Below are 45135 nucleotides of genomic sequence, written 5' to 3'. Positions count from 1 at the left end.
ATCAAAAACAGCAGGTCGCTTGATTCTCATACACCAGATTTGACTATAGCTCGGCCGCCCCTGAGCCTGGGCGTTAGGTGCCTCGGGAGGCAAAGGATTGGGGTCACGCGGATTGGGGTCAGGTCGCGAATTGAGAATTCCACCGATAGAGAAACATGGGAACAGGTCTAGAATTAAGAATATTTTCGATGGATTGCATGAATTCTTGTTTTCTTGTTTTGTAATCTATATCCGCGATTCTGCAACTGATTCCATCAGTTTTGAGTTTGATTGAATCTCTTCCGGGTTTAATTCCTCGCTCCTTGGGGCGAAGGCTGGTTGAAAACCGGCAGTCTGAAGAGCGCTTTTAATACCTCGCTGCTTGCGGCGGGGTGCTTTATTTTCAGCGCAATTAAGTATTGTATTCCCGGAATTTCAAGTCACTTAACCCGTTATGCTTTATTCGCCTCGCGAGCTTGATGAAGCTTCTTGTAGCTCCTGATTAGTCTTAGGTGTTTGTCTAAGCCTTCTAGCTTCATGCTAGTTTTGGTTAAGCCAAAGAATTTCACTTCGCCGGTTACAGAACCGATCACATTACCCATGGTTCTTTTACCGAACATTTTATTTAGGTTGACGATAAAATGCTCAAGCGCTAATTCTTTGTCCAGAGTGATCTCAAGTACTGCATGAACCGCTTGATAAAACAAGCCACGCTCTACGGTATTGTCGTTGTACTGCAAGAACGCTTCTACTAACTCAATGGCCTCATCAAGTTGGCCTAAGGCAAGGGTGATAAGAATTTTCAGCTCAAGAATGGTCAGCTGTCCCCAAACAGTATTTTCATCGAACTCAATGCCAATCAGGGTTCTAATATCTATGTAGTTATCTAGCTGACTTTCTTCTAAACGATTGACCAAACTCACCAAAGCGTCATCACTCAGAGAATGAATGTTCAAGATATCTTCGCGGTAATCCAGCGCCTTGTTGGTATTGTCCCAAATGAGGTCTTCAATTGGATACACTTCTGAATAACCCGGCACCAGGATGCGACAAGCAATGGCACCCAGGTCAGAAAATTCGGCAATATAAACTTCTTTGCCCAGATTCTTTAAGATACCCATTAAATACTCTTTTTCTTCCTTGTTTGATCCGGAAAAATCCCACTCGCAGAATTCATAATCATGCTGGCTACTAAAGAAGCGCCAAGAGATAACACCCATTGAATCAATAAAGTGCTCAACAAAGTTTTCTGGTTCCTTCACCGCCAGGCTATTAAAAGTTGGTCGCGGCACATCATTTAAACCTTCAAAGCTGCGCCCTTGCAGTAATTCAGTCAGGCTGCGCTCCAGCGCCACTTCAAAGCTTGGGTGGGCGCCGAATGATGCAAATACGCCACCCGTTTTGGGGTTCATTAACGTCACACACATCACCGGAAATTGACCGCCTAATGAAGCATCTTTGATCACCACAGGGAATCCATTCTCTTCCAGGGCGTTAATGCCCTCTAAGATGCCGGGGTACTTCTCAAGCACGTGTTGCGGTACGTCTGGCAGGGCAATTTCTTCTTCAATAATTTGTTTTTTTACCGCACGTTCGAAGATTTCCGATAGACATTGTACTTGCGCTTCATACCGGTTATTGCCCGCACTCATACCGTTACTTACGAATAAGTTCTCAATCAAATTGGATGGGAAATACACGGTTTCTCCATCGGATTGACGCACATAGGGGATAGCGCATATGCCACGCTCAACCAACCCCGAGTTGGTATCGATAAGATTTGAGCCACACAGTTCACCGTCCTCGTTGTAGATATCTAAACAATATTCATCCAAAATGCCTGCTGGCAGTTCGTCATTGGGTCCCGGCTTAAACCATTTTTCGTTGGGATAATGCACAAAATCTCTGCTGGCGATCTCCTCGCCAAAATACTGATCGTTGTAAAATAAATTGCAGTTAAGGCGCTCGATAAACTCACCTAGCGCCGAGCAAAGTGCGCTCTCTTTGGTGGAACCTTTACCGTTGGTATAGCACGTAGGCGAAGCCGCATCGCGTATATGTAGTGACCACACATTGGGTACGATATTGCGCCAGGAAGCAATCTCGATCTTCATGCCAAGGTCGGCCAAAATACCAGTCATGTTCGTGATGGTTTGTTCAAGTGACAGGTCTTTACCTAAGATGTAAGTGCTGGAGTTGCCTTCCAACTGACCCATAAGCATGACCTGTGCGTCTTCGTCGAGGTTTTTAACCGACTCGATTTTAAACTCAGGGCCAGTTTGCACTACTTTCTTTACTGTACAACGGTCAATTGATCTTAAGATACCTTGGCGATCTTTATCAGAAATACTTTCTGGCAGCTCCACCTGAATTTGGAAGATTTGGTTATAACGATTTTCAGGATCAATAATATTGTTCTGCGACAGCCTGATGTTTTCAGTAGGAATGCCACGGGACAAACAATACACTCGCACAAAATAGCCCGCACAAAGAGCCGATGAAGCCAAAAAATAATCAAAAGGACTTGGTGCTGAGCCATCACCTTTGTAGCGAATAGGCTGATCGGTGATGACAGTAAAGTCATCAAACTTAGCTTCAAGTCTGAGATTGTCGAGAAAATTAACTTTGATTTCCATTGAATAGTTTCCAGAGTCGTGTGCTGCAACCGGAACCGTTTTAAACATTCTTATTCTTGAGGTTTTTAGCGGCTGCCAATCGGCGGATTGATCTTAATTGATGGAATTACCTGTTTTTTTGGTATTGCGAAGTTAACTTTTAAACGGCACAAAAATACTGGGGTTGCCGCCTTTATGCTAACTGTTAAGTTTGCAAGCTGCCACAACTAACTATATAGCATCCTAAATGAAACGATATACAGATATGAAGATTATGATTGTACTGCCGTCTCATTTTATTTGGCTAGATTATCTGAGATTTATTGAAAGTAGTGATTATCCGGTTTTGGCCGAATGTAATCACTTCAATGATTCCAACTGCCATTACTCAATCTTTGGGTCTGGCCTTACACTTTATACGCCTTGATTTCTTCATCCTATGACACGCGGCCAAGGCAAGATTTGATGTCATTCACAATTACAACCAGCTACCGCCATTATCTTGGAAACACAGAGAACGCGGAGGTTTTATATTGAAATTTTCGATTGAACTGATAAGCGTCCCTGAATACACACCATAAGAAATTTTAATTTCGCGATTTTGCAGCACCTGATAATCATGCGCTGCAATGTTACGAAAACCGACCATGCGTTTGAGGTTGTCGGTTAATAGAGTATCAATCCATTCATTGTGCGCCAGCAATATGAACACATCGCGCGCATTTTGCGGTACGCCGAGTTCTCCCCCCGGATCAGGTGTTGGCCCATCGAAAGTTTTTCAACGATCTGCTAATGGAGGCATTATAAATGTTTCTTTGTATTCCACAGTAACAACCAACTTACAAAAATCCAGTGCTATCGGCGTTATAATGCATTCAACTTGTATATGGATACAAACCAAGCAATAATCAGGCTTATCTACAACATTGTGTGGCGGCGTCAGGGAGCACAAAATGCCATCTTTCATTTCAACAGAGCGACTTAGGTTTTTTATCAATCGACTGCACGAACGACTTTGGGTAAGGCCATTGGCGACTTGCCTGCTGTCGATCGCTGCGGCGCTCGCGGCTAAACTCGCAGACGACACCGAACTAGGGGCAATTCTTCCAGCCATTAAACCCGAGCCTGTTGAAACCATGCTTTCCATCATGGCTGCCAGCATGCTGGTCATTGCCACCTTTGCAGTGTCATCCATGGTATCGGCCTATGCCTCCGCAAGCAGCACAGCAACACCGCGGTCGTTCTCGCTGATTATCGGCGATGATAAGTCACAGAACGCGTTATCGACGTTCATTGGCGCATTTATATACAGTATCGTGGCATTGACAGCGCTGAAGAATGGTTATTTCAAAGCAGCGGGACATTTTACGCTCTTCGTTCTTACGGCCATTGCGTTCGGCGTTGTAATCATAACATTTGTGCGCTGGATGGACAGCATCGCCCGCCTTGGCCGCATTGGAACAACCATCACCAAAGTTGAGCAAGCAACCGCCCAGGCTTTGGTGCGTCGCAAGGATGCACCAACCCTCCATGGTGTACCGGTGCTGCCACAAGTTCATGGATGGGTGGTATTCGCGCCCAGTGTAGGTTACGTGCAGCATATTGACCTTGCAGCACTGCAAGCATGGGCGGAAAAAACTGATGGCCGAGTCGTGATCGCGGCCTTACCAGGCACATTTGCAGCACCCGGGCGGGAATTGGCTTGCATCAGCACCCGCTCAGGAGAAATAGCAGAGAGTGACCGCGAACAGATTATTCAATCGTTTCAAATCGGGAATGATCGAATTTTCGACGATGATCCAAGATTCGGCCTCGTGGTCTTGTCGGAAATTGCCTGTCGCGCGTTGTCGCCCGCGATTAACGATCCCGGCACGGCTATCAATATTATTGGAACGTTAGTGCGGCTTTTTGTTCTATGGAATGAGCCTGCAAAGGCTGAGGCTGAGGCAGCGGACGAACATATCCCAAAATATGACCGCGTGGAAGTCCCTGAGATCTTCGTGCGAGACATGTTCGATGACGCCTTCACCGGAATCGCTCGTGACGGCGCCGGCACGGTGGAAGTAATGGTTCGGCTGCAAAAGGCGCTTCAATCTCTGGCTTTGATTGGCGATGCGCCGATGAAGGAAGCCGCCAAGCATCACGCACGGCTGGCGCTGGAACGTGCACGACTCGCGCTGAACCTGGCACAAGATTTAGCGGTCGTACGTCATGCTGCTGCATTTGTAAAGACAGATACATCTTCGAAGCATTCGAGAGATGTATCCAGTGATGAAAATCATGACCATTAACTGCCATGAATAATCACTTAATAACCGAAGGTGAAAACCCAATTGGATCGTTTACTAATACTCTTAATGATCTCGCCATTGCAAAATCTCCAATTTCAATAAATTGAAGCATACGAACACCGCATTGTTTACTATAGCACAAGAATTAGCATCTTCAGCTTCAGAAAAATCACATTTCATGTGAGTAAACTCACATCATCTTTTATTCCTTTCGTGAGATTCTTTCAGCGGCAACTTGCTGTTGCTGGATCAGAGAAATAATTTACATCCATTATTTTCCTGGCTCTTCTAAGGTTTAAAATTCATGGAGAAAGAAAATGTTAAAACAAAATTATCTAATTGCAAAAATATTTGCAATCGCTCTATTCGGGTTTTCTGGAATAAGTAATGCAGCATGTATCCAGGATCAATATGGCAATCAATATACTATTGTGACTGATAGCAAATACAAATCTATTACTGGCACAGCCAAAATGGCTCAATGCGCTGATGAAACTTGGGGCGTTATTGGTAGTTATGTCATAATTCAGTCAGACAAGCAGTATAAGATTCAAGAAATTACTGCCATAAGACCCCAAGGTTCATTATCGGGTTGTATTGACTATTTTAAGCTAAAAGGAACCTATTCAGAATTTGCCTGGTACTATGATTCTGGATTCGGTGGTCAAAAAAGTAAATTTGTTGCTTGTGATTCGCCGAGCGCTGCTTCAGCAGCAGATTCCACTGAAGGTCAAGGAGCTATTAAGCGTTAAATTTTACAACTACTAATTCTAAAGCTCGCTTGCCATTGCATGAGAGCTTTAGTTTAGTAACATTAATCTCAGTCCTTTCGATGTTAATAAACCTTAATCACTCGATAATGTAACAATCAAATTAGAACAAACTCTTTGAACAAATCATGGTGTCGCCTCTTACAACTTGCATACACACCATTGAGCCTTACATTCAAATATCGAACGGTGCTGAATACCCAACGACGCCAGGTCTCATGCATTGCAAAAATGACGTATATTCCATAGAAACCTGTACTGTAATGACAAGACCATTAAGAATTGAGCTATCCGATGGTTTATATCTTGTAGCATCACGAAGAGATTGTCTGGAGGATTTTTAGCGTGCTGCCAAATATATTGATTAGCGTTATCATTGAAACATAACATCTCCCATATTCAGGTAAAAACTATGAAAACAGTACTCATCACAGGCGCTAACCGTGGCATTGGATTGGAATTTGTGCGCCAATACGCCTTGGATGGTTGGCGTATCATTGCTTGCTGCCGCAATCCGACGTCTGCCGATGCTTTGAACCGTTTAGTTGCGCAACATCCAGACCGAATCAGCATTTTCCCGCTGGATATTGCCAATTATTCGCAGATTGAACAGCTGGCGCAAACGTTATCCGGTGAGACCATTGATTTATTAATCAATAACGCCGGCGTTTATCCGCCAAAATCGGGCGATGCTTTCGGCAAGACGGATTACGAGGCGTGGGCGCATACTTTCGCAGTTAATACCATGGCGCCGCTGAAAATGGCTGAAGCTTTTCTGCAACTCATTTCCCGTAGCAGTCTAAGAACCATTGTCACCATTACCAGTAAAATGGGCAGCATTGCAGATAACCGGGGCGGTGGCAGCTACATCTACCGTTCCAGTAAAGCGGGCGTCAATATCGTGATGAAAAGCTTGTCGATAGATTTAAGTCCCCAACAAATCACTACGGTGCTATTGCACCCCGGTTGGGTCAAAACAGACATGGGTGGGCCGAATGGATTAATCTCAGCCGAGCAAAGCGTCACTGGCATGCGTCGCGTGATCAGCAACTTAACATTCGAAGATTCCGGGAAGTTTTACGCTTTTGACGGGCAGATTGTGCCTTGGTGAATACAGATTCCGATGGACGGCTCTCGCTCCACAACCTGAATCATCTTGGATTTTGCAGCCGACTAAAAACTGACTATCTACGTCAATTCAATATTGTCGTGATCGATAGAAGTTTCGTAAGGGTCTCACCATCATTGATACGCCAAACACCAACACGCTGAACAGCACAATAGTTGTACCGGAAGCGACGTTGAAAATATAACTCAAATACATACCAATTACACCAGTCACCGCACCAATGATGGTTGAATAAATAATCATGCGGCTAAAACGATCCGTCAGCATTCTCGCAGTCATGGCTGGGGCAATGAGCGTGGCGGCGACCATCGTGACGCCAATGACATTCAGGGATGCAATGACCGAGAATGTGAGCAATAATGAGAACAGCAATTGCACAGAGTCGGTTTTAATACCGAATACGCGCGCCGCTTCATTATCGAACGTGGAGAACAGTAAGGTACGGTATGTGATAAACATGGTAATCAGTGTAAAGAAAGCGACCAATCCGATGATCACCAGATCTTGCTCGGTGATTCCAAGAATATTGCCAAATAAGGCAGCTTCGAAGTTTTGTTTAAAATTACGCATCTTGCTGACAATGGCCACACCCAGGGCGAACATAGCCGTGGTTACAATCCCGATAGCCGCATCCAGCTTGATTTTGTTATTTTTAGTAATTTTGTTGATGATGAATGCAGCGAGTAATCCCATCGCGCATGCGCCCGCATAAAAATTCAGATTCAGTGTAATGCCGATCACTGCGCCGCCAATTGCCGCATGAGATAATCCGTGGCCAACATAACTCATGCCGCGCAGCACTACATATACTCCGATTAAACCGCCGGACGCACCTACCATCAACGCTGCAAGTAAAGCATGACGAAAAAACTCATATTCGATCGGTTCAAGTAGAAACTCCATCAGGGGGGCTCATCAATAAATTTGAGAGGGGTACTGTTAGCAATCAGGAGATGTCCTTCGGATTTAACAATGACAATATCACCACCATATGTTTTAGTCAGGATTTCATTGGTAAAGATAGTATTCGGTCGACCTTGGGCAATAACGCCGCGATTAAAACAAATCACCCAGGGCAAATGAGAAGCCACCGCATTTAAATCATGCGTGGTTAATAATATGGTGATGCCTCCTCTATTGATATCACTCAGCAAATGCAATACCTCATGCTGAGTCTTGATATCAACACCAGAAGTCGGCTCATCGAGTATCAGAAGCTTGGGATTGTTGATCAAGGCACGTGCCAGAAACGTGCGTTGCCGTTGACCGCCTGATATATCGCTAATGTGGCTTTTCAGGCAATCATTAACGCCTAATCGATGCGCAAGATCCTGAATGCAAGTGCGCTCTTGTTTACTGAGCCAAGGCCATATACGTCCATTGGTATAAAGTCCCATGGAAATTACTTCTTCAACCGTTACCGGAAAATTCCAGTCGACACTCCCAAGCTGCGGTACATAACCAATCGTGCCTGGCCTCACCTTGTTGACTGGATAGTTGTAGAGTTCCACCTGACCCGCACTAACCGCTTGGATTCCTAAAATAATTTTCAGCAACGTCGACTTACCGCAAGCCGTGGGACCGACAATTCCGGCAAACTGACCCGCAGCAATTTCCAGACAAAGATCGTCAAATACCACATTTTGTTCATAACGCGCGGTGGCGCCGGTTAACTTTACCGCAGGAACTAAGGGTGAATCAGAATGCAATGTTGCTGGCATCGATATTGGCCATACAGGCTGAATTACCGCCCAGTGCTTCGGTCATGGTGACCATGTTACTGGCCATCATACCGATGAAAGAATTATTAGGCGCGGCTGGAAGCTCATCATCCGCAAGTTGATCAATAAATCGGGCATTTGCTTCTCGGGCAATTTGCTTCATCACTTTACTGGGAAACACTTCTGATCCAAATATTGCCGGCACGTCGGTTTCTCTAATTTGTTTAATAATGCTGATGACTTCCTGGGGGCCCGGTTCGGAGAAATCAGAGGGTTGTACAGCTGCAATGACTATCATGCCATAACGCGGTGCAAAATAGGCAAAAGAATCATGATACGTGACTAACTTACGATTCTTCTCAGGAATTGTCTCAACACACTTGAAAATTGCCTGATCCAACTTCTTTAGTTTAGCCAAATACGCTGCGGTATTTTCCTGGTAGCTCACCTTATTCGCCACATCAAGCATAATCAGATTGTCTCTAATTATTTCTGCATAACGCATGACCAGCTCAATGTTCAGCCATAAATGAGGATTAGGGTGCCCGTGTTCACGTGGAAAACTAAAATCATACTGCCAGTCCGCTTCTTTAAGAGTGAGGTTTCCCAATTGCAAAATCGGAGTTTCAGGCCTTTTTACTTTTTTCGCCAAGTTTAATGTCGGCAATTCCAGATCAAGGCCATTCACGATAATCATGTCGGCTGCTTGTAATATTTTTACATCCGAAGGGATGGGCTCAAAGGTATGAGAATCGGTTCCATCTGGCACGATACCGGTTACTTTAATGTGCTTTCCGCCAACATTCTGAACAATATTCGTGATCGGTGAAACGGTTGTAACAATTTCAGTCTTCTTGTCAGCAATTGCCGCGAGTATGGGGTTTTGTAAGAACAGTGGCAATAAACATAAAAAAAACTTTGCAATTCTTAAGGTTGCTAGTTTCATAACAAGATTTCTCCCAATTAATGCACTAGATTTTATGAAAAAAAAACAATTTATCATACATTTTGAATTATTATGAGTGTTCATGCGGCTTTTAAGAAAATGACACGTAGTTTTAGGATGAAAAGAACGTGAAAATAAAAACTAAGCTGGCTATCACACTGCATTGGCTTATCGGGAGTAGCAGTTTTATATCAATTAGTTGCATTCCATTAATAGTCAACGCTGCGGGAGTTCCAACCCTTAAGGAAATGATTATCCGCGCCAATGCGCGAGAGCTAATCGGCACAGCCAACTCCGCCACTGAAGGTACGGTAATCAAGCAACAACTTGATTCACGCACCGTTTATCGCCCGGGAGAATTACTGGAAACAGTACCGGGATTAATTGTTACCCAGCATAGCGGCGAGGGTAAAGCCAACCAATACTTTCTGCGCGGCTTTAATCTGGATCATGGCACAGATTTACGCATTTCAGTAGATGGAATGCTGGTCAATCAACGTTCGCATGGGCACGGACAAGGCTGGGCGGATACTAACTTTATCATTCCTGAATTGGCAGGCAATGTGTTGTACTTAAAAGGCCCTTATTACGCCAATCAAGGCGATTTTTCCTCAGCGGGCGCTGTCAGTATGAGCTACGTTGACAAATTACCGAAGGGCATTGCCAGCTACGGACTTGGACAACAGGGCTTTATGCGGGGATTGCTGGCAAAATCACATGAAGTAGGCGCGGGCAATGTATTGTATGCAGTGGAGCTACTGACAAAAGATGGGCCATGGGTTAAACATGAGGATTTTAAGAAATTTAACGCGGTACTGCGTTATAGCCAAGATAGTGGCTCGACTAAATTTAACGTAACAGCAATGGGGTATGGTGGAAACTGGAACTCAACCGATCAAATTCCGCAAAGGGGTGTAACCAGCGGTTTTGTTCCACGACTGGGCACCATTGATCCCAGTTCTGGCGGTGAATCTCACCGCTTTAGTCTCTCCAGTGCACTACAGCATGTCAGTCGCTATGGCATCACTCAGTTGAATCTGTATACGCTGCATAGTAATTTGGCATTATTCTCAAATTTCACCTATTTTCTCGATGACCCAGTGAATGGAGATCAATTCTCTCAGATTGATAAACGCTTTCAATCGGCGATGAATGCAAATCATCTCTGGACCAACAAAATTAGTGGAATCGAGATCGAAAGTATGGTGGGCGTTCAATTTCAGAATGATGTCATTGACAATGGATTGCTCAGTACCAAAGAACGCCGAACCTTATCGACTACCCGCAAAGATCATATAAATCAGAACAGTATAGGCATTTATTATCAAAACAGCATACAGTGGCTGGAAAAATTCCGCAGCGTAGCCGGCGTGCGCTCGGATTATTACTGGTTTGATGTCAATAGCAATATCAATGCTAACTCGGGAAACCGTTACGATAGCATGACCAATCCCAAGCTCAGCCTAATTTTAGGACCTTGGGTGCAAACCGAACTCTATTTTAACTATGGCAGCGGATTTCATAGCAATGACGCACGTGGAGCGACTTCTACCGTTGACCCAAAGTCAGGAGATCCCATTAACAGAGTCAATCCTCTGGTGCGCTCGACGGGTTATGAATTTGGAGTTCGCACCGCCATCATTCCAGGCTTGCAGGCTTCTTTTGCCGCGTTTCGACTGGATTTTGATTCGGAATTATTATTTGTGGGTGATGCCGGAACAACTGAGGCCAGCCGTCCAAGTAAGCGGGAAGGAGTTGAAGCTTCACTGTTTTATATGCCGACAGATTGGTTGATGGTTGATCTGGATTACGCGTTGGCGCGCGCACGTTTCAGCGATGCTGATCCAAGTGGCAACCAAATACCTGGAGCAATACGAGGCGTAGGAAAATTAGCAGTAGCGGTGGATAATATAGGCCCTTTATTTGGCAGTATGCAGTTGCGCTATTTCGGCAAACGTTCTTTGATCGAAAATAACAGCGTACAGTCCAATCACACCATTACGCTCAATGGCCAAATTGGCTATAAGATCGGTAACAGTGTGCGCGTGATCGTGCAGGGATTTAATCTGCTCAATACGCAAGCGCATGCAATAGATTATTATTATACTTCGAGACTTCCGGGTGAGCTCGCCGCCGGCGTGAGTGACTTACATTTTCATCCGATAGAAAGCCGCTCAATTCGCGTTAATTTAGTCGCTAATTTTTGATCCATACAATAAATTTGTAATGGTATATTCAGTATTTAGATAAATGATTTTGAGTGATAATCCCAGAGGAGATTTTATGGAGCGCTTTACTATTTCGATGGATGACCAACTTTTTGAGCAATTTGATAAAGTTTCCCATGCGCGCGGTTACGATAATCGCTCGGAAGCTATTCGCGATCTCATTCGGGATTATCTAGAAACCACACGCTTGGAAAAAGATAATAAAGGCTACTGTATTGCGACACTCAGTTATATTTATAATCACCACCAAAGAGACCTAGCCAGCCAGGTAACTTCTGCGCACCATCACCATCATGATTTATCTTTATCCAGTATGCATGTTCATATGGATCATGATAACTGTCTCGAAACCACTATTCTGCGTGGCACAATTCAAGATGTTAGGCGCTTTGCCAATCAAATGATCGCCACCAATGGCGTGCGTCACGGCAAATTGCATATTGTGCCGATCGAGCTATCAGAAGAGCTTCATCCACATTCTGCGACTCCTCATACGCATTGCAGTCCGCTCACCTGATGATCTCCAGTGTTGTCACTACCAATAAAAAGCCCCGCTTCTAAGCGGGGCTTAATCTTAAAGAACAACTAATTTTAGTGTAAATTTCCCCAATATTTGGATCTTCCAGCTGCAAATAAAAACATCCACATCACCAGAACAAAAGGAAACGTCAATGTCGGCAAGCCAATCGGCGCGAGGAAATTAGCCAATCCAGCCTGACAAATAACCGTCAAAATACCCGCCAGTAAGGCAAGAATTGCAGTACCTGTGCTAGGTTTAAGAAAAACCCAACCGATCGCCATCATGGTCAACACCGGATTAAAAGCATAAAGCCCCATTTCGATCAGCGTTTTATCGGCACCTAGGCAGATCGGCAAGGCAACTCCGACAATTGCGCCGGCCAGCGCCATAGATGCACCACGCAGTGAGGTTATTGCAATACCAATCAAGAACAGAATACCTACTATGACGCTATCGGCGAACATCACTTCGCCAACACCTTTGGTAACGGCTGTATACCAAGCTTCAGCCGCTTCTTGCGTAAAAGTAGCATACTCTGCCGCAACTACTGAGGCAGCGACAATGTCGATAGGAATTCCCGGTGCGGGCAGCACTGGGCCGCGCGAAAACGCATCAAATGAAAACACGGCCACCATAAACATCCAGCAGGTCAAAACAAACGGGGACGTAGATGCGGGAATGTTATAAGGTTGCAAGATCCGCATCAATGCAGCCAACACTACCGTAGACAAAACCGAAGCAAGCACCACATACAGCCAGAGTTGCGGAGTATTCTCCATGAACAAAAATAAGCAGGGACCTACCAGGGTGCCGTTAAATCCATACAGCCCTGCATCAATATCATCGTCTGAAAATCCTAATAAATAAGCGGCGACTGTACTGCTGATCACACCCACAGTCGCTGCGAGCCCTGCAGTAATCCCACCTACATATAAGGCGATTAGGAAAATAAGTCCCGTGACCGCATTGCAGCAAAAAAATACTTGTCCGACACCTCTGAATATTACACGCAAAGGTTTCGGCATTGCCTTGTCAATTGATAAAGACCAATCCATGATGATTAGCTCCTAAAGTTTGTATGAAAAAAGAAACCACGGTAACTAACACTACAATCTACTTAATCATTCAGCTTAGGGTTAATGATTAAATTTGTGCAAAGATATTCTCAACCTGCTCGTTGTTTCACTTCTTCAAGCAATCCTTGTTTCACAATGAACTCAACGACCTGATCGACGCCTTCACCCGTTTGCAAGTTGGTAAACACAAATGGCCGATCACCTCGCATTTTTTTTGCATCTCGTGCCATTACTTCCAAACTTGCTCCAACATAAGGAGCCAGATCAATTTTGTTAATAATCAGCAGTGCTGAACGCGTAATGCCAGGACCACCTTTACGCGGTATTTTTTCGCCAGCCGCGACGTCAATAACATAAACAGTTAAATCGGAAAGCTCGGGACTGAAGGTAGAAGCTAGATTGTCGCCGCCGGACTCAACCAGAATAAGGTCAAGATTGGGAAAATCGGCCGTCATGCGCGCTATGGCTTCAAGATTAATGGATGCATCTTCACGGATAGCCGTATGCGGGCATCCGCCTGTTTCCACACCCATCAAACGTTCTGGAGGCAACGCATTGGCGCGTAATAAAATCTCCATATCTTCCTTGGTATAGATGTCATTCGTAATAACCGCCATTTCGTAATGATCGCGCATCTTTTTGCTCAGTGCCTCACATAAGGCCGTTTTTCCTGATCCTACCGGACCACCGATACCTACTCGAAGCGGATTTGATTGTTTACTCACGTGTAATACCTCAAAAATTATGATCGATAAACTCGGCTGTATTGTGTTTCGTGTTGCATCGACAACAATGACAATCCTGGCGCCCAATTCGATAGTTCGTCATCATTGAGTTGCTGTGCATGTAGCGACACTTTTTCGATTGTTGCATGCAACGACAATAAAAGACTCTGCCCGGAAACCTGTCCCAGTGGCACTGATTTAACACAAACTAACACTTGATTCTCGACCATTGAGAACAACATGCCAAGCAGTGCCGACTCATGTGGCACTTCAAGTGCTTCTGCGGCACATGCAAACGCGGTAGGTAAAGGTATTTCGGATTGATTTGCTAACAGTGCACTTAGGGAATCGTCTGCAATCTTTAGATCTGTGACGAGTTTTCCTAAAGAATATCCCATTTGTATTGTTTCCGCGCGAAACTCCGTGGTATCGCGTGCTGCAACAAAGCATTCAGTCCAGTAACTGACGGCTGCCAAATCACGCTCGGCAAATGCTTTAAGCAAGCGCCATACGATCGGCGCTTCAAAATCCGCGATGACATTCAATGCTTCTGAAATCCATGCACGCGCAGAGCTTTCATCATGCACGGCACCGTTTTCAATGGCGGACTCCAAACCTTGCGAGTACGTGTATGCACCAATTGGCAGCGAGGGACTTGCTAGTTGCAGTAAGCGAAGTAATAAAACGGATTGCACAATGAATGACTCCTAAGATTGCGAGTCGGATGGTCTGTGAATCTTTTGACGTGCCGGTATGGGCGCAAGCGGACCATGAGCATGGTAATGACCATCGTCATGATGATGATGCCCTCCTCCCCCATAAGCGCCTGATTCTGGCTCGAATTGTTCATCTTCTTCCATGACAGAAGCACCTAGTCCTTCCAACATTTGCTTTAAGACACTATCTTGATGAATCCGCAGGAAAGCTTCGCCAACCTGGGTTTGCGTATGCCGATTACCCAGATGAAAGGCACAGCGCAATAAATCGTGAGGTGTCTTACAAGTGATCCGATAAGTAGGTTCACGAGCGGCAATGACCTGCACTACACGCCCGTCATCGCTCTTGAGCAGGTCATTATTCCGCAGTATTGTGCCTCGCACAGTAAAAATCGCCACTTCCTCACCCGATGCAAGTGTCGTCCTTAGCCGACTGTTCTCGCGCATTTCGTAAGGTAATACGAGTTGTGCAAACACTGAGTCTGCGTGATCTATTTTAGTATTCAGAGTAAGCATTTTATTATTACGATCAGTTATTGTTTACATAGCAGCTATCACTGCAATAAATGTGCGATAGCTGCTATAAAAAATGACCCCCCCTGTACCCGTGATCTTTACAAAAAAGAACAAGGCATAAAGAAACTGCTAAAACAGGAAGTAACGTTGTGCCATCGGTAATACGTCTTCAGCGCCGCATGTCAGCAATTGCCCGTCAGCACGCACTTCATAGGTTTCCGGATCAACTTCCATCTTAGGCGTTGCGCCATTGTGAATCATATCTTTCTTGCGCAGATTCCGGGTATCTTTAACCCCTATGATATCTTTGTCTAGTTTTAATTGATCAACCAGCCCAGCATTTAATGCTGCCTGCGAGGCAAAAGTAAAACATGATGTTTTGATTCCGCCACCATAGCCACCAAACATATAGCGATAATGCATGGGTTGAGGCGTTGGAATCGATGCGTTGGGATCACCCATTAATGCTGCAGCGATCATTCCACCCTTTAAAATCATGGATGGTTTTACGCCAAAGAATGCCGGTCTCCACAGCACCAGATCTGCGTACTTACCAACCTCTATCGACCCAATCGCATGTGCAACACCATGAGTAATAGCCGGATTGATTGTATATTTAGCAATATATCTTTTTACGCGAAAATTATCATTCCTTGAGGTGTCTTCTTGCAATGTGCCGCGCTGTATCTTCATTTTATGCGCAGTTTGCCATGTACGTAGCACAACTTCACCGATACGGCCCATTGCTTGTGAATCCGAGGACATCATGGAGATTGCCCCCATGTCGTGCAGAATATCTTCTGCGGCAATCGTTTCTTTACGAATACGTGACTCTGCAAAGGCAACATCTTCTGGAATATTGGCATGTAGATGATGACACACCATCAACATATCCAAATGCTCATCAAGGGTATTGACAGTATAAGGCCGGGTAGGATTGGTCGATGACGGCAAAACATTTTCTTGGCCCACGACTGCGATAATATCCGGCGCATGACCACCGCCCGCGCCTTCTGTATGAAAGGTATGAATAGTACGATCTTTCATCGCAGCAATGGAGTTTTCCAAATATCCACCTTCATTGATGGTGTCGGTATGAATAGCGACTTGTACATCATATTTGTCCGCAACATCCAAGCAATTATCAATGGCAGCATAAGTTGTACCCCAGTCTTCATGCAGTTTTAAACCGCAAGCACCGGCAAGCACTTGTTCTTCTAAAGGTGTTGGCAGACTCGCATTACCTTTACCAAAAAAGCCTGTGTTCATTACCAAGCCATCTGAAGCTTGTAACATTGAATGAATATGCCAGGGTCCTGGGGTGCAGGTAGTCGCCGCCGTACCTACAGCCGGACCTGTACCACCGCCAAGCATGGTCGTTATCCCATTCATCATTGCATCTTCTGCTTGTTGTGGGCAAATGAAATGTATATGAACATCCAGCGCACCTGCAGTAATGATTTGCCCCTCGCCAGCAATAATCTCAGTCGCTGCCCCGATAGCAATGGTGACATCAGGTTGAATATCCGGGTTTCCAGCTTTGCCAATGCCCGCGATTTTGCCATTCTTGATACCAATATCCGCTTTAACAATGCCCCAATGATCAATAATAATTGCATTGGTAATGACAGTATCCATGACATCAGCATGATTACGCTGTGATTGCCCCATACCATCCCGAATTACTTTCCCACCACCAAATTTCACTTCTTCGCCGTAAGTAGTGAAATCTTTTTCAATTTCTATAAAGAGTTCTGTATCGGCTAAACGGACGCGGTCGCCAGTCGTTGGACCCATCATTTCAACGTAGGATTTACGGGAAATTTTTACGCTCATTTTTCTACTCCTGTAAAATTATTACGATACAAACTATTTAAGTTTGCCCATCACTTTTTGGTTAAACCCATAAACGGTTCGGTCTCCCGCAAGATCAACGAGTTCAATGGTTCTTTCTTGTCCTGGTTCGAAACGGATAGCTGTCCCTGCCATAATATTCAGGCGCATGCCATAGGCAGCTTCCCGATCAAATTTCATGGCAGAATTTACTTCAAAGAAATGAAAATGGGAGCCAATCTGTATTGGACGATCCCCTCCATTGGAAACAGTGAGTGTTTTAGTATTCCTACCGACATTTAATTCAATTTCACCCGATTCAGTGAACACCTCTCCTGGAATCATTGGTACTCTCATGACGATCTCCTATTTTCAATGATTAAACAATCGGATTATGCACAGTAACCAATTTAGTTCCATCCGGAAATGTTGCTTCTACCTGGATATCCGGAATCATTTCGGGCACGCCCTCCATGACATCAGCACGGGTCAGTATTTTTTGACCAGCTGTCATCATCTCCGCAACCGTTCGCCCATCTCTGGCACCTTCCAATACTGCGCAGGTAATCAGTGCAACCGCTTCTGGATAATTTAGCCTTAGGCCACGTGCCTTACGCCTTTCAGCGATTAATCCGGCAGTGAATATCTGTAGCTTGTCTTTTTCTCTAGGCGTTAAGTCCATAGTTTTTCTCCTGAATAAAATAACATTTCAATTTTCTTAAGTTACTACAACCGTATGATTATTTTAGAAAACCACCATAAGTCAATGATACCTTTAATCAAGTGTTCCACATACGCGGAACAATTCCAGCGCACCCAAGAATTTCTGGACGGAACAAACCCCACACACGCAGCATGACGTGCCGTGCAATCTCGCTCGAATCACCCAAATAGCGAACCGAAATTACCGATTTCAGTTGGGATATACCAACTTGGCCCACACCTTTTGTAACAATCATTGCCTCTTCACGTGCAAAATCTATTAAAGACTGAGGCAGCACTTTTCCAGTCAAAATGAGTGTAGCACAGACTGTTTTTCCAGATAATGTCAAAGGGCCACTCATGGCAGAACTCTCGCCCAAGAGACGTATTTGCTCAAGCCAAATCATTTTTCCATTTCGTTGAATGCTAGTGCGCTGCTTGATTTGTCCGCTATTGAATGTTTCACCGTATGCGGTACGACCAAAGCATAATATTTCACAACCCACATAAATTGCATCATCTTCCAGAATTACTTGATGATCGACGTCGACGTTAGCATTGTTGTAAAAAATAGTTTCCTGCGGCACCCATTCAAGAGAGGCACCTTTGCTTACACTGACTCTAATTTTTTGGTGTGAAACGCGACCATTTGCTTTGTACCATTTAGCAGCGCCAGGTGTGGTTATTTGCGCACTTGCGGACGCACCAACTTGAGCCGAAATTTCTAATTGATCACCTCCTACGACTCCGCCCGGTGGGTGAATAATTACCACATGACAAATCTTTCGGCTTTCTGGGTAAAAAGGTTTCTGTACCAACAAAGGGCCGAAGTGATCCCGTTCCACGAGGCGCGTTGTTCCATCCATTTCAGAAAACTTGAGCGACAATCTTGCTTGCAGTGGCTTGTGATCCGAATTTACAATTGAACCGGCTATAGCAGCATCTGTTGCCTGCTGGGGATTATTCAGAATAGGAGAGCTCCGTTGTTTGATTGCTGACTCTTCTGGATAAGTGGATAGCAGCATAGTTCTTTCAGGGTTTATGAGAAATGGTTGTAGATAGTCACTAAATCTGTAGCTGAAAAGAGATTTTAAAAACATCCTGCGTTGGACCTGAGACTCCGGGTGCGTAATTTAATCCTTTCCTCAGCAGATCTCCATGCTGATAATACGCAGATATACGTGCATTAAAGCCGTCAATGATGTAATTTAGACCCGCTTCAATTTCTTCTCTATTACTGCTCTGATTAGGTTGAATGCTGGTAAATCTGCCGTAAGGCTGAAAGTGTCCGATGCCAATTTTAGTTGGAAACATATAAAGACCTGTTACTGTCCACGATTTGCCATCGAACATGCAGAAACAATCACGATCAGAAAATGCAGCCGTCGAATAATTTGCATAAAATTGTTTGTATTCAGCATTTACAGTAGTAACACCCATATTTTTAGGTAATACCTTTTCAAATAGTAAATCCCCTGTAAAACCGAGGAAGTCACTACGATTTGCAAACGATCCGGCGCCGTTCTTTTGGTATGACATACCAAACGCCAATGCTAAAATATCACCAGCTTTACCATAATACGTACTGGAAGTGTAGTAGCCTGGATTTTTTTCCGGATTCATAAAATTATAGGTAACGCGCGCAGCTGTCAGTATAGTGCCACCCGGATTCGGACCCGCAGTTTTCGAGGATTCCAAACCACGAAAAACCCCCATTGCATAGCCAAGTGTACCGGGAATAATACCAGGCTCTAGATTACCCCAAAACGTTACACCGTCGTCACGACCATAACGACCTGCGCCACCATCGCCAAATTTGACACTAAAATCTTGAGAAAAAAATGGGGTTTTGAATGCATCATGGGTAGCCTGAAAGAAAGGGCCACTCAATTCCCCCCGCTCTGTGGGTGCCAACATACGGCCTCCCCAAATATTAAAATAGCGGTTGTATTCAAATTTGGCTATCGCGTCGAGAATGTTATACGACATTCTTGGATTTTCACCCGAAGCCGTATTGTTACAGAAAAAACATTCTGTATTGACCTCGAATTTGAAATGCTCATTAAACTGTCCATTGAGATAAAGACGCGCATTGTCGTTGCTGTAGGCTCCATCTCTCAAATTACCAGAATTTGGATTTTCCACCCATACACCTGAGCCACGGTACCCTGCACCTAAGCTGATCCATCTGTTTTCATTCGTTTGCACTTTGAGCATTTTTTTAATGGGCGCAGTTACACCCGCCATCGAATGTGCATCTGATACGAATAAAACAAAAACACTCGTGAGTAGAGCCATCAGAAAAAGATGCATCCATACAGGGTTTGTCGTTTTATTGTTATCGGTATAGAAACTAAGCTGATCAAAAACGACAAATGATTTCACACTGGTATTGTTAATTTTCAATTGAGTGTTGTGATTGCCTTTTAACATGATGCTGCCCGTCTCCTAATATGGACTACCCAAATTGGCTGATTAGCCTATCGAAAATGCAAATACAAAAAACAAGTGGCGCAATTCTCGCACAAGAATTCTTATGATGGCATTTTGTAATACTTTTATGATCTTCGTATGAATTTTATTTACAAACCATCAATTAATCTGATGAAATTAGGTTAATATTGAAGACTGTATTCAAATGCTGCCTCAAAGATTCACCCGTTTGCTCTGAATATAATACTTGCAATCGATCTCCATTCGCTGCAAAAAATGCCAAGGCTGCCTGGCCGAATCCATGGCTATCTGCAAACCGCTTGCCTTCTGGCGTATTGATATCAGCCACAATAAATGCAACACGCTCTTCGAAATCATCTCTTACTGCATTCATGGCAACCATAGTGTCGGTGCTTTGAAGTATATTCCCATCATGCACCAATACAACCACGTTAGTCCCCTGGCCTATGGCCGAAAGATCTTGAGAAAAACTTCGTGGCAGTAAGCTCACTGCAATGAAGATCACCAGCAATATCAATGAAAATGTAATCAGTTTGGGCCAAATATTTTTCTTTTCCGGTGCGGTATTATTCGTTATGGACATATTTTATTTTCTCTCTTGGTTGTTAACAGCCGCCTGTCCGACTCAAGCAAATGTAGCGAGTCATGCAGAATAACGTGTGCAGATGGTTGTAATTTTGCGGGGAATAGTGAGATTATGCAATAAAAAATCGAGTAAATATGAGCTTGCAGCGCCTATTGATTGGAACCGCAGTCTGTGACCTTATATTTCACATTTCCTATCAATTTTTCTAATCAAAAAGACTAAGATCGAATTGAGTAGAAATCAATCATGAACAGATATGATGTAATATTTAAGCATACTATCAGTCAATTGCAAGTTTATCAGAGGCAACAAGCCAAAAACCTCTCTTATACGACTGCTCCGTCATTTTCTAATGGCTTCTTCTCTAGCTTGACCAGATCCTCGCGCTTAACTCCAAGAAGTACGATGATAGAACTGCCTACCATAATTGAAGAATAAATTCCAAACAGTATGCCGATTGTCAGAGCTAACGAGAAATAATAAAGCACTTCACCGCCAAATAAGAGCATTGCGATTACAACCATTTGTGTACTGCCATGCGTGATGATTGTACGCGACATGGTTTGCGTGATCGCACTATCAATTACTTGTGTCACTGAAGATTTGCGAAGCTTACGGAAATTTTCTCGGATACGGTCAAAAATGACCACCGATTCGTTCACTGAATAGCCCAATATTGCCAAAACCGCAGCGAGGACAGTCAATGAAAATTCCCATTGAAAAAAGGAAAAAAAGCCGAGAATGATAATCACATCATGCAAATTAGCAATAATACCGGCTATGCCAAACTTCCATTCAAATCGTATCGCCAAGTATGCCACGATGCCTAATGAAACGAATAACAGGGCAAGAGCGCCATTTTCCAATAATTCCTGCCCTACCTGCGGGCCCACAAATTCTACCCGTCTCATTTCAACTGAAGAATCAGCTTCTCGCAGTGCATCTAAAACAATTTCCGATAATTGGGCACTGGAAAACTCTGGCTTAATGGGCAATCGTATTAAAACTTCTCGCGAGGTACCAAAGTTTTGCACGCTCGCATCCGGCATCTCAAGACCAATCAATACACCGCGTATTTTTTCTAAATCCGCTGGTTGGGTATAACCAACTTCAAGCACTGTTCCACCTGTAAAATCCACTCCCAGGTTGAGCCCTTTTGTCGAGATAAAAAAGATTGCAAGAATAAACGTTACGATTGAAGCGATTGCCCCCGCTCGCCTCCATTTCATGAAGGGAATGTCACGCTCAAATCTAAATAATTCCATAATGGTATTCCTTAATGCGGGTTATTACTGTTTAGTTTTTTTAGTGTCAGCTGATTTACGTTTACTTTTAGCTTTATTTTTAGATATCGCTCTGGCTTTCGCCGAATCTTCTGCTACGCTTTTATCTTCGTTTATGGCTGATGATTGACTGTCAATATACGGCTTTATACTGCTCTCTTTAGTCTGTTCAATGCGTTTAGGTTCTGTATTAACTGTAGTTTCAGTAATCTCATTCTCGGAGAGGGAGTCGGATTTGCCAATAACTAAACTAGGTTCCGGTATCCAGGTTATTCCGATGGGAATATTGTCGAGCTTACGAAGATTGCCGTACATAAAATTAACCATACCCCTTGACACAAAAATTGCCGTAAACACGGATGTCATAATACCCAGGCATAGCACTACCGCGAAACCCTTAACCGGTCCCGAACCGAACGCAAATAAGGCAATGCCCGCAATCAAGGTGGTAATGTTGGAATCCAGAATGGTGCCAAATGCGCGTTCATATCCTGCGTGAATGGCGAGTTGCGGGGAAGCGCCCGCACGTAACTCATCCCTAATACGCTCATTAATAAGTACATTAGCGTCGATTGCCATGCCTACTGTGAGAGCCAGTGCCGCCATTCCAGGCAATGTCAATGTTGCTTGCATGATGGATAGCAAACCAACCAGCAGCAACAAGTTGAATGCAAGCGCAATAACAGAAATAACGCCAAATGCTGTGTAATAGGCCACTATAAAAATGGCAACAGCGATAAATCCATAAAGGGTTGAATTAAAACCTCGGGTAATATTGTCCGCACCCAGGCTGGGGCCAACAGTGCGTTCCTCGATAATATCCATAGGTGCCGCCAATGCACCCGCACGTAATAATAACGCGACATCCCGCGCTTCCAAGCTGGTCATGCGTCCACTGATCTGCACACGTCCGCCACCGATTTCCTCACGAATAACCGGTGCGGTAACTACTTCGGCTGTGTTTTTTTCAATCAGCAGAATCGCCATTCTTCTACCAACATTCTCACGCGTTAATTGTTTAAAAATACGCGATCCATTGTTATCCAGGCTGACGTGGACTGCCGGTTGATTATCCTTATCAAATCCTGGTTGTGCATCAGTAATGCGTTCACCCGTGAGCAGAACCTGTTTTTTAACGAGAATCGGACTTCCGCCACGCTCTTGGTGCAGCTCTGTTCCAGCTGGAATTCTGCCACGCAAAGCCGCATCAAGGTCATGCTCATCGTCGACCATACGCACTTCCAGCGTAGCTGTTCGCCCCAAAATATCTTTTGCTTTGGCGGTATCTTGCACACCCGGCAATTGAACAATCACGCGATCTGCACCAGCCTTTTGTATGATAGGTTCAGCAACACCTAACTCATTGACACGATTGCGCAATGTTGTGATGTTTTGCATCACAGCCGAATCCTGCATGCGTATTTGAACTTCAGGCTTGATTTCAGCTATCAGATGATAGCGATTATCAGCTTCCTCTGTACTTAATGCGAAATCCGCAAAATTTGATTTTAATTCTGCTTCTGCTTTTGAACGTGATTCAACATCGCGAAACTTTATGATTAGTTTCTTAGCTTGCTTCTCAAGTCCGGTGTACGAAATCTTTTTTTCGCGTAATGTACTGCGAATATCGATGCTATAACGATCGAGTGATTTCTCAAGTGCCCCCTCCATGTCAACCGCAAGCATGAAATGTACCCCGCCACGCAGATCTAATCCAAGATACATGGGTAAAGCACCAAGGTTTGTCAGCCATTGCGGAGAATTGGGAAGCAGATTCAAAGCAATGATATATTCGTTGCCCAGCACAGATTCAAGTAGGTCTTTCGCTTTCATCTGCAAATCGGTATCGGCAAAGCGAACCTTAATACTGCCTTCCTCAAGTAAAATTCCACTCATTCCAAGGTCGGCTTGTTTCAATGTTTCTTCAACTCGTTGCAACAATGCGGTATCAGAGCTTGTAGAAATCCGTAAAGGAGAAATCTGTATTGCTGGAGATTCGCCGTAAAAATTCGGCAAAGTGTAAAGCAAGCCGAGTAGCAGTGAAACCGCAATAATGAGGTACTGCCAAAGTCCGTAGCGGTTCATGGGTATCAGTTAAGTATCAAGTAATGGGTAAAAAATAAACAAAGGTAGGGGGTTAAATGACTAATTCCTCCCTTGTAAAACGTAATTATTTCTTTTCGATATTTTTATCGGCTTCAGCGGTAATGGCTTCTGTAGATTCGTCAGCAGCTTCAGCTTTATTACTTTCTGACACCGCTGATTTTATTTTTGTTTTAGGTGTTTTACTTTTAGGCTCAATACTCTTCAGTGTTCCTTTGGGTAATAAAGTTTGCACCGAGGATTTAAGTACAGTGACCTCCATAGCTGGGGCAATTTCGATAATGACATACGCTTCGCTGACATTGAGTATTTGCCCCAAAATACCACCATTTGTAATAACCTCGTCGCCTCTTTGCAACTCTTCCACCATCAGCTTATGCTCTTTAGCTCGCTTGGCTTGCGGACGAATGAGTAGAAAATAAAATAAGACGAGTATACCGAACATCGGTAATAAAGTGGCCCAGCCGGCATCACTTTGGGCTGTCGAAGAAGCAGCCTGTGCAAATGCATCATTAATCAGCATCATATTCTCCCTTTATTAGAAAAGGGCACATATTAGCATGATGACCGCTTATGCCAGAAATTCTTGTACATATTCCTCAAATCGCTGATTTTCAATCGCATCACGAATTTCTGACATAAGTTGCTGATAATAAAATAGGTTATGAACAGTATTCAAGTGTGCGCCGAGCATTTCATTGATACGCTGCAGATGATGCAGATAGGCGCGACTAAAATTCTGGCAGGTATAGCAGTCACAATGTTCATCGGGAGGTAATGTATCCAAGCGATAACGGCTGTTACGCAATTTGATGATCCCATTACGCGTATACAGCCAGCCATTGCGGGCGTTGCGGGTTGGCAGCACGCAATCGAACATGTCGATACCTTGTGCCACTGCATAAACAATATCAGCAGGCGTTCCGACACCCATCAAATAGCGTGGTTTATCAGCTGACAGCAGCGGTGTAGTGTGTTTTAAAATACGCTGCATATCCGCTTTGGGCTCGCCGACGGATAAGCCACCGATGGCGTAACCGTCAAAACCGATTTGGTTCAAACCGGCAAGCGAATGCTCGCGCAAATGCTCATACATGCCCCCTTGCACGATGCCAAACAATGCATTTGGATTTTCATCGTGTGCTTGTTTGGAACGTTCCGCCCAGCGCAGACTCAACTCCATCGATAGTTTAGTAGCGATCTCATCGGCTGGATACGGTGTGCATTCATCAAAAATCATTACAATATCAGAATTTAAGCTGCGCTGGATTCGCATCGACTCTTCCGGAGACAAGAAACAACTATCGCCATTGACCGGTGATTTGAAATGGACCCCCTGTTCGGTGATTTTGCGCAACTCTCCCAGGCTATACACTTGGAATCCACCTGAGTCGGTTAATATCGGACCATGCCAATCGATAAAGTTATGTAACCCCTGGTGCGCCTCGATAACCTCTAATCCGGGCCGCAACCATAAATGAAACGTATTGCCTAGAATGATCTGCGCATGAACTGCTTGCAACGCCGCAGGCGACATGCTTTTTACAGCACCATAAGTCCCTACGGGCATAAAAACTGGTGTCTCGATTGTACCATGCGCCAAAGTCAGTGTGCCCCGGCGGGCTGCTTTATCGGTGGAATGCAGTTGAAATTTCATGAGTTTTTCTCAATCAGCATGGCATCTCCATAACTAAAAAAACGATATTGCTCTTTAATCGCATGTTGATAGGCTTGGCGAATATTCTCCATGCCGGCAAAGGCCGAGATCAACATAAGTAAGGTTGAGCATGGCAAGTGAAAATTGGTTAATAATCGATCAATTATTTGGAAGCGATATCCCGGCGTGATAAAAATCCGCGTATCGCCATATCCCGCAACTAATCCACCCTGATGAAGCGAGGCACAGGCTTCCAGTGCTCTCAGAGATGTCGTGCCAACCGCGAGAATACGCCCGCCTGACAATTTTGCGTGCTGGATTGCCTCAACAGTGGTTTGTGGAATGTGATAAGTTTCACTGTGCATCGTGTGATCGGCAATATTTTCAACGCGCACCGGCTGAAATGTTCCTGCGCCCACATGCAAAGTAACATAGGCAATAGTGACACCAATAGTTCGCAATTGTGCCAGCACATCGATATCGAAATGCAAACCGGCAGTTGGCGCCGCAACAGCTCCGGAGTTTTTGGCGTAAACCGTTTGATATCGGGCCTCATCAGTTATTGTAGCGGGACGGGCAATATAGGGGGGTAGCGGTAACAGACCATAGCAATTCAGTAATTCTGCAACGGTTTTTTCATGTTCAAAGCGCAGCGTATAAAACTCTTGTTCACGTGCAATCACGGTTAATGGTATCGCATCAGCCAGAATGAGTTGCGAATCCAGTTTCGGCGCATGACTGGCGCGTATTGTTGCCACAGCATGACGATCATCTAACACGCGCTCCACCATCACTTCCACTTTGCCGCCACTGGCTTTTTTACCCAGCAGGCGCGCTTTGATCACTTGCGTATCGTTAAAAACCAAAACATCCTCCGTCCGCAAAAAATCGGAAAGATGAACAAACAAGGCATCCTGCCAGTGATTTTTGATACTATCCAGATAGAGTAGGCGACTGCCACTGCGTTGTTCAGCGGGAAATTGTGCAATCAGTTCGGGGGGCAGATAAAAATCAAAATCCTGAGTCTTCATGCTATATATTATACCGGCGCAATTGGTTTTCCGCCCATGCTGCTTGCTGTACGCCAGGTTTTCAGTGATAATTGCGCCTTCTGTTTATTCAAGCACTCAAAAACAGTCAAATAGCTTGGCCGAGATGGCGGAATTGGTAGACGCACGGGACTCAAAATCCCGCGATGGTGACATCATGGGGGTTCGATTCCCCCTCTCGGCACCAAATCCAAGCAACTTTCTAAGTTTCTCCTATATACCTTTCATTTCTTTTATTTTTCATACAACGCCATATTACTGTTAGCGGCTAAAGTTTAGCAGTACTAGAAAATTTACAAACTTCTTTCATTCTGACTCCGCATATTCAATCAAGTAATCCCATACTAACTTATTCTCTATCCTCTGGTTTGAGTATAAATAAATATCTTTTTTAAAATCTCTAGCCTGCCCGGGAGGAATTGAAAGATAGATGTATTCTTTTTTTTCTGCAAAAATGATGCAGTGCGTATCATCATTATTCGTGCAATCTTTTACAGTAATTTTTAACTGGAGACCACTCAAAGTATATTTTTCTGAGTTATTAACGATGCGTCCCGTCAATTCATAATTATTGTCTCTAGTTTCAAAAGATATGTTTTTCAAGGTTACTTCTGAAGCAGAAATTCTGCTTTTGGATTTATTTTTTTCATATTCTTGATACCCCAAAAATAAAGCACCTCCCACAATACAAATCAAAACAACAAAACCTGCAAATTTTCTAAAGCGTGCTGATACTACAAGCAAGATTAAAACAATAATCCCGAAAAGCCATTTCATAAAAAGCTCCTGATATAAAAGTTTATTTTGATCCGCTAGGAAAGAAAACTGATCAGTGAATCTGAATTCATCATTAGCTCAGAACGTCGCAGGGATCTGGATTGATTATTGATATTTTATTGTATTGAGCCCACCAAAGAGTATTTGCTTGCAAAAAGATTACTTACGGAACAATTTTCATTAAATAATTAGAACGGCTTGTATATTCCCACATAGAGAAAACCAAAAAGCTGGCAGCAATAAAAACTCAGTTTCAAGCACATTCGATTGTCGACATTTCTTCTTAAACCTGTAAAATCAGATAATTCTTCAGTGCGCTCTATTTTTTATTAATTTCTTAGATTTGTAATTAATTTACGGAAGTATAAATGGGCAATAAAGATTTCTTGCATCGGTACTACAATTAAACCAGCTCAATCTTAAAACACATGAATATGAGTCATTTAATAAATGTCACTAAGAATGTCATGCTAGGCGATCCAAAATTATTGAAAATAAAAAATATAAAACTTTTATTCTCATTGGTATCATCTTTTCCAACCAAGCTTTTCGGCTCATTATTAACCCAAGTTATTCTATGTCTATTCGCCTTAAATTTGATCGGGTGCGCATCCCAAGAGCCGATTCCAATTCCAATTCCAGACATTAAACCAGTACCAGTGGCAACACCTCAGGATGAAAGCTCAGAAAAGGAAATTGATCGCTTAAAAAAAATAATTGCAGAAAAAGATCAAATAATCAAGAATCAGCAGATTAAGCAAGATAGCCAGGCGCAAACACTGCAAGAAGTCAATCAAGAGGCGGCTCGATCGCAAGTAAAGCTGCATCGATTAGCTACTAAGCCAAGCACTGCTTCCGCATTAGCAGAAACTGAAATAATCCTAAATCGCCTCAAACAAACTCAAATTCCAGCAACCGATCAAATCCTGCAGATACAAGCATATCATCTTGTTGAAACAGCCTCAGTTCTTTTTACTCAGGATCAATTTGCTGCAGCCATGAACTACATTGCACAGGCAAAGCAATTGATCGACTTGATTACCCATCCTAATCGCAAGAAATCAACCGATGAAAATAATTCCTTCTTTGAATTTAATACACCGATACAATTGCACACAAAAACGAATGTCAATATGCGCACGGCTCCAAGTGCTAATGCAAAAATAATCAGCACGCTAAAAAAAGACACAAAGGTGTCAGCTAACGCTAGCTTAGGTTTATGGCTACGAGTTCAACTTGACCAGAATCAGGGGTGGGTTCTGAGTACAGGACTTGAAGCAAGAGAAAACAACACTCCATAGTATATTAATTATGTTGCTGCTTTACCTCAGGCATAGGCGTTGCGCAGTGGACCTGATTACGCCCAGAACGCTTTGCTTGGTACAACGCACTATCAACACGGGATAGTAGCATCGTCAAAGACAAATCTTCTGGTTCACTTTGGATGATCCCGATACTTAGTGTAACTTTCAGCGTTTTATTGAGCGAACTACAATGCACACTAGCCACTTGCGCTCGTATCCGCTCTGCAGTTTTCACCGCCTCATTTACAGAGGTTTCAGTCAGAATAATAATAAATTCATCACCCCCATAACGAGCCGCGAAATCAACATTGCGAATTGATTGTGAGATCTTTTTCGCTATCGCAGCGATAACCTCATCACCAGCTATGTGTCCAAGGTTATCGTTTAAATTTTTAAAATAATCAACATCGATCATCAGTGCAGCAAAAGGCCGTTTGTTCCGTTCATATCGAGCTAGCTGATCGCTAATGATCATATTTAGTTTATTGCGGTTATAAAGACCCGTAAGGCTATCGGTAACCGATAACGTTTCCAATAATTGATTTTTTTTCTGCATAGCATCACTTGCAGCGTTTATTTCGCCCTGATTCTGCCGCAACTTATCAGTCATCTGATTAAATCTCTGCGTAAGCTGCCCTATTTCATCGTGCTGTGAATTAACCAATTCGACGTCAAGATCACCCTTTACAATTTTCTCTGTTGCGCTAATTAGTTTTTGCAAAGGAGTCACAATGGCATGACTCATACGCAATGCAATAGCTGCTACTACAAGAATCATTATGCTGATCAGACCAGCAAACAAATCACGTTGCTGCTCCCAAGCCGAATAGACAAATTGATAGTTTCTGAGCGCAATTATCGTGATAGAAGGTTTCTCCGACTCGTATGCCAGACCAACCACTTTTTCTTGCTGTGGCCCAAGAAAAATCTCGTACTCTCCCGGTTTCTCTTGCAAGCGACTCATCATGTCTGAATCAAACAACTTGGACTCATTTGTGTTAAGAATCTTGGCATCGCTGGCCAGTATTATATTTCCAGCTTTATCTAACAGCAGAACTTCGCCAGGAGGAGATTTAACTTTATCTTTCAAACTTGATTGAATGCTGCGCATATCAAACGTCACAATTAGCGCTCCCAAGATATAGTCATCGATCGACAATATGGGCACCGAGACACTTAAGATTGCAGTTGCATAATTCTCATTCCACTCTGGAGAAATTACCACATCCCCCTGAATAGAAGCATCTTCTGGCCAGTCCTGTGACAATGTTACTGAAAACGGTATTGCTACATTACTCGCAACTATTCCGCCCTCTACATCAACCACCGTCAACTCCAGTACATCCTCTAATCGCCTATGCACTGATTTTAAGTAAAGTTCCAGAGCTCCTTGCTGTGCTACAGACGTATTTTCCTGAGATTGACTTCCTAAAGATAATTCCTCAATAAGAATCTTAGAAGTTGAAATGGATGTCGAAAGATCGCGCGCAATTAAAATTTGTTCTTTAACCCATAAATCCGACTCCCGGCCAGCATAATTAGCCAGTGCACGCAATTCACGCGTAGTATTCTCGTTAATCATTGTTTCATTTTGCTGAAACGAAAATACACCCAACCCCACAGCAGGAATCAGTGTAGCTAAAATAGAGAAAACAATAATTTTGCTTTTAATATTCAAATTCAGCCTTGATAGATCATAAGTTACATCGTACGAAGCGCTACGGGTTGTTTATCCGGATAATTGCTGATTTGATAGCCCTGCCATAATCGACCTGCGATAAAAGATGCGATTGCGTTGGCTTGCTGCTGTAAATTCGAATTACCCAGCTCCTCAGTCGTTTGCCGAAAAATTTGAAGCCAGCGTTCAAATAATTCGGCAGTAAGTTCTGGCAGCACAATATGCTTGGGCATCGGTGCTCCACGAAATCTGCTAGTTCCGCGTAATTGCGCTGACCAGAAATTAGTCATTTGTACAAAATGCGCTTCCCAATCGATCACATGCGCCTCAAAAATAGGACCTAACGCTGGATCTTTTCTGGCTTTCGCATAAAAAGTATGCACTAATTGTGCTACATCTTCTTCAGTATATAAACTGGGATTAGGCATGGGAAAATGCGTTTGATTCATAATTTTATTGATTACCTCATTAAGGTTATTGATTAAAGTTAACTAAGGATAGTTTTACAACAGGACTTTTAAACTTGAATCGAATCTATTGTCGTGGAAAATCAATTCATACTACTGATGTGAATTTTCTTTTTGCATCACCTCGCGATACAAAAAGAAACATCAAAAATACGCTGTCACAATTTCACCAAGCTTGTTGCGATTACTCAAATCCGACTAGATTTATCCGAAAAAAATTTACCAAATTACTGAAAATAAAATTCTTAAATATTTCTTACTGGAACGAATAAGTCTATCTCTCGTTGCCTGGATTGTCCAACTTGAAATCACTCAGAATTATCCAGAATAGCAAGATAGTAGTATGATCATCTAATCTTCTAAGAAATCCCAATTACTATGAAAAACTTAAGCGGAAGAACACTACTTACAAATCCAGCTCATACCAAGTCAACTGGATTCACACATGCAGAACGCGAACTATACGGCCTGCGAGGATTGCTCCCTTACAATGTTGCAAGCATTGACAGGCAAATAGAGCGCGTGCTCGGCAGCCTGCGTCGCAAAAATAGCACCATAGAAAAATATATATTTTTAAACGCCTTGCTGGAGCGCAATCAGCAGCTTTTCTATCGCACCATGATTAATCATATCGAAGAGATTATGCCATTAGTCTATACCCCGACCGTTGGAGAAGCTTGCAAAGAATTTGCGCATATTTATAGGAGTGCACAAGGATTCTATATTTCTCCTGAAGACCGTGGTGAAATTGCCACCATCCTAAAAAACTGGCCTGAAGAAGATATTCGAGTCATTGTTGTAACCGATGGAGAACGGATTTTAGGCTTGGGAGATTTAGGCGCCAATGGCATGGGTATTTCCATCGGCAAAGTCGCCCTGTATGTTGCATGTGCCGGAATCCATCCAGCGCAATGTATGCCAGTCATGCTCGACGTAGGCACCAACAATATACCTTTGCGTGAAGACCCACTTTATCTAGGTTATCCCTACCCACGTATTAACGATGATGTCTACCGTTCATTAGTGGATGAATTTGTCAAAGCAGTGCAATCGCGTTACCCAAATGCATTGATACAGTTTGAAGATTTCTCGTCACCTCATGCATTTGAATTTTTAGATCGCTATGCTCCGAAAGTACGTTGTTTTAACGACGATATACAGGGAACCGCCGCAGTTACCCTAGCGGGCATCTATACCTCATGCCGTATTACCAAGAAAAAATTCACCGACCTGAATATCATGTTCTTGGGTACCGGGTCTGCAGCAAGCGGAACTGCGGAACTGGTGATAAATGCATTTCTTGCCGCTGGATTAAGTCAATCGCAAGCACAGAAAAGACTTTGGTTTATCGACAGAAAAGGGCTTGTTACCTCGCACAACAAAAATATTAAGCCACGCATCCAACCCTTTGCGCACGATCATGCTGCTTGCAGTTTTGTTGATGCCATCAGTACAATCAAACCGGACGTGCTGATTGGCGCTACCGGGGTAGCTGGAACATTTACTGAGGCCGTTGTGCGTGAAATGTCTACAGCCAATGAGCGTCCTGTCATTATAGCCTTATCTAATCCAACCTCGCATACGGAATGTACGGCTGAGCAAGCCTATCATTGGAGTAATGGACAAGTTATTTTTGCTAGCGGCAGCCCATTTGACGCCGTAACTTTCAAGGGTCAGTTATTTAAGCCTGCGCAAGGTAATAATGCTTATATCTTTCCAGGCATAGGCCTTGGTATTTATGCCAGTGCCGCGCGACTAGTAACACAAAGTATGTTTCTGGCAGCCGCAGAGGTACTGGCAAACATTGTTTCAGAACAAGAAATCCACAGTGGCGCAGTTTATCCCTCTCTGACTCGAGTGCGTGAAGTATCTCACGCCATCGCTGTCGTTGTCTGCCGAGTAGCAATCCAAGAAAAACTAACCAGTTTGAGTTTTCCAGAGGATATTAGCAGCTACATTAGGTCATTGATATATGAACCGAATTACTAGATAACCCACCGCATTAAAGAATCTGTCGGTTCAGGTGAATAAATTGACAACACCATCCAAGCCCACATAATTGATCGAATACGTCGCATGCTGTTTGACAATGGGTTTGGCATGATAAGCAATACTAATTCCAGACTCGGACATCATGTCCAGATCATTTGCGCCATCTCCAATCGCAATGATCTGTTCGCGCTTCAATCCAAGTGTATCACGCACCTGCTTTAATACTTGCGCCTTTCCTTGTCTGCCAATAATGTCTCCCACTACTTTTCCGGTCAATCTATTATTTTCAATCTCCAGTATATTGGCAGCCGCAAAATCGAGCCCCAATTTTTCTTTAATCCGTTCGGTGAAAAATGTGAAGCCTCCAGAAAGCACCATTGTCTTTATGCCAAATCGTTTAGCCTGCTGTAACATTTTCTCGGCACCGGAGCTAAGTCTGACACGTTCATCATAGACTTTCTGCAAAGCATCTTGATGCACACCTCGCAACAGCCAAGTTCGGCGTGTCAGGCTTTCCTCAAAGCTTATTTCGCCTTTCATCGTTTGCTGTGTTATGGCTGAAACTTGAGGTTTGATATTTTGCATATCCGCAATTTCATCTATGGATTCAATTGCCAGCAACGTGGAATCCATGTCCATTACAATTAATTTAATGTCGGAAAGCTTTTGCTCAGGGGTTATAAACGCACAATCCAATTCCGAGCGCGAACAATACTCAGGAATATCATTGAACTGTATCGCGTTTGTCAAACGAAAGGCTTGACCGGTAATCCGTTCAATTCCGTCTGCATGAGATAGTTTTGCAACAGACCGTAAATCGCTGTTATTAACTTCCAGCCCTTGGATGATTAGATTCATAAGTAGTATAGGTCTAGTCTAGCTAGGACTCCATTCTATAATTTGATTTCGTCCCGCATGTTTAGCCGCATAGAGTGCTGAATCCGCAGCCTTAATTAAGTCTTTTGCATCATGAAAATGCGTGGCATTTTCATGATATGAAACAACTCCTATGGAGGCAGTAATATGAATAATGCTGCTGCTATCAAACTTGTACGAAATTGCGGCAATCGAATCTTTTAAGCGGGCAATCAGGTTCCTTGCAGCAGAAAGCGGCGTCCCCGGAAGAATCAAAGCAAATTCTTCACCACCATAGCGACTCAACGTATCATCCTGGCGGATTTGGTCAAAAACTGTTTTTACTACAGCGGCCAAAAGTGAATCCCCCGCAATATGGCCATAAGTATCATTGACGTGCTTAAAATGATCAAGATCAATGATTGCAACCGTCAACGGCAAATTATATTGTGTTGCCAGATTAAATTCTCGCCGTAATGTATCGTCAAAATACGTACGATTATAAGCACCTGTCAATCCATCGCGCTGTGACTTATCTTCCAAATCCCTGATCCTAGATAGACTATGGATCATCAACAATTCTTTGGCTTCAGCTAAAATCCCATTGACTTCTGACGGATCATGCAACGTCATTTCAAACAAATCCTCAACAGCACTCAACCCGACTTCCATGATTTTAATAACATCAATGAGTACATTTGTATCAAATCCAAGCCAGTTTTGTGCCTCTTGATTTAAGGCGGCTATTTTATCAGCATCATGAGGGTACAAAAAATAATCCGCCATATAGCGAGAAACTACCAAACATGCCTGCAAGGTTGGGCCAAAGTTTTTTGGTTCCGGCTGGCTGTGGCTATTAATACACGATAAAGCTATGTAATCAGGGATATGCCATTTTTTGAGTAAAGCATACCCTAATTCATCATGTCCAGCACCAAATGCCTCACGCTCGTTTTTAAGCAATGTATCATGATCAGTAGTTGATGCAAAAACCTGTCCATATTCTTCCGGCATAATAACCCAAAATGCAAGAATGCCAATTTCCTGAATTAAGCCTGCTAGAAATAAATCATCCAGAAAATTCAATTCAAGCTTTTCCCCAAGTGCACGACTAGCTAGCGCTGTAGCTATCGACCTGCGCCAGAAAATATTGCTATCAAAAGCAGAACCTTGGCTCGATAAAGGATTTTTTATTAGGGAATTCGTTAAGGAAAAAGATAAGGCAATAACAAGCACGGTATGCGTACCAAGTATACTGACAGCTTGGCGAATATTTGTCGCAGTCCGGCGGGATTTATATAATGGGGTATTAGCAGTTCGAAGTAATTTTGCAGCAAGCACCGGATCCATTGAAATATATTGACAAACCGCTCCGATATCGGCATCAGGGTCATTCGCCAGTTCAATTATTTTAACAGCAACCGCGGGCAAACTCGGCAACGTTGCACAAAAATTTAATCTCCTTTTCAATACATCGTCAATCACTTATCGCCCTTATTGTCATACAATACTTATATACTATTGAGTAACATACTGATTATAATACATAGCATAGCATAGCATCTTGTCTTATTTCCACAAGGATTATCTTATCTACTATAACTTCTGAAAATATTCACCATACCCTTATCGGCTCTAATCAGAGGCTCATTTTTTTAACCAAATTGTATGTGATTAGATTATCGTAGAAATTGTTTTGATTATTTGGAACAAAGCAGTTATAAGACAATCAACTGGATAAATACTAAACTAATTAATTGTTCGAAAGAACATTCTTGCTAAAGGAGTCAAACGTGGATTTTGGAATTAAAATTGGAACCTTGGAGAAACAACGAGGCGCTTGTGCTGTAGTTGGAATTTTCGAATCAAGAAAAATGACTGAGTCGGTAAAAATATTGGAAAAAACCACACAAGGGCATATTAAAAGCATACTCGCGTCGGGCGATATCAACGGAAAAGTAAATACCTCCCTGTTACTTCATAATGTCCCGGGGACGCAGTTTAAAAGAATTTTATTAATTGGGTTAGGAAAAGAGCAGGAATTTAATGAAAAAACATTCTTAGCGGTGATCAATTCAACGTTAAATGCCTTGCACAAAACAGCGGTGACTGATGTCATGCTGTTTTTATCTGATTTTCCTATTAAAGCGCGGACAAATGATTGGAAAATCTCCCAAACCGTCATTGCTACAATCAGTAGCATTTACCGATTTGATCAGCTAAAAAGTAAACCTGAGAACAATCAGAGCAAATTACGCAAGATACTATTTTGCATCGATACTCAGGCAGAACTCATTGCGTGTGAACAGGCCATGCAACAAAGTTTAGCCATTGCTCATGGGATGAATCTTACAAAAGATTTGGGCAATCTTGCTCCGAATATCTGCACCCCTACTTATCTTGCCACGCAAGCCAAAGATCTTGCCAAAACGTATAAGCTCAAGGCATCCATATTAGATGAAAAAGATATGGAAAAGTTAGGTATGGGATCTCTTCTCTCTGTTGCCCGCGGTAGCGAACAACCAGCAAAGCTAATTGTGCTGGAATACTATGGATTGGGTAAAAAAGAACACCCCATTGTTTTAGTTGGCAAAGGAGTGACTTTTGATACCGGTGGTATCTCGCTCAAGCCTGCTGCTGAAATGGATGAAATGAAATTCGACATGAGCGGAGCCGGTAGCGTGTTGGGAACGATACTTGCAGTTGCCGAAATGAAATTACCGATCAATCTGGTTGTGATCATACCAGCAACCGAGAATATGCCCAGCGGTAACGCGACAAAGCCTGGAGACGTAGTAACCAGCATGTCCGGCCAGACCATTGAAATTTTGAATACCGATGCGGAGGGACGCCTGATTTTATGCGATGCATTAACCTACGCCGAACGCTACAACCCCAAAATAGTGATTGATATCGCCACCTTGACAGGCGCTTGCGTAATTGCACTAGGCAATCTCACCACTGGCCTGATGAGTAATGATGACAAGCTTGCGCAAGAATTATTAGATGCTGGAGAACAGGCGGCTGATCGTGCTTGGCAACTGCCTTTATGGGATGAATATCAGGATTTACTAAAAAGCAATTTTGCAGATATCGCCAATATCGGAGGAAGAACTGCAGGAACCATCACGGCTGCTTGCTTCCTATCCCGATTTACCAAGAAATACCGTTGGGCGCATCTGGATATTGCAGGAACAGCCTGGAAATCAGGTAAAGATAAAGGAGCAAGCGGTCGACCAGTGCCGTTATTAACACAATTCTTGATTGCACAATCCAAGGCCTCTAACTAGAATTCTATCAGTCTAAATTCAATACACTGACTTTTATGACACATATTCTTTTTTACTCGGGATCAACCGATAAGCTACAAACAACGTGTCGGCTTTGCGCCAAAGCAGTACAGAAAAATATGAGAGTATTGATTTACACGCCCGGATCAACATTGCTAGATCAGTTGGATAAATTACTATGGACATTTTCACCTACCAGCTTTATTCCTCATTGCAATATCTTGGACGATGATCAGTTGGTAGGCGCAACACCGGTGATTTTAAGTAATCAAATTCAAGTAAGCTCTTTGTTTGATGTATTGATTAATCTGCATGATCAGCCTCCAAATTTATTGGATCAGTTTAAGCGATTAATTGAAATCGCAGGCACCTCTCATGAGGACAAACTAGCAGCACGCGAACGCTACCGTTTTTATAAGAATGCCGGTTATGAGATACAACATCACCATTTAAATGATCAGCTCGATCCACATTAACAGCCACTTCTTCTATCATGGATGAAAATAAACCTGCAATCGATTTTGATGATGCTGCAATACTGGAGAAATTTCGTAGCTTACTCAACAAATATCAGAGTCAAGGTAAAATTACTCCCGCAATAAGTAATGTCACGCTCTCTGCAAACGCGCAGCATTCCGACAAGACAGCCTCCATGGATGCAGGTACAATACCGTTATTGAGCGAAGTGGTGGTACTTCATCCGTCCGTAATTCAACTGCAGCCAGCACGCCCAACACCGATCCAGCTAATACTCGAAGCCGCGTTAAAAGATGCTAATATCGAAATGGATACTCTGAACAAAAAGGCGCTAGCAAACGCTTTGGAAGCTCGATTGACCAATCAAGTTAAATAACCGTTACAAATACTACCCCACTGTAGTAATAGATATGTCGACCTGCATCTGAATAACCTGCGCCCCTTGTCATGCGCTCGGATATGACATCCAGTAGTATAATGGCTATTTTCTTAGCAGAATTCACACCCTTAAAATTTCATGAATCTCGAAAAAAGTTTTGACCCTAAGCATATTGAAAATCTTTGGTATTCCAAATGGGAATCCGCCGGATATTTCAAACCTACTGCCACTGAAGATCGCCCCGCCTATTGCATCATGCTGCCGCCTCCCAATGTTACCGGCACACTGCACATGGGGCATGCGTTCCAGCACACCTTGATGGATGCACTAACGCGCTATCACCGCATGCGAGGGTACAACACTTTATGGCAACCGGGCACTGATCATGCCGGCATTGCTACGCAGATTGTAGTTGAGCGTCAACTGGATCAGCAGAACCTCGATCGTCGCAAAATGGGCCGGGAAGCATTTTTAGAACGGGTATGGCAATGGAAAGAAGAATCTGGTTCTACCATCACCCGGCAAATGCGACGCCTGGGTACTTCTTGTGACTGGACGCGCGAGCGTTTTACCATGGATGACGCATTATCACGTGCTGTCACCGAAGTATTTGTTCGCTTATATCGTGAAGGACTGATTTATCGCGGCAAGCGGCTGGTGAATTGGGATTCTGTTTTGCAAACTGCCGTATCCGATCTGGAAGTCGTTGCAACTGAAGAAAATGGCTCATTGTGGCACATTCGCTATCCATTGGAACAAACGGATGGTTCTGGCACAGAACAAACGAACGCTTTAATTGTCGCCACTACTCGCCCAGAAACCATGCTGGGTGATGTAGCCGTCGCCGTGCATCCCGAGGATCCGCGTTATCAACATCTAATTGGGCGACACCTCAGACTACCGCTGTGTGAACGCACCATTCCAATTATTGCGGACACTTATGTCGATTCTGAATTTGGCACCGGTTGTGTGAAAATTACTCCAGCTCACGACTTTAATGATTATCTGGTTGGGCAGCGACATCATTTGGTACCGATCAACATTTTCACCTTGGACGCAAAAATCAATGATATGGCTCCAACCGAATATCAAGGTATGGATCGTTTTGAGGCCAGAAAAAAAATTATTGTCGATCTGGATGCGCAAGGTTTTCTGGTTGAAACCAAACCTCACAAACTGATGGTCCCACGAGGCGATCGCACCAATACCATCATCGAGCCAATGCTGACTGATCAATGGTATGTCGCAATGGAGAATTTGGCCAAGCGAGGATTAGAAGTTGTTGCCGCTGGTGAAATTAAGTTTACGCCGGACAACTGGACGCATGTTTACAACCAATGGCTTGAGAACATTCAGGATTGGTGCATTTCACGCCAATTATGGTGGGGACACCGTATCCCGGCATGGTATGACGAAGATGGCAACGTCACCGTGGCCCATAGTCTGGAAGAAGCGCAGAAACTTTCCGGCAACAACAATCTGAAACAGGATGATGATGTACTGGATACCTGGTTTTCATCGGCACTCTGGCCATTCTCTACTTTGGGCTGGCCAGATGAAACGCCAGAACTGAAAACATTTCTGCCGACATCGGTATTGATCACGGGGTTTGACATCATTTTCTTCTGGGTAGCACGCATGGTGATGATGTCGTTACATTTCACCAACCAAGTGCCTTTCAAGGAGGTTTATATTACGGGTCTAATCCGCGATGCTGAAGGTCAGAAAATGAGCAAAACCAAAGGTAACGTACTGGATCCTCTGGATTTGATCGATGGCATTACCCTACCCGATTTGATCGCAAAGCGCACCACCGGACTGATGAAACCGAAAGAAGCCGAATCGATTGAAAAAAATACCCGCAAAGATTTCCCTCAGGGTATTTCGGCTTTTGGAACCGATGCCTTGCGTTTCACATTTGCCAGCCTGGCTTCGCACGGTCGGGATATTAAATTCGATCTGCAACGTTGTGAAGGATACCGGAATTTCTGCAACAAACTCTGGAATGCAACACGCTTTGTGCTCATGAATTGTGAAGACAAAGATACGGGATTGGACAAAACATTACCACTCACTTATTCTGCAGCCGATCAATGGATCATCAGTCGATTACAACAAGCTGAACAAGCAATTGAACTGGCATTTACCCAGTATCGCTTTGATCTTTCAGCACGCGAAATCTACGAGCTGGTTTGGGACGAGTACTGTGACTGGTATGTTGAGCTGGCCAAAGTACAACTAAACAACCCACAGGATTCGATTCAACGAACAACACGCAGAACGCTAGTGCGTGTATTGGAAACCATGCTGCGGCTGGCACATCCTATCATTCCATTCATTACCGAGGAACTATGGCAGAAAGTCGCACCACTGGCAGGAAAAGAAGGTGCAAGCATTATGTGCCAGCCATATCCAATTGCTGATACAACAAAAATCAATCAACAATCCATTGAAGAGATTCTGTTACTCAAAGAAATAATCAATGCCTGCCGTAATCTGCGCGGTGAAATGCAACTATCACCCGCACTCAAGGTGCCGCTTCTGGCTGCCGGTGATTCACAAATATTGGCAAAGTATTCGCCCTACTTGCTTGCATTAGCCAAATTATCAGATATGGAGATTCAATCAGATGGATTACCTGCTGCAGATGCTCCGGTGGCGATTGTCCGAGATTTCAAATTAATGCTGAAAATTGAGGTAAATGTGGAAGCGGAACGCGAACGCTTATCCAAGGAAATTACCCGCATTCAGGCAGAAGTATCCAAAGCACAAACTAAACTTTCCAACACCAGCTTTGTAAAACAAGCCCCGGCGCAGGTTGTCGCACAAGAAAAAGACCGCCTGGTTACATTTAACAAAAAACTCGATCACCTAACTTTACAGCTGGAAAAACTGAATTAGCTCATCTCAAGAAAATCGAAAATCCACAAAGATGTGCCGTCAATTAAGTAGAGCCTACTCAGAAATTCAGCGATCAGTTATACGCAGCCAAGCAAAAATGAATCGCCCCGGATTCCCTGATCAGTCTCTGCTCGTCTTACCCATATGCGCAATGTCTCCGCTGTACAGCCAATCTTTGATGCGATCGATTTGATCGCCGACCATTGCGATTCATACTCCTTTTGGCGTTCAAATACCAATCTTACCGCTCGTTCCTGTACTTCCGGTGAATAACTGATTTGATTCTTCATCTCTTCTTCCTCTCAAATCATTTTATCTCCAGAAAATCCGGGGCGATTCACTGAATCCACCGTGCCAGATTCCTGACAGCAACATTTTTAACAGCAGCAACCCGGGATAGGCAGGACGGTCTGCGGCATCAAATGTAGAAGCATAATATTCAGCGATTGCTTTTTCTATCGGTTCCCAATCAATCAGGTAATCGATTTGATTGCGAAAGTTTCCTTTGCGGGTGCGGCGGGTGACACCAAATATTACCGCTACATAGAAAATATTTTGAGCTGGCAATTACGTAGACCTAGCAAATCGGGCCGCGTCAATAATTGACCAAAGATGAAAAATTCCGCCGATGATTGCAGGAATAATCAGCACCGCAAAAAAATAACCTGTACCACAAATAGCAAAAAACAAAAAAGCTGGCAACAAACGTCCCTGCACCAGCTGCCCTAACCCCGGTATAAAAAAACTGCATACTGCAGCTAATACGTTTCCACCCGATCCCTGCTCTGACATTATTATTCGTCCTCTTTATTTATTTCAATAAGTTAATTCACGCGTCGGTTGTATTTTTATCTTTAGTTGGCTGATCATAATCAATACCCACCATATCGCCTGCCATCTTTTTTTCACGAATTTCATCCAAATCTGCTAACTTATTTAGCCGCAGTGTTGTTTCCTGGGTCACCTGATCAAGCTTTTTCATTGACTCGGGTGACAACGTGTTATTTCTATTAATCTCCAGTTTAAAGAAATGTAAATTGTTCAGAAAATTACCAGTAATATCCTGTACTGTTCGCATAGTCGCTTTGAGTATTTTTAATTTTTCTTGCTGAATTTCAGCTTCTCTAAGCGACTGTAAGTGTATTAGTCGTTCTTGATGCAACTGGTTAACGCTATCGCGCTGCGATAATGTTAAAACGGTTGTGACCCAGATTGCTAAGATACTTAGAAAGCGATTGGTATAAGCTATATACATTTCAACTCCACTGGGCGGCGATCCTAGATATCCAACCCAAACTAAAATGGTACAGAATGTTGCAACTGCTATGGTGAAGTGTTTGTGCGGTGATTTCAATGAAATTAATACTACAATAATATAGGGAACGCCGCCAGCAATACCCAATGATGTTTTAACATCAATCAATAGAATCAACAACGCGCTTAAACTACACCATAAACTAACAATTACTGTAGTCGATCTATGCACTTTGATAGCAATTTTATCAAGTTAAAGTTGATTATTTATTAAGAATTATGCTTAACTAAAAGTTAGGCACTTCGCACACGCAAGAATGCGTGATATTTTTATATTAGTCAAAGTATTATGATCGTTTCGACACCAACATCAGCTTTTCTGCTTCTTTCAGCAAGAATTCTCTAAATGCATTTGCAGTACTGGATAAGCGTTTATTTTTCCGATTCACGACATGCCAGTAACGCACAATGGGAAAACCCTGAACATCCAAAATTTTCAACCGGTTCGTTTCAAGTTCCAGTTCCGCAGTATGCTGCGACATGATACCCAACCCCATACCTGCCTGTACAGCTTGTTTGATAGCTTCAGTCGTATCTGTTTCCATGCCTTTATTAATCGTGATTTTGTGTGCAGCAAAAAAACGCTCCATGGCACTGCGTGTGCCAGAACCAGATTCCCGCACTAAAAAGGTCTCTTCGGCCAATCGTTCTACGGGAATAAATCGCTCGATGCACAATGGATGATCCGGCGGCGCTACGACAACCAATGGATTCTCCATGAAAGATTCGCTATCAATATCCAGATTCTCGGGAGGCTGCCCCATAATTGCAAGATCAATCAAATTATCCGCCAGTTGTTTCAAAACTGCTTCACGATTGGAAACATTTAAACTCACGGTCACACCTTGGTAACGTTGGCAAAATTTTGCTAATAAATGCGGCGCAAAATAATTCGCTGTAGTAACGACGGAAATATTCAGCTTGCCACGTTCCATACCTTTTAATTCATCTAAAGCCACTTCCATATCGGATAGCTGCTGGGCAATCGATCGGCTGTATTGATACAATTCACGTCCCGCTTCGGTCAGATAAATTCGTTTTCCCAACTGCTCCAATAACGGCAAACCAATGTTGCCCTCCAGCTGTTTGATTTGCATGGAAACAGCAGGTTGTGTCAAGTGGAGCTCATCAGCTGCACGCGAATAACTCAAATGCCGGGCAACCGATTCAAACACTTGCAATTGACGTAATGTAAGATGTAGCATGTATCGCTTCCCCAAGATTTAGTATAAGCAATGCCTTATTGTACACATCAATATTATTGATTTGTTCTTATGGATATATAACGCTATAGTGTCATTCATAGATTTAAGTAGTCATGTTTGTTGTTTGTAACGCAATCTCCCCTCGTTTCTGTCCGATATTTTGACTGGAGTTGAGTGGAATTTAACTGGAGAAAAATTATGGCAGTAAAAACATATAACGCAGGTGTAAAAGAATATCGACAAACTTACTGGACCCCTGATTACACCCCATTAGACACTGATCTTCTGGCATGTTTTAAAATTACGCCACAACCCGGTGTACCTCGCGAAGAAGTAGCTGCTGCAGTAGCTGCAGAATCTTCTACGGGCACCTGGACTACGGTATGGACCGATCTACTGACCGACTTGGACTACTACAAAGGGCGTGCCTACAAGATTGAAGATGTACCTGGGGATGACTCTTGTTATTATGCTTTCGTAGCTTACCCAATCGATTTGTTTGAGGAAGGCTCGGTAGTTAACGTGTTGACCTCGTTGGTAGGTAACGTATTTGGCTTTAAAGCGCTGCGTGCATTGCGTCTGGAAGATGTCCGTTTCCCGATTGCTTATGTCAAAACCTGTGGCGGACCTCCTGCAGGTATTCAAGTGGAGCGCGATCGCTTTAATAAATACGGTCGCGCGCTGTTAGGATGTACTATTAAACCTAAACTCGGTCTGTCAGCAAAGAACTATGGCCGTGCCGTATACGAATGCCTACGCGGCGGCTTGGATCTGACCAAGGACGATGAAAACATTAATAGCCAACCTTTCATGCGCTGGCGCGATCGTTTCCAATTCGTGGTGGAAGCTTGCCAGAAAGCCGAACGTGAAACCGGAGAACGCAAAGGTCACTATCTTAATGTAACCGCACCAACCCCAGAAGAAATGTATAAACGCGCAGAATTTGCTAAGGAATTAGGCGCGCCAATCATTATGCATGATTACTTAACGGGTGGTTTAACAGCCAATACGGGACTAGCAAACTGGTGCCGCAACAACGGAATGCTGTTGCACATTCACCGTGCTATGCACGCCGTGCTTGATCGCAATCCACACCATGGCATCCATTTCCGCGTTCTAACCAAAGTGCTGCGTTTATCAGGCGGTGATCACCTGCATTCCGGCACTGTGGTCGGCAAACTTGAAGGTGATCGCGCAGCAACTCTCGGCTGGATCGATACCATGCGTGATAAATTCATCAAAGAAGACCGCAGTCGCGGCCTGTTCTTCGATCAGGACTGGGGTTCGATGCCCGGTGTATTCCCGGTTGCCTCAGGCGGCATTCACGTTTGGCATATGCCGGCGCTGGTCGCGATCTTCGGTGACGATGCTTGCTTGCAGTTTGGCGGTGGCACCTTGGGTCATCCATGGGGTAACGCTGCGGGTGCTGCTGCTAACCGGGTTGCATTAGAAGCCTGCGTAGAAGCACGTAACCAAGGCGTTGAAATCGAGAAAGAAGGCAAAGCGATTCTGACCAAAGCAGCCAAAAGCAGCCCTGAACTGAAAATCGCCATGGAAACATGGAAAGAAATCAAGTTCGAGTTTGATACGGTTGATA

At 43.6% G+C, this 45135-nt stretch carries 41 protein-coding genes, 1 tRNA gene and 1 pseudogene; 13 read left to right on the top strand and 30 right to left on the bottom strand.

Annotated elements, in window-relative coordinates; all coding sequences use genetic code 11:
• Positions 1-431: 431 nt before the first annotated feature.
• Positions 432-2615: an OsmC domain/YcaO domain-containing protein gene (locus QZV86_RS04635; protein ID WP_295624516.1), complete on the bottom strand. Its 2184-nt coding sequence runs from the start codon at positions 2613-2615 to the stop codon at positions 432-434.
• 457 nt (positions 2616-3072) lie between these two features.
• Positions 3073-3306: a HepT-like ribonuclease domain-containing protein gene (locus QZV86_RS04630; protein ID WP_295624512.1), complete on the bottom strand. Its 234-nt coding sequence runs from the start codon at positions 3304-3306 to the stop codon at positions 3073-3075.
• Positions 3307-3547: 241 nt separating this feature from the next.
• On the opposite strand from QZV86_RS04630, the gene QZV86_RS04625 reads away from it, so the two are divergent.
• From QZV86_RS04625 to QZV86_RS04615, 3 genes are all read left to right on the top strand, one after another.
• On the top strand, positions 3548-4885 hold the full coding sequence (locus QZV86_RS04625; protein ID WP_295624510.1) for a DUF2254 domain-containing protein: 1338 nt from the start codon (positions 3548-3550) through the stop codon (positions 4883-4885).
• Between the two features lie 317 nt (positions 4886-5202).
• Complete coding sequence (locus tag QZV86_RS04620; RefSeq protein ID WP_295624508.1) at positions 5203-5637, top strand: hypothetical protein; 435 nt, start codon at positions 5203-5205, stop codon at positions 5635-5637.
• A 430-nt stretch (positions 5638-6067) separates the two neighbouring features.
• Positions 6068-6766 carry an SDR family oxidoreductase gene (locus QZV86_RS04615; RefSeq protein WP_295624507.1) on the top strand — a complete coding sequence of 233 codons (699 nt, stop codon included), beginning with the start codon at positions 6068-6070 and terminating at the stop codon, positions 6764-6766.
• An 87-nt stretch (positions 6767-6853) separates the two neighbouring features.
• On the opposite strand, the gene QZV86_RS04610 is transcribed toward QZV86_RS04615, so the two are convergent.
• The 3 genes from QZV86_RS04610 to QZV86_RS04600 are packed head-to-tail and all read right to left on the bottom strand — an operon-like array spanning position 6854 to position 9451.
• Entirely contained in the window at positions 6854-7687 is an 834-nt protein-coding gene (locus QZV86_RS04610; RefSeq protein WP_295624505.1) for a metal ABC transporter permease, read from the bottom strand.
• On the bottom strand, positions 7687-8505 hold the full coding sequence (locus tag QZV86_RS04605) for a metal ABC transporter ATP-binding protein (protein ID WP_295624503.1): 819 nt from the start codon (positions 8503-8505) through the stop codon (positions 7687-7689). Before QZV86_RS04605 ends, QZV86_RS04610 begins: the two co-directional genes overlap by 1 nt.
• Positions 8483-9451, bottom strand: a complete 969-nt coding sequence (locus QZV86_RS04600; protein ID WP_295624501.1) for a metal ABC transporter substrate-binding protein — start codon at positions 9449-9451, stop codon at positions 8483-8485. The genes QZV86_RS04605 and QZV86_RS04600 overlap by 23 nt, the downstream gene beginning before the upstream one ends.
• A gap of 128 nt (positions 9452-9579) precedes the next feature.
• Here QZV86_RS04600 and QZV86_RS04595 point away from each other — a divergent pair, with 128 nt between their 5' ends.
• Positions 9580-11658: a TonB-dependent receptor gene (locus QZV86_RS04595; protein ID WP_295624499.1), complete on the top strand. Its 2079-nt coding sequence runs from the start codon at positions 9580-9582 to the stop codon at positions 11656-11658.
• 76 nt (positions 11659-11734) lie between these two features.
• Positions 11735-12196, top strand: a complete 462-nt coding sequence (gene nikR, locus QZV86_RS04590; RefSeq protein ID WP_292919417.1) for a nickel-responsive transcriptional regulator NikR — start codon at positions 11735-11737, stop codon at positions 12194-12196.
• A 74-nt stretch (positions 12197-12270) separates the two neighbouring features.
• Here nikR and yut read toward each other — a convergent pair whose 3' ends face one another.
• From yut to queA, 15 genes are all read right to left on the bottom strand, one after another.
• On the bottom strand, positions 12271-13254 hold the full coding sequence (gene yut / locus QZV86_RS04585; RefSeq protein ID WP_295624496.1) for an urea transporter: 984 nt from the start codon (positions 13252-13254) through the stop codon (positions 12271-12273).
• Between the two features lie 110 nt (positions 13255-13364).
• Complete coding sequence (ureG, locus tag QZV86_RS04580) at positions 13365-14000, bottom strand: urease accessory protein UreG (RefSeq protein ID WP_295624494.1); 636 nt, start codon at positions 13998-14000, stop codon at positions 13365-13367.
• 17 nt (positions 14001-14017) lie between these two features.
• Positions 14018-14695, bottom strand: coding sequence for an urease accessory UreF family protein (locus tag QZV86_RS04575; protein ID WP_295624492.1), 678 nt, complete (start codon positions 14693-14695; stop codon positions 14018-14020).
• A 12-nt stretch (positions 14696-14707) separates the two neighbouring features.
• Entirely contained in the window at positions 14708-15232 is a 525-nt protein-coding gene (gene ureE / locus QZV86_RS04570) for an urease accessory protein UreE (RefSeq protein ID WP_295624490.1), read from the bottom strand.
• A gap of 129 nt (positions 15233-15361) precedes the next feature.
• Positions 15362-17068 carry an urease subunit alpha gene (gene ureC / locus QZV86_RS04565; protein ID WP_295624488.1) on the bottom strand — a complete coding sequence of 569 codons (1707 nt, stop codon included), beginning with the start codon at positions 17066-17068 and terminating at the stop codon, positions 15362-15364.
• Between the two features lie 33 nt (positions 17069-17101).
• The gene (locus QZV86_RS04560; RefSeq protein WP_295624514.1) at positions 17102-17410 is read right to left on the bottom strand and encodes an urease subunit beta; all 309 of its coding nucleotides are present in this window, start codon (positions 17408-17410) and stop codon (positions 17102-17104) included.
• 34 nt (positions 17411-17444) lie between these two features.
• A complete protein-coding gene (locus tag QZV86_RS04555; RefSeq protein WP_106706367.1) occupies positions 17445-17747 on the bottom strand; it encodes an urease subunit gamma in 303 nt (100 codons plus the stop codon).
• Positions 17748-17844: 97 nt separating this feature from the next.
• Positions 17845-18792 (bottom strand): urease accessory protein UreD, encoded by a 948-nt coding sequence (locus QZV86_RS04550; protein ID WP_295624485.1) that lies wholly within the window; start codon positions 18790-18792, stop codon positions 17845-17847.
• 40 nt (positions 18793-18832) lie between these two features.
• Positions 18833-20200, bottom strand: a complete 1368-nt coding sequence (locus QZV86_RS04545) for a hypothetical protein (protein ID WP_295624482.1) — start codon at positions 20198-20200, stop codon at positions 18833-18835.
• 163 nt (positions 20201-20363) lie between these two features.
• Positions 20364-20804: a hypothetical protein gene (locus QZV86_RS04540; RefSeq protein ID WP_295624481.1), complete on the bottom strand. Its 441-nt coding sequence runs from the start codon at positions 20802-20804 to the stop codon at positions 20364-20366.
• Positions 20805-21133: 329 nt separating this feature from the next.
• Complete coding sequence (gene secF, locus QZV86_RS04535; RefSeq protein WP_295624478.1) at positions 21134-22072, bottom strand: protein translocase subunit SecF; 939 nt, start codon at positions 22070-22072, stop codon at positions 21134-21136.
• Positions 22073-22096: 24 nt separating this feature from the next.
• Complete coding sequence (gene secD / locus QZV86_RS04530; RefSeq protein ID WP_295624476.1) at positions 22097-24175, bottom strand: protein translocase subunit SecD; 2079 nt, start codon at positions 24173-24175, stop codon at positions 22097-22099.
• Positions 24176-24260: 85 nt separating this feature from the next.
• Positions 24261-24716 (bottom strand): preprotein translocase subunit YajC, encoded by a 456-nt coding sequence (yajC, locus tag QZV86_RS04525; RefSeq protein ID WP_295624474.1) that lies wholly within the window; start codon positions 24714-24716, stop codon positions 24261-24263.
• Positions 24717-24764: 48 nt separating this feature from the next.
• Entirely contained in the window at positions 24765-25850 is a 1086-nt protein-coding gene (tgt, locus tag QZV86_RS04520) for a tRNA guanosine(34) transglycosylase Tgt (protein ID WP_295624472.1), read from the bottom strand.
• Positions 25847-26881, bottom strand: a complete 1035-nt coding sequence (gene queA / locus QZV86_RS04515) for a tRNA preQ1(34) S-adenosylmethionine ribosyltransferase-isomerase QueA (RefSeq protein WP_295624470.1) — start codon at positions 26879-26881, stop codon at positions 25847-25849. The genes tgt and queA overlap by 4 nt, the downstream gene beginning before the upstream one ends.
• Before the next feature lie 118 nt (positions 26882-26999).
• On the opposite strand from queA, the gene QZV86_RS04510 reads away from it, so the two are divergent.
• Positions 27000-27086 (top strand) — tRNA-Leu (locus tag QZV86_RS04510).
• Between the two features lie 119 nt (positions 27087-27205).
• Here the strand turns inward: QZV86_RS04510 and QZV86_RS04505 are convergent.
• Positions 27206-27676 carry a hypothetical protein gene (locus QZV86_RS04505; RefSeq protein ID WP_295624468.1) on the bottom strand — a complete coding sequence of 157 codons (471 nt, stop codon included), beginning with the start codon at positions 27674-27676 and terminating at the stop codon, positions 27206-27208.
• Between the two features lie 434 nt (positions 27677-28110).
• Between QZV86_RS04505 and QZV86_RS04500 the strand changes: the two genes are divergently transcribed.
• Complete coding sequence (locus QZV86_RS04500; protein WP_295624466.1) at positions 28111-28977, top strand: SH3 domain-containing protein; 867 nt, start codon at positions 28111-28113, stop codon at positions 28975-28977.
• A 4-nt stretch (positions 28978-28981) separates the two neighbouring features.
• Here the strand turns inward: QZV86_RS04500 and QZV86_RS04495 are convergent, their stop codons facing one another.
• Both QZV86_RS04495 and QZV86_RS04490 read right to left on the bottom strand, forming a co-directional pair.
• Positions 28982-30658, bottom strand: coding sequence for a diguanylate cyclase (locus QZV86_RS04495; RefSeq protein WP_295624464.1), 1677 nt, complete (start codon positions 30656-30658; stop codon positions 28982-28984).
• Positions 30659-30681: 23 nt separating this feature from the next.
• Positions 30682-31086: a group III truncated hemoglobin gene (locus QZV86_RS04490; protein ID WP_295624462.1), complete on the bottom strand. Its 405-nt coding sequence runs from the start codon at positions 31084-31086 to the stop codon at positions 30682-30684.
• Positions 31087-31503: 417 nt separating this feature from the next.
• Here QZV86_RS04490 and QZV86_RS04485 point away from each other — a divergent pair, with 417 nt between their 5' ends.
• On the top strand, positions 31504-33114 hold the full coding sequence (locus QZV86_RS04485; protein ID WP_295624460.1) for an NAD-dependent malic enzyme: 1611 nt from the start codon (positions 31504-31506) through the stop codon (positions 33112-33114).
• Between the two features lie 30 nt (positions 33115-33144).
• Here the strand turns inward: QZV86_RS04485 and serB are convergent, their stop codons facing one another.
• Both serB and QZV86_RS04475 read right to left on the bottom strand, forming a co-directional pair.
• Entirely contained in the window at positions 33145-33975 is an 831-nt protein-coding gene (gene serB / locus QZV86_RS04480; RefSeq protein ID WP_295624458.1) for a phosphoserine phosphatase SerB, read from the bottom strand.
• Between the two features lie 18 nt (positions 33976-33993).
• Positions 33994-35412, bottom strand: a complete 1419-nt coding sequence (locus tag QZV86_RS04475) for a GGDEF domain-containing protein (RefSeq protein WP_295624456.1) — start codon at positions 35410-35412, stop codon at positions 33994-33996.
• Positions 35413-35765: 353 nt separating this feature from the next.
• Here QZV86_RS04475 and QZV86_RS04470 point away from each other — a divergent pair, with 353 nt between their 5' ends.
• The 4 genes from QZV86_RS04470 to QZV86_RS04455 all read left to right on the top strand — a co-directional run bounded on the left by QZV86_RS04470 (position 35766) and on the right by QZV86_RS04455 (position 41019).
• A complete protein-coding gene (locus tag QZV86_RS04470) occupies positions 35766-37262 on the top strand; it encodes a leucyl aminopeptidase (protein WP_295624454.1) in 1497 nt (498 codons plus the stop codon).
• 35 nt (positions 37263-37297) lie between these two features.
• Positions 37298-37738: a DNA polymerase III subunit chi gene (locus tag QZV86_RS04465; protein ID WP_295624453.1), complete on the top strand. Its 441-nt coding sequence runs from the start codon at positions 37298-37300 to the stop codon at positions 37736-37738.
• 17 nt (positions 37739-37755) lie between these two features.
• A complete protein-coding gene (locus QZV86_RS04460) occupies positions 37756-38115 on the top strand; it encodes a hypothetical protein (protein ID WP_295624451.1) in 360 nt (119 codons plus the stop codon).
• A gap of 141 nt (positions 38116-38256) precedes the next feature.
• Positions 38257-41019, top strand: a complete 2763-nt coding sequence (locus tag QZV86_RS04455) for a valine--tRNA ligase (RefSeq protein ID WP_295624449.1) — start codon at positions 38257-38259, stop codon at positions 41017-41019.
• Positions 41020-41126: 107 nt separating this feature from the next.
• Here the strand turns inward: QZV86_RS04455 and QZV86_RS04450 are convergent.
• From QZV86_RS04450 to QZV86_RS04430, 5 genes and pseudogenes are all read right to left on the bottom strand, one after another.
• Positions 41127-41309, bottom strand: a pseudogene (locus QZV86_RS04450) (transposase); the annotation flags it as partial.
• 22 nt (positions 41310-41331) lie between these two features.
• A complete protein-coding gene (locus QZV86_RS04445; RefSeq protein WP_295624447.1) occupies positions 41332-41586 on the bottom strand; it encodes a hypothetical protein in 255 nt (84 codons plus the stop codon).
• Positions 41587-41811, bottom strand: a complete 225-nt coding sequence (locus QZV86_RS04440; RefSeq protein ID WP_295624445.1) for a hypothetical protein — start codon at positions 41809-41811, stop codon at positions 41587-41589.
• A gap of 37 nt (positions 41812-41848) precedes the next feature.
• Complete coding sequence (locus QZV86_RS04435) at positions 41849-42505, bottom strand: hypothetical protein (RefSeq protein ID WP_295624443.1); 657 nt, start codon at positions 42503-42505, stop codon at positions 41849-41851.
• Between the two features lie 115 nt (positions 42506-42620).
• Positions 42621-43538, bottom strand: coding sequence for a LysR family transcriptional regulator (locus QZV86_RS04430; RefSeq protein ID WP_295624441.1), 918 nt, complete (start codon positions 43536-43538; stop codon positions 42621-42623).
• Between the two features lie 198 nt (positions 43539-43736).
• Here QZV86_RS04430 and QZV86_RS04425 point away from each other — a divergent pair.
• A partial coding sequence (locus tag QZV86_RS04425) for a form I ribulose bisphosphate carboxylase large subunit (RefSeq protein ID WP_295624439.1) occupies positions 43737-45135 on the top strand: 1399 nt, incomplete at its 3' end.

It is taken from the genome of uncultured Nitrosomonas sp., assembly GCF_902826915.1.
Taxonomy (GTDB): Bacteria; Pseudomonadota; Gammaproteobacteria; order Burkholderiales; family Nitrosomonadaceae; genus Nitrosomonas.
This window is presented reverse-complemented; position numbering and strand designations above follow the sequence as displayed.

Coding starts and splice junctions, on each gene's coding strand:
- secD (WP_295624476.1), bottom strand. CDS start 24,175: ATGAACCGCTACGGACTTTGGCAGTACCTCATTATTGCGGTTTCACTG.
- QZV86_RS04440 (WP_295624445.1), bottom strand. CDS start 41,811: ATGTCAGAGCAGGGATCGGGTGGAAACGTATTAGCTGCAGTATGCAGT.
- QZV86_RS04610 (WP_295624505.1), bottom strand. CDS start 7,687: ATGGAGTTTCTACTTGAACCGATCGAATATGAGTTTTTTCGTCATGCT.
- queA (WP_295624470.1), bottom strand. CDS start 26,881: ATGAAGACTCAGGATTTTGATTTTTATCTGCCCCCCGAACTGATTGCA.
- yut (WP_295624496.1), bottom strand. CDS start 13,254: ATGGATTGGTCTTTATCAATTGACAAGGCAATGCCGAAACCTTTGCGT.
- QZV86_RS04465 (WP_295624453.1), top strand. CDS start 37,298: ATGACACATATTCTTTTTTACTCGGGATCAACCGATAAGCTACAAACA.
- tgt (WP_295624472.1), bottom strand. CDS start 25,850: ATGAAATTTCAACTGCATTCCACCGATAAAGCAGCCCGCCGGGGCACA.
- QZV86_RS04625 (WP_295624510.1), top strand. CDS start 3,548: ATGCCATCTTTCATTTCAACAGAGCGACTTAGGTTTTTTATCAATCGA.
- QZV86_RS04605 (WP_295624503.1), bottom strand. CDS start 8,505: ATGCCAGCAACATTGCATTCTGATTCACCCTTAGTTCCTGCGGTAAAG.
- QZV86_RS04455 (WP_295624449.1), top strand. CDS start 38,257: ATGAATCTCGAAAAAAGTTTTGACCCTAAGCATATTGAAAATCTTTGG.
- QZV86_RS04620 (WP_295624508.1), top strand. CDS start 5,203: ATGTTAAAACAAAATTATCTAATTGCAAAAATATTTGCAATCGCTCTA.
- nikR (WP_292919417.1), top strand. CDS start 11,735: ATGGAGCGCTTTACTATTTCGATGGATGACCAACTTTTTGAGCAATTT.
- secF (WP_295624478.1), bottom strand. CDS start 22,072: ATGGAATTATTTAGATTTGAGCGTGACATTCCCTTCATGAAATGGAGG.
- QZV86_RS04490 (WP_295624462.1), bottom strand. CDS start 31,086: ATGCCTAATCCCAGTTTATATACTGAAGAAGATGTAGCACAATTAGTG.
- ureC (WP_295624488.1), bottom strand. CDS start 17,068: ATGAGCGTAAAAATTTCCCGTAAATCCTACGTTGAAATGATGGGTCCA.
- QZV86_RS04540 (WP_295624481.1), bottom strand. CDS start 20,804: ATGTCCATAACGAATAATACCGCACCGGAAAAGAAAAATATTTGGCCC.
- QZV86_RS04545 (WP_295624482.1), bottom strand. CDS start 20,200: ATGTTAAAAGGCAATCACAACACTCAATTGAAAATTAACAATACCAGT.
- QZV86_RS04430 (WP_295624441.1), bottom strand. CDS start 43,538: ATGCTACATCTTACATTACGTCAATTGCAAGTGTTTGAATCGGTTGCC.
- QZV86_RS04555 (WP_106706367.1), bottom strand. CDS start 17,747: ATGGACTTAACGCCTAGAGAAAAAGACAAGCTACAGATATTCACTGCC.
- QZV86_RS04505 (WP_295624468.1), bottom strand. CDS start 27,676: ATGAAATGGCTTTTCGGGATTATTGTTTTAATCTTGCTTGTAGTATCA.
- QZV86_RS04635 (WP_295624516.1), bottom strand. CDS start 2,615: ATGGAAATCAAAGTTAATTTTCTCGACAATCTCAGACTTGAAGCTAAG.
- serB (WP_295624458.1), bottom strand. CDS start 33,975: ATGAATCTAATCATCCAAGGGCTGGAAGTTAATAACAGCGATTTACGG.
- QZV86_RS04485 (WP_295624460.1), top strand. CDS start 31,504: ATGAAAAACTTAAGCGGAAGAACACTACTTACAAATCCAGCTCATACC.
- QZV86_RS04500 (WP_295624466.1), top strand. CDS start 28,111: ATGAGTCATTTAATAAATGTCACTAAGAATGTCATGCTAGGCGATCCA.
- yajC (WP_295624474.1), bottom strand. CDS start 24,716: ATGCTGATTAATGATGCATTTGCACAGGCTGCTTCTTCGACAGCCCAA.
- QZV86_RS04600 (WP_295624501.1), bottom strand. CDS start 9,451: ATGAAACTAGCAACCTTAAGAATTGCAAAGTTTTTTTTATGTTTATTG.
- QZV86_RS04460 (WP_295624451.1), top strand. CDS start 37,756: ATGGATGAAAATAAACCTGCAATCGATTTTGATGATGCTGCAATACTG.
- QZV86_RS04560 (WP_295624514.1), bottom strand. CDS start 17,410: ATGATTCCAGGAGAGGTGTTCACTGAATCGGGTGAAATTGAATTAAAT.
- QZV86_RS04615 (WP_295624507.1), top strand. CDS start 6,068: ATGAAAACAGTACTCATCACAGGCGCTAACCGTGGCATTGGATTGGAA.
- ureE (WP_295624490.1), bottom strand. CDS start 15,232: ATGCTTACTCTGAATACTAAAATAGATCACGCAGACTCAGTGTTTGCA.
- QZV86_RS04550 (WP_295624485.1), bottom strand. CDS start 18,792: ATGCTGCTATCCACTTATCCAGAAGAGTCAGCAATCAAACAACGGAGC.